Below are 56,405 nucleotides of genomic sequence, written 5' to 3'. Positions count from 1 at the left end.
ATTTTCAAAAAAAAACCGAACGATGATCCTGAGTCAAAACCCTGGGGCTACGTTTGTTTATGGGCCCCAACAATGGAAACTAAATGGCCGTAAGGTGCGTGATGACGAGATCGATCAACCGTTGGTTATCATTGCGCCGTACAAAATAGAAGACACAGTCGTCTTTGAAGAAATTTGTGTTTACGATATTAGTCAAACAGAAGCCTATCAACCAACAGCTGCAGAACTCGAAGAGCTACTAAAAAAAGAAACCGCAAAGCGGAAAAGCGTGGCTCCAAGAAGTGTTTCTCGATTCCAAAATCGTCGCAAAGAAATGGAAATGCGAAAGATGGTTCAATCATTAAGGAGATCTTGCGAAAACAGTCTGCAGCATTATCTAAACGAGCGAGCATATCGTGAACTGCAGTATGAGAGTCAATCAAATATTTGACAAAACAATGAGAAAGAATAGACGGTTTGGCGAAAGTGCCTGACCGTTTTTTTAGGAGGGAAATTATGGTTCAGACAGATACTGGAGATCAAGGATTAGATGTTAGAAAAGAACGAGAAAAGATTGTCGCTTATTTTGAAAAAGATCCAACGTTAACGATTTCGGTGGTTCCTGATGAGAATCAGCAAGAGCTGTATGTTTTAGCGGAACGTCTTCAAGACTATACAAAGGTTTATTCTTATCGAGATGTCGAAACCTTCATAGCTCAAAATCAGGGAATGCGCTCATTTCAGGAATTTGAAACACTTTATCGACCGATTGAGGAAGAGGACGAAATTGAAACTACCAATCTGCTCATACAAGAAGATGATGAAATGATTATCGAGGAAAAGGTGGCAATTAACAAAAGTAAAAAGAAGCGGAAAGAAAAAGCACAAGGATTTGAAATGACTTAGGCCATTTTAGATTCAATTAAAATCCCTTGTATACGAATAGACTTATGTTATAATGTAATTATAAGTCTATTTGTATACAAAAAAAGGGGGCGATTGAAATGAAAAAAGTTGTTTATCAGTTATTAGAACAATACAATGGGACATTGGCTATGAAGGATGCAAAAGAAGCAGGCGTTTCACCAGTTACTATTAAGCGAATGGTTGATCGTGGCGAGTTAGACAGAGAATATCCTGGTTTTTTTACTTTACCTGGTCAATTTGCAGACGAACTCCTTATTGCACAAAAGAAGTATGAACGTGGTATTATCTCTCACATTACTGCTTTGGATCTATATGATCTAACTGATATGATCCCTAGAAAGATTGACATGACTGTTCCATATGGATATCATGTTTCCGAAAAAGGATTGACGGAATTTGCAGTTGATTTGCACTTTACGAAACCTGAATATTATAGTGTCGGAAGAACAAAAGTCAGAAGTCGATATGGAAATACACTCGTTGCATATGATGTTGAGCGAACGTTATGTGATATTTGGAATCCTTGGTATATCGTTGAAGACGAAATTAGGATTAAGGCGATTAAAGCTTATATGAAATCCGATAAAAGAGATCTTAGAAAGCTTAATGAATACAGAAATATTCTTCCAGTAGAAAAGGAAATGCGCTCATATATCATGGCACTAAATTAAATGAGGACAGTTTATGACACCTACTCAATTAAAGAGTAAAGTTAAAAATATTGCTAGGGAAAAAGAAGTAGATCCCCAACTAGTATTACGTCATTACATGATGGAAAAGTTTTTAGAAAAAATTGCAGAATCTCCTTATCGAGATAACTTTGTTCTAAAGGGTGGATTTCTCATTGGTTCAAAATATGGTATTGAAAATAGAACAACCAAAGATATTGATGCAACTTTCCGTGAAATGAAGTTGACTGAAGAAGTTTTAACCTCTGTCTTAGATGATATTTTTTCAGAGCCAACAAAAGAAGGGATTCAATTCGAGATCAAAGCAATCAAAGAAACGAGGGAAGCTGATTTTTATCCAGGGTTCAGTTTGCGAGTACTTGCTCATTTAGAAAATATGAGACCCGACTTTAAAGTGGACATTACGACTGGAGATTCTATTCACCCTGAAACAGTCAATCATGAACACAAGCTTATGTTTGAGGATCGGACCATTCACTTGGAGTCTTATCCTACTGAACAAATTGTAGCTGAAAAATTAAGTGCAACGTTTGATTTCTTGACTGATAATTCCAGAGGAAAAGATTTTTATGATTTGTATATGATTCCTAAAATGGAAAAAATTGATGACAAAACTTTGATGGAAAGTGTACGAAATACATTCAGTAAACGTGGGAAAACTGAACCTTTGAAAAATTATTTCCAAGAAAACATGGATCTTATAAAAAATAGTGGAGATCTAAGAAAAACATGGGATCGTTATAAAGAGGGCAATCCTTATGCTGCAATGATCTCTTATGAGGACACTATGAACTCTATCTCAAATCTTATGGAAAAAGCAATTGCGGTGGAAGAAAAAGGGATAAAAGCAAATAAAAAACGTGCGAAACAAAAACAGAACGAAATTGAATTTTGAAGAATCAGCATAGCTGGTTCTTTTTTTTACAAATAAAAACTATTGTATATCTGCGGATATACGAGTATAATAGCGCATGAGGTGAACAGCAATCATGAAAGCAGTCAAAACTAGAATCATTGGAAACTCGCTCGTCATTTCTCTGCCCAAAGAATTACAAATAAAAGAAAATCAATACTTTTATTGCCACCAAAAAGAAAATGGCATTATTGAGCTTGTTCCAAAGATTGAAAATCCATTAAAGCAGATAAGCGATGAAAAGTAACTGGAGTCAACGCAACATTCTATCAGATAACGAGGGACAAATGTATCTAGTTCTTAGTGCAGATGTCTTTTACGACACATATGAGCGAGTGATCGTCTGCAAAGTGACGGACGCTGCGACTGAAGCACCGTTAGAGGTCAAAATTAGCTTAGAGCCTTCAAAACATTCGATGATCGTTGATTGTTCTGAGTTTTTTACGATCAATCCTTCCGCAGATCTGTACACGTTGTCCGGCACATGCGATGAAGGGGAGTTTCTTCTAGTTGCTCAAACCTTCTTAGCCATTTTTGACTTTCCTTTTTTTGATTGAGTTTATCCATGCGCCACACTAACTTTCAGGAGGCGCACATGGACGAGAAAAAAAATCTACCTTACGAATGCTTTTTAAGCAATCATTTGCTGAAACTGTAGAAACGGTACAATCCTTTCAACAGTACTTGGAACAAATAAAGTTCCTTCAAAAATACGATGTAAATGACCAACTATTTATTCATGGTCAAAATCCCGAAGCTCGCTATTTAGCGGATTTCGCTACATGGAAAAAAATCGGTCGTCAAGTCAAACGTGGCAGTAAAGCAATCATGACACTCGGTTTTTCAAATAACCAAATAAAAGCCTCGTATTACTTTGATTTGAATCAGACCATTGGGAAAGTGCTAGATTTTCCAGATTACAGTTTGGAAGAACACACGTGGCCAGATTTTATCACACAAGAAAGACAGGATATGATCGACTCTTTTACAGCAGACTTGGAAGATCCTGTTCATAGAAGATTGGCTTTAGAGATAGGTTTAGCAATGGTTCAAAGTAAAGCCTTGATTCAGCCAATTCCTGAATTAAAAGAACTGGCACAACTGCAAAATTTTCGGACGTTTGTGGAAGTGATGACCAAAGCAAACGAGATCAACCGATTTTTAAGTAAAGATATTTTGATTTATAAAACTGAGAGGAGCAAGGAAAATGAAATTGATGTATCAAGAGAACCAGAACGGACAGCTGATTCCGCAAGTGGAGTATCCAGAAAACCAACCGCTCGGTCGTTTTGGTTCAATCGCCGTGGAAAAATTGAAGGAAGAACAGCCAGCGGAATATCAGATGAAACTGATGCAAGGGGAATTAATGACTTATGGCCACGCTATCGACAAGAAAGTCTGGGAACGAGCAGTAGCGCTAGCAGAACAGATGGAGCAAAAGAATCCGTTGACTTTAGAGGAACAACAGGATCTGGAGACAGCCACAAAGATCCGCAACACCTATCGGGAACAAGCAATCGAGATAGCGATGAGCGAGATTCTGTAAAACAAAATGATCCGGAAAAAGGTTTGGAAGAAAATACGTCTTCTGAACCTTTTTTAATTTCTTCAAATGAGCAATCAGATAGCCAAGCTTCTCCTAAACCGGAAATATTTACTGAAGCAGTAATCAACGATCTACTGAAAACTGGAACAGGTACAGTTGACGGGCGAATTCGTGTATATCTGCACTTTTCACAAACGAAAAATCTAAAGGAACGTATCCAATTTTTGAAAGGTGAATTTGGCTGGTATGGCCGAACACTTTCAATCGAGGGATCAACCTTTTCGATGATGGATAGCATGCCAAGCAGAGGCATTCGAATTTTAGCAACAGTCGATGGCAAAGAACAGGAAAAAATCTACAAATGGAAAGAAATTGTAGAACGTTTAGAGTTTCTCATTGCCCAAAATGATTATTTGACGACTGAAGAGAAAGAACGAATCGAGGTTTATCAAACCAAGTCACAAATAACGGCAAGCGAGAAAATGGACACTGAAGAAGTGGAACCAGAAGAAATTACCCTCTTTGACATGGATGATTTTGAAGCAGCTGAAGAACCACTTCAAAATACCGGCTATGGATCTGAGGTTGCCTTGATTCCAAAACCAAAAGTAGAAAAAACTTCTGAACCAGTTGAAACACGAGAAAGCCGAATTGTTCAAACGAAAGGCAGTAATTCTTTTTCATTTCCGTTAGAATCGCTAGACACCTTCTATCCCAAAGGAACTAAAGACAAAATTCAAGCGAATATTGAAGCCATTGCGCTAGTAAGAAAACTCGAAACTGAAAAGCGAATGGCTACGGCAGAAGAACAAAAGGTTCTGGCGAAGTACGTTGGATGGGGCGGATTGGCAAGTATCTTCGATACACGTGATGATCAATTAAAAAATGAGCGCCAACAGCTGAAAAAATTGTTGACTGAAGAGGAATACCGTCAAGCACGTGAAAGTGTGTTAACGGCTTACTACACAGATCCACGGCTAATAGAAGTGATCTATGAGAAGTTACAGACTATGGGATTCCAGGGAGGAAATGTTTTAGATCCTTCGATGGGAACTGGAAACTTCTTTTCTGCTATGCCTGAATCATTAAGAACTCAGTCCAATCTATACGGGGTTGAATTAGATCCATTGACTGGAGCGATCGCAAAACACTTACACCAAGATGCAACCATTGAGGTGACTGGTTTTGAAAATACCCCTCTAAATAAAAATGGCTTTGATCTCGTAATCAGTAACATTCCTTTTGACAGCATACAAATCGAAGATCTTAACTACGACCATAGCTATGCCATTCATGATTACTTTATCAAAAAAGCATTGGATAGTGTAAAAGAAGGCGGTATTGTAGCTGTTATCACGTCCACCGCAACATTAGACAAACAAAGTGAAAATGTTCGACGTGAGTATGCAAAAACAGGTGAATTGCTTGGCGCCGTTCGTTTACCAAGCAATGCGTTCAAAAAAATAGCAGGTACCGATGTTGTTACTGACCTTATATTCTTTCAAAAGAATTCGGAAATTGACCGCTCATATACGCCTAACTGGGTGTTTGTCGGCATGCATAGAGATGTACCAGGAAAAGCATTTAACAACTATTTTGTTAATAATACGGACATGATTCTTGGCGAACTTTCACTTAAGAATTTTCGTGGGAAAACCCTCGATGTGAAAGCAAATCCTGAAGCGAATTTGATTGATGAACTAAGGACTGCGATTGAAAAGATACCAGGAACGTTCGAGCTAACGCCTTCAGCTGAAGAGATCTCTATCGTAGGACAAAAAACAGACAATGAAGTTTCAGTTTCCGAGATTCCGAATTTCAATTACGGCCAAAGCCAAGGGAAAATCTACTTCAACAACAATGGCTACCTAGAAGCATTTGAGGGATCTGAAAAAGTAGAAAAACAGCTTTCACAATTAATCAAAATCAAAGAAGAGTTATTACAAGTGATCCATATTCAACGACAAGAAGATTATAGTGAGGAAGAGTTTCAACTTGCACTGGCAAAGCTAAATCAAACGTACGATACCTTTGTCTTTGAATTTGGTCCGATAACACAAAATGCAAAAGTAATTCAACGAGAAGAATATTTGCCACTTTTGAAATCCATTGAAATTATCCATAAGGATGGCTCTGTTGAAAAAGGGGATGTCTTTTTTAAAGCAACTATCCGGAGGAAAGAACCAGTTACCACAGTCAATACGGCAATTGAAGCCTTACAGTTGTCATTGGGACGTCGGCTAAAAGTCGATTTAGATTTCATGGCGGATGTTTATGGAAAAGATAAGGGAACCATAGTGGAAGAACTCGAAGGTCAGATATTCATTGATCCACTGAAGTATAAAGGAGATCAATTTGGTGATGTTTGGGAAGTAAGAGAGGAATACCTAAGTGGTGACGTCAAACTAAAGTTAGTAGAAGCACGTCACTTCAATGAAGTCTATCCAGGACTATTTGAAAAGAATGTGTCTTCTTTAGAGAAAGCACAGCCGGAACCTTTAAAAGCTGGTGAGATCGATTATTCCGTCGGAAGTACCTGGATACCTAAAGAAACATATGAGCAATTTATGTTTGAGACGTTTGATACCCCACCATGGATGGTTCGAGAACACTACGTGCAGCTGGATTATGATCCAATGGCTTCTCGCTATTTTATTTCGGGAAAAAATAACCATAAAGGACCGATCGTCAGCAATCGCTACGGAACAGCTCGTGCCAACGCGTACCTTATTTTTGAAAACAGTTTGAATCTCCAAAAAATCGAAATCCGAGATCGAGTAGAAGATGGCGATGGAAAATCACATTACGTCTTGAACCCTAAAGAAACGCAGTATGCTCGGTCAAAACAAGAAGAGCTGCAAGAGATCTTCAAAAATTGGGTCATGAATCATTCCCAAGTTCTTGAAGAACTGCAAGGAATTTATGAGGAACGCTTCAATCGATTAGTACCAAGAACCTATGATGGCAGTTACCTGGAGTTTGACGATCTAAATGAAAAAATTGAATTACGACCGCACCAGAAGAACATGGTTGCCCGAATCATTCAAAATGGACGAGGATTAATGGCGCATGTGGTGGGTGCGGGTAAGACGTTAACTATGATTGCTTCAGGAATGATGATGAAAGCACATGGATTGATCAAGAAACCGATGTATGTCGTTCCGAACCACCTGACTGGCGATTTCGGAACAGAACTTTTGCGGTTCTATCCGTCCAAAAAAGTGCTTGTTACGACCAAAAAAGACTTTGAGAAAGCCAATCGTCAACAGTTTGTTTCTCGAATCGCTGTAGGCGACTATGATGCCGTGATTATTGGCCATTCTCAGTTTGAAAAAATTGCCTTATCTCCAAAACGCCAACGAAGCATGTTAAAAGCAGAAATCAATCAAGTCTCTGAAGCAATCGCTGCTTATCAGATGGAGAATGATGTGGACTCTTGGTCGATCAAGCAGATGATCAGCTTTGAGAAAAGGCTCAATGAACGATTGGAAAAACTAAATAAACAAGATAAGAAAGATGATTTGATTTACTTTGAGGACTTGGGCGTCGATTTTCTGTTTGTAGATGAAGCTCATTTGTATAAAAACCTCTATTCCTACACCAAGTTATCTAATGTAGCAGGGGTCAATGCGTCTAACAGTCTAAGATCCAGTGATATGGAAATGAAAGTGAAGTATATGCTTGAAGAAAATCAGGGTCGTGGTGTTGTTTTTGCGACAGGAACGCCAATCTCTAACTCGATGTCAGAAATGTATACGATGCAAAAATACTTACAACCAGATGTATTAAAGGACTTTGGTGTCTATCATTTTGATGCTTGGGCGTCTACCTTTGGTGAAATCGTTTCTTCACTGGAAATCACACCTGAAGGTAGTGGTTATCAGATGAAGAATCGTTTTTCTAAATTCCACAATCTTCCGGAACTGATGAGTATGTTTAATTTGATCGCGGACATTCAAACCAAAGATATGCTCACTCTTCCTGTACCAGCAATCAAAGGAGAGAAAGCACAAATCATTGTCACAGATCCAATTTCCTATCAAAAAGATAAGATGGATCAATTAGCAATGCGTGCAGAAAAAATCAGGAATCGTGAAGTATTTCCGGAACAGGATAACATGCTTAAAATCACGAATGAAGCGAAGTTAATGGCACTAGATCCACGTTTGTTAGATGACTATGAAGAATCAAAATATGATCCACAAGAATTAAAACAGACCAAAATTGCACGTGCAGCCGAAAAAGTATTTTCTATTTGGTTAGAAACAAAAGAACAACGATCGACACAACTTATTTTCTCTGATTCGGGAACGCCAAAACCAGGTAAATTCAATGTATATGATGAAATCAAGCGTGAGCTGATCGAAAAAAATATACCTGAAAACGAAATTGCCTTTATTCACGATGCAAAAACTGAAGCGCAGCGAGACGCTTTATTTGAGAAAGTCCGAGAAGGTGAAGTCCGTATCTTGGTCGGAAGTACCGGAAAAGTTGGGACCGGTACGAATATCCAGGATAAATTGATTGCGGCACACCACGTGGACTGCCCTTGGCGTCCTTCAGATATTGAGCAAAGAGATGGTCGTATTGTTCGACAAGGGAATGAGAATAAAGAGATCCAGATCTATCGTTATGTAGCCAAAGGTACGTTTGACAGCTTCTTGTGGCAGATCCAGGAACAAAAACTCACGTATATCTCTCAAGTCATGACTGGTAAGGCAATCACTCGAACCGTAGATGAAATGTCTGAAACGGTTTTAGACGCTTCTGAGATCAAAGCAGTTGCAACAGGTAACCCACTACTTGCGGATAAAATGCGTTTGGATAATGAGATAGCTAAATTGAGGATGTTGCAATCTTCGTATTTGAATGAGCGAGAGCTATTGAAACGCTCGATCGATCAAATCTATCCGTCAATGATAAAAAGCGGGGAGCAGCATATGGCCACGTTACAAGAAGACATTCAATGCTATAAAGACAATGATCCTGACGAGTTTTCGATCGTGATCGATGGCAAAGAATACACGGAAAGATCAAAAGCAGGAGAAGTCTTTGAAAGTGCTACGTTCCTTTATATACGCTCTCCAGATTTTGTGGAAATCGGAGAATATAAAGGATTTAAATTTTCTGTGCGGAAAAGTGAGTTAGCATATGGGAGTTTACAACTTCGACTTGAAGGAAAGGGGCACTACGATCTGCTTGTAGATCCTAGCACTCAAATTGGAAGCATTCGTCGGATAGAGAACAAAATCAGTCAACTGCCCGAAATGTTACAAGAAGCAGCTGGGGAAGTTCAAGAAACAAAAGAAAAGATGGAAAGTGCTAAAGAACAAATCAAGCAACCATTTATTCACGCTCAAGAATTACAAGAGAAAGTATTGCGACAACAAGAGATTCAGTCTGAAATAGAAGCTTATTTGACAAAAGAAAGAGAACATTCTAGTATAATTGAGAAACAGGAGGAGTTTGAAATAGACATATCTTAATTCAGCAGTTTGTAAAAAAATGAAGATATCGATTGACAATTCACGCTTCATTTCAAATATGAAAAGACAATCTGGTAGAACAAACTTGAATAAACATAAGGGACTGTGTCATAAGTCCATAGAAGAAAACCGTAAGAAATGACGAGAAATCGTTCATTTCTTGCGGTTTTTTGGGTAAAATAAAAAGGAGCACCGGTTCCCGCCAATGCCCCATCATTTAATCCTGAAAGGACTAAACAAAATGTATACTAATTATAACATGAATCAACTCACTTTGGATCTATCTACTTCATTTTCTCCAAAAGAAAATCATGTCGCCGTTTTTATCCATGAACTGGTCGAAGCGCTTCAGATTAATGCCCCCTATCTTTTTGGTCGACCAAGAGAATATGATTTAGGTGCCATGATGAAGTTGGTTCTTTTTGCGTATACGCGAGAAACCTTTACAAGTCGCAAGATTGAACGCTTAGCTGAAGAAAACCTATATGCTCGCTGGTTGACGCAAGAACGGGTTCCGACTTATCGAACGATCGCCCGTTTTTGTGTATCTAACGATGTACAGGAGTTGACCAATAAAGGCTTAGATCAGTTGACAGAGTATCTGCGGGCACGGAATCTGATTGATGATGCGTTGTTTATTGACGGTACAAAAATCTTGGCAGATGCGAATAAGTACAGCTTTGTCTGGAAGAAAAACACGATCCGATTCGATCAAATGAATCGCGAAAAACTGCTTACTATGATGACGGAACTAAGAGAAGCGTATGCCCTGAAACAGATTCCCGAAGGGACGTCCTTGACGGTAGACATGATAGATGAACTGTTAACACGGATGGAACTACGTCTGGAAGAACTAGAAAAAGAAGTTGAGGCAACGTAACGTCTTTTGCCAAATCCAGCGAAACAACAACGGCGAACGTTGAAAAGCCAAGTACGCAAATTAAATACAAAACGAGGAAAACTTCTGGAACATCAAACGCAGTTTTCTACTTATGGGACAAGAAACAGTTATTCAAAAACTGATCATGATGCGACATTCATGCGCGTAAAAGAAGACCCTATGAAAAATGGCCAACTTAAGCCTGCGTATAACCTGCAGATCGCTACTTGTAATCAATTTGTACTCGGCTACGATGTCTTTCAAAACCCAACAGACACTAAGACACTGAAACCATTACTGGAAAAGATGAAGATTGCACAAAAGTCCCCTCATTATTTGGTCGCCGATGCAGGCTATGGTTCAGAAAGCAATTACCGCTATATAGAAGATGAACTTCCCCAGCATACTGCACTGATTCCTTATGGAACGATGTTTAAAGAACAAAGCAAGAAATGGCAGACAGATGATCGGAAAGTAATGAATTGGGATTATGAGCCTAAGGAGGACTTTTACATCGACCCCAAAGGGGTACGATTTAATTTTCATGCTTACCGTCAACGAACAGATGCGGATGGTTTTGTCCGAGATTTTAAAGAATACCAAGTAGAAAAAACGGATGCGAACCAAGCGCTCATTCCTGAAGTCTTAACCCCAAAGGGGAATCGCAGAAAGATCACTGTAAATCCGTCTTGGGAATACCATAAAGAAAAACAAAAAGAGCGCTTATCAACGCCTGAAATTCAAAAAATATATGGTCGGAGAAAGATCGACGTGGAAACAGTCTTCGGATTTATGAAGGCTTGTTTGGGTTTCACTCGATACACGGTTCGGGGCTTAGAAAAAGTCAGAAAACAGACGGGTTTACTCATTACGGCAATCAATATGATGAAATTGACAAAAATAGGTACTTGAACTACCCAAAATGAATAAAAAAAACAAGGAGCACTCGAAAATTCACATGATTTTCGAGTGCTCCTTATATTTTGGAGAGCGTAACTAGTTAACTTATGTCACGCCCCCTTATTTCTGTTGTTGGAAATTAGTCAATGTCTTTTTGATTTTCTCGCTCTTTTAGCCATTCTCGAACTAATTCTATATCTTCGTCTGTTGCAAGTTTTGTAATAAAACTTTTTGTTGCATACTTCTTATTTCGGTATTGCTTTTCAGCAGCATTCTTTTGTTCATACTTTTTGATTGCTTTGCGTTGAGCCTCTGTTGTTTTATATGTATCTTCCATAATTACACCTCGATTCAGTATCTAATGTACTACAAAAACATAAGAATATCCATAGAAAATCGTTGGCTATATAGGGAAATCCATATATAATGAGAGTATAAAGTAAGTCAATAAAGGCTATCAATAGAGTAGGAACATTTGATGAATGTTGTTTTAAACAAGAAAAAATGTCGTGTGAGATTTGAAAACTATTCAGCCAACAATAATGTTGTGATTTTATTGGTGAGAAAAAACGAGGAAGTAAGGAAGAAGAGCTAGTTGAGACAGCGACAGTAAATACAGACATGCAAATTAAACAGGAATTTGTAGCAATCAAAGGTTGGTCTGAAAATACTGGCGTTGAACAAGCCTTGATTGATGCAGATGTCACTTGTTCAGAAAGACTTGGAGCGATCCGATGTGGCATGGCTGTCGCTTATGTTTATGAACTGACTACTAAAGCGAAGGAATGGAAAAACAACCGATAATAACTAAGAACAAGAGATTGAAGGGATGATTCTTATGGTTTTTGATCGGAAATGTTACGGTGGCCAATGGAAAGTACCGATTACATTTTATAACAAGCGATTATACTGGCCGCCAAAGTGGATTGAATGTGATTGTGGTGAACTTGCACAACAAGTGTATGAAAGAAAGCATGAATTTAAGTACCCTACTGAGTTTTATGAATGTAAAACTTGTCAACGAAGACATCAACTAATTACAGGCACCAATCGGTTTGTTTTAGTAGATACTGATGAAAAGAAATGGTGAGGTGAATTCTCTTGAGAAAGAGGGGGTTAAAAAGAATTTACTTCTAGTATGACCATGCAATTATTGTTGATAAATCAGTAAAAGAGTATTGTTATTTATCAGACCGATTGGGGATTTTGAAGGTAAATGATACGATTGGCTTTTTTTGCCATGAGAATCTGACAGAAAGGGAAGAGCAGCTGAAGAAACAAAAGTACAAAAACGTAGATTCGCTGATCGATAGGTATTATAAACTATAAAAGATTGACTTTTGCATTACATTGTAATACAATGGTTATATAGTTAAGGGGAGGGATTACAATGAGCGTTACTACTATAAGATTGAATGAACAAGAAGAGGCATTTTTTCAAAGCTATGCTGAGCTAACTGGTCAGCCTTTATCAACTTTAATGAAACAAGCATTAACAGAAAAAATTGAAGATTACCTAGACTTGCAAGCGGGATCTGAAGCGCTAAAAAATTTATCTGGTGAATCGGTCTCTCTTAAAGACATGATGAAGGCTGAGGGTTTATGAATTATCACGTTGAATTTGATAAACGCGCACAAAAAGAATTTTTGAAGTTAAATAAACCTATTCGAAAGCAGATTTTGCTTTGGTTGAATAAGAATATTGACGGTTGTGAAAATCCGAGATGGACTGGAAAAGGTCTTACTGCTGATAAAAGTGGCTTGTGGCGATATCGAATAGGAAAATATAGATTAATATGTGATATTCGTGATGATTATGCTTTGGTTTTAGTTATAAAAACTGGTAAGAGAGAAACAATTTATGACGGCTAGTTACTTAATGATATAGAGGGATCAGCAACTTTTAAGTTTTTGACCACAATAAAATTGTCCTAAAACTTATAAATTTTATATTCAAATAAACAATGATTTTTTAACAAGTTTAAGGACACAAAAAATAAAGTAATACATTCCAATGTGGTCTCAAAAGAATCTCATCAAAGAGTGGATCACCGATTGAATTTTACACTGAACTATCTCATAGTTGACATGCCTGAATAAGTTTGGTCAGAAGAAAATTAGGAAACCCTATCTAAATCAAAAGTTTTGGTTCTACAATATTTAGTGTTGGTGGAAAATCTATGGATTTTCTACTGACATTTTTTTGTAAAAAAGATAGAAAAGAGATAGCCTAACTGGTAGGATTTAGTCGTCTAAAACGAAACTACACCAAGAAAGGATATCTCCATGGATCATTGTACTAGAAAATTGTTAGGTTTATCTGCTGAAAGTTTTCGTTGTAATATATTCTTGGCAATTTTTCCTACGGTTCCTTTATAAGATTTATATCGTTTTATTCGGATTTGACAGGTAAGTCCCATTTGGGACATTAATTTTCTAACGGTTCATGATTAATTGAATATCCCTTCATCTTCAGCACTAAAGTGACTCTACGATAACCATAAGAGCCTCTTGATTCTTTTACAATCGCTCTAATCCCTTGTTTAATCTTGCTGTATTTATCTGGCTTATCTAGTTTTTTTATCCAGTAATAATAAGTTGATTTTGCTAATTAAGCAATTGAAAGTAATAGATTCAGTTTAAATTCTTTTTTGAGCTGAAGGATTGCTTTAACCTTGATTTCTTCTTGCTCAAATTTTGTTCTTAAATCAAGGTTCCTAACTTTTTTAAATATGCGTTCTCTGCTCTTAAACGAAGAACTTCTTCTTCAAGAGACTCATCTTTATGTCTTTTTGGAGTGTTTGGCTTGGCATTCATGCTAGTTTTTCTACCTCTTTTTTGTTCTCAAGTGAAGAAAAACCACCTTCTTCATATCTCTCTATCCATTTTCTTACTATCTTACCAATACTTACTCTTAACTTTCCATAAATCACTTTTCATCGATACTTCGGGGTGAAGACTATGTGAACCTTACAATTCCATCTTGTATGTGCTAAACTTTTATCGCTAAAGCTATTTCGTCCACGCTTAGAAACGCGCGTTTTTTTGTTTCGCATGCATCGCGAACGAAACTGACTAAAGTCAATGACAAAACCAGTTAAGCACTCTGCCTAACTGGTTTTTTGGAGTTCTACAATATTTAGTTATCTTATTTTATTTGTCGTTATATACAACCATTATATTTTTTATGATATTCTGGAATATTGACTAAAATGATAATTAATCTTTAAAATTATTTTGCATACTTTACAAACAATATATTAAAGAGTGGGGCTGGATATGAAGTAAGTTTTAACTATTAATAATAGAAAGAAAAATAGAGGAAGTAAAAATGGAATACATGAATTTTAAATAATTAAGTATATTTTTTCGTCTTTATATAAAAAACAAGCATTTTTGAGTTACTCTGTTGATGAAAACGGTAAAGGAAAATGGGGGATTGGGAATGATATTTCTGGATGATTAGGTTCAGAAAAAGGAGAGAGAGCTGTATTAAACTAGGGTTCTCAATTTTGGGATAGTTATTACGGTGTTAGCTATATTCTCCTTGCTCAGCAGGCTATGAATAACGAAAATGATTATATAAAAGCTATGTACTATAATTTATTAGCTAAAAGTTATCAGGAAACGCATAAGAAAACTGAAGCTTATTAAGCTGGTCTAAAAGTTATGCCTTATCATGTGGATATGCTTGCTGAACTTATCAATCAATATAAAGTATCGAAAAAATCAAGTACTGAATTTTTAGACTTGGCTCGTGAGGTCGCAAACGGATTAGCCTATTTCCCAATTCCTTTCGGAGATATAATGAATCTAATTCAACCATCCATTGCTGAAGAAAATTTAGCTGTGTTTGACTTGATTAAGACTAATACCATTCAAAAAGCTGCCAGTGCGACCGCCAAAGATATATTACAACCAGTAGATGCTCAAAGAATTGCTAAGAGTTTGCTCAGCACAATGAGTACCGAGTTGGCTACTTTCTCGTTTAATGGTAGTAACTCTAATACAATTATTTTCAATTCCAAATATGATTCATCAGCTATCCGCGTAGCATATAGCATTGATGGGGGCATTAATTGGATCGAGACAGATGAGCATGCAATCCGTCTCAGTGACGAACAAGTTGCTACGATTACAGCCCAAAATGATATTAAAAATAAATTAATGGGATCAAATGAAATTTACACAATTGACATTAAAGTTGGGACTGCACCTACAGCTAATGTTCTTCAAGTCAATGATTTTGAAAACGAATATATTGGTAATATTGAAAATTTGGAATACAGTGTAGATGGAGGCGAAACTTGGAAAGCTTATCAGCTACATGAAAAAATTAAAGGTGACGTTGTTACATATGCGCGTTATGCAGCGCATGGAACTTATGTAGTTAGTGATAAAGCTAGATATACTTTAAAAAAAAATTCTGAAGATAAGCAGTACAGTTATATTTCTATTTATGATATAGAAAGGGTCAAATATGCTAACAAGCAAAATGCTGGCAGCTCAGGAAAACATATGGTGGATGGTATGCTAAATACTCAATGGCATACTAAATGGAATATGACTACTCCAGATAAATCCTATACGATTATATTAAAAGATGAAAAGGATATTTCTGCAGTAGATTATGTTCCTGCAGGAGTAAATGGTAGATTTGCTAAATACAAAGTTGACGTTAGTGCTGATGGTCAGTTATGGGAGCTAGCATGGACTACTGAGTCTTTACCAAATAATACTAGTGTTAAAACATTAAAATTCGCTCAGTCTGTACGAGGAAAATACATCAAATGGAAGTATGTCGTCATGGATGGAGACCAAATGGCGCATAAACGGGCAGCTTCGTGCAACGCCTACTGTAATTGGGAAGAGCCCCGTTTAGCCATGTGACTGTTCTCTGTTTGATTTTCCCCAGAGGTACTGATTGAAGGCTCTGATCCTGCGAAAGCTAACAGTTGAGCGGGTGTCTTGAAGTTGTGAACGGAGTGAATTTCCGAATTTCCGCAAGAATCACAGCGCCTAGCTTAACGCCAATACCAGGAATGGTTAACAGTGAAGAATCAATCTCTTTCATAAGCGCTGCGACCTCTTTATCAGCAGCTTCACGAAGATCTGTAAGGTGTTTAATCAAGTTGATCGAAGGAAATGCCGGTGTAAAGCATAATGTTGAATTTTGGATGCGGATTAAAGGAGAGAGCGAAGCCTTAAAAGAGATTATAAACAAAATCGAACTCTCCGATACAAATGCTGTTGATGCAAGCAAACCAATGAAGGGCAAGCGAATATTACTATTGAAAAAACAAGTGGCTTTGTTCAAGTGATAACAGGAAGCGGTAAAGCAAACCAATATCTAGACGGAAATACATTTTCAAATAAGTTGGAGCAATATAAAAGCCGAATGATTGCTGATGGTATTTTGGAAGAGGATATTGACGCACTTCTGTTGGACACGCAAAATACGGAGGTTAAAAATTCATTTTTAACAAAATATAGGGTAGAATTAGCAGGAATAATGATAAATATTGCAGGAAATGCTATAAACCTGCTACAATATCTAGGAAGGTAATGCATCAAAATCTAAAAAAATGGAGGGACAAATATGCGATTCAGAATCAATTTAGAAGTTCAATCACCAAGAGATGAAGTTGAAATTCCCATCAAGTATCAGTCAATCTTTTTGTCTTTATTAAAACGCGGTCTAGAAAATGCGTCTCCAGAAATTTACCAAACACTTTATCAACAAAATAAAGAGAAATTGTTTTCTCAGGCGATTATCTTTAAAGGGGCAACATTTGAAAAAGAAAAAATACGTCTTAACACCTCCACCATCACCTATTTATTTTCCACACCTAAAGCGGATTTGGCCATGGCAGTTTATAACGCCTTTATTTTTTTGAAAGAGATGAAAGCGATACCTTTTGCGGGTGATTCAAAGATAGTAATCAAATCAGTCTCCTCGATCTACCAGGAACCAATTACTGAGAAACAAGTCGTCTTTCAAGCGATATCCCCCATATTAGCGAGGGATCATAATCGAGAGACTAGAAAAGATTGGTTTTTAGCTTTCAGCGATGAAAACTATGAAGCAGTCTTAAAGCAAAACTTGGTCAATCGCTTGGTTCCTGAAATGGGTAACGGAATCAAGTATGACATCGATCACTTGAAAATTAAACCATTAAACATGAAGAAAACGGTCACGAAGGCGTACGAGAAATTTTATCAAGGTGCCATTGGCAGTATTGAGGTGACTGGGGAGCCGTATCTCTTAAACGTGATACGGGATGTCGGTTTAGGCGCAAAAACCGGGCTATATTTCGGTTATTTGAATCAGATAAAACAAGGTGGTGAAAGGAATGGACAGTCTCATGAAGGATGATCGAATAGAGTTTCGCTTGAATTCATGGATGGAGAATGCGGCGATCTGCGGTTTAGTGAATATTCTTGGGGAAGAGCACGTTAAGATCAATCCTCAAAGTGTTGAAGTGACAACCGAAGCGCTAAGAAATTTTGAAGAGAGCTATTTTGGCTATTTTGCGAAACAATACCAAAAGCTGTCATCTTTAACGAAAGTACTGGCGTATGAAGATGAGATGCTGCGTCAGCAACAAGAACAGTTTGCTCATTTTGACGAAAAAGCATACCAACGATTGCAGAAGTACCTGACAGACTTAAAGCGTTATGGGGAAAGCAACAGTTATCTTGCTGTTTATCCGTTGATTGATTCGCCTACAGATATTGTTTCGCTAATAAAACAGGCGAAAATTGACAAACTAAAAAAAGGCGAGATGGCACAAGACAAAGCGCAAGTGATTGAGCGAGTAAAAAAGTGTTACGACCTACTAACTGAAATCTTTGCCTACTATCATCAAGAAGAGGTGCAACGTTATCTGGCAGCTAAGATCCAAATCTACGCTGTCATCAACAATGGCTATAACGATGTTTCTTTTTTAAATCGGCAAGAAAGCAAAGGGGATTTTTTCGAAAAGTATCATGCTTATTTTATTGAATCCATGTTCTCTTATTTAGAAGAGAATCACGAGAAGGATAAGTTGTCCTGCACGAATTGTGGGCAGCCAATCAAAAAAGGCGAGATCTCCTACAGCTTTATTAACCAGGCTGGTTATGATGCCAATCGAAAACAAAGCAATGCCTGGGGATTCACGAATGATTTATTTATGTGTCCTGTATGCCGCTTGTTGTACACCTGTATCCCAGCTGGCTTTACCTATGTCTACAACCAAGGGATCTTCGTCAACGATAATCACTCGGTAAGAACGTTGTTGGATGTCAATACAAATATCCGTTTAAATGTATTAAGTGTAAATAAAGCGGAAGTGAAGGCTGATGATACGTATGCGGCATTGATTCGAACGTTACAAGATTCGATGAATCAGCAACACTGCCGAGAATTGCAAGACATTCAAGTTGTGCGCTATGAAAATGAGCGCTATTATTTCAATCTTTTACCAAAGCATATTTTAAAGACGATAGAACAATCAAAAGACAAGCTGGCAAAACTATTCAATTTGGGCTTTGTTCTAAACGGTGAATACCAGAGTGTTTATAAAGAGACGATCACTCATTTAATGAATAACACGAATTTGTTTTCGTTGATTTATCAAATAATACGAACACAGGCAACCGGTGGGCAGGTCTATATGAAAACAGATCACATCATAAAACTGATTGCGATCAACCAAAACTTTTTAAAGGAGCTGATTCAAATGAAAGAATTAAAAGATGAAGAGTTACAAAGAATTCGTCGCGATGGATTCTTCTTAAAAAAAGAGTACGCGAATAAGAACAAAGCTGATTCAATTGGTCTCCGATTATTGAACGCCTTAAAAATCGGTGACAAAAACGGATTCTTGGATCTTTTGTTAAATAGCTATATGTATTTGAACAAGCAAGTTCCTAAATATTTCACATCAGCAACGTTCAACGATGAGGAAGGATTTAAAACCATTGGCTATAGTTTCGTTGCAGGGATGATTGGGGACTACGCGAAAATTGAAGGAGGAAATGACAATGAGTAAAGGCTTAACAATCACAATGATCTTTTTAGCAGAAAGTGCGAACTATGGGGAATCGTTAGGGAACGTGGCAACATTGAAAAAAATTACTCGCGGCAAAGGCGAGCAGTATACGTATATTTCTCGACAAGCGCTTCGTTATAACATCGTTGAACAATTAGGGGAACCTCTTGCCTCCCTCAGTGCAGAAGGTAGTGGAACCAAGCAGGTCATCCAGTTTGATCAAAAAGCAACGATTGATCGTTACCCCGAAGTGGACTTATTCGGGTATATGAAGACTGTAAAAGGCGACAACGCCTTGACACGTTCTGCGAAAGTGCGCTTGTCTAATGCGATCTCGCTTGAAACGTACAAAGGCGATACGGATTTTCTAACGAATATGGGGTTAGCAAAGCGTTTGCGAGAAAATGGGGATGAGAAAGCCATGAATTCAATTGCGCAATCAGAAATTCATCGCTCTTTCTATCGTTATACAGTCACTGTTGATTTAGACGAAATCGGTATCGATCGCAATTCAGATATTGCCTTACCGAAGGAAGAAAGAAGTCGTCGTGTTCAAAAGTTATTGGAAACGATTCAGTATTTATACCGTGATATTCGCGGTCGTCGTGAAAATTTACAGCCGCTATTTGTTGTCGGTGGCGTCTATGACCGTAAAAATCCTCTTTTTGAAAATGTGGTAGATGTTAAACAAAATCGCGTGGATGTTGAAAAGATTGAAGGTGTTTTAACGGATGAGCTTCGGCAGCAAACCCTTGTTGGGGTTGTGAAGGATGCATTTGAAAACACAGCAGAAATCCAAGCGGTTTTACATGGTCAAAAAATCCCGCAAGTTTTTGAACGCTTGCAGCAGAAAGTAGCAGAGTACTATGAAGGGGATTAAGCTTACCATCCATCAAGACATGGTCAACTATCGTCGCCCGACCAGTTTTCAGTTGCGTGAAACCTACCCATTACCGCCATTATCAACGGTCATCGGCATGGTGCATAATTTGTGCGGGTATCAACACTATGAACCGATGGATATAAGTATTCAGGGGAATTATTTTTCCAAAACCAACGACCTATTTACGAGATATGAATTTAAAAATGGCATGAAGTTTGATAAAGCGCGTCATCAACTAAAAGTCAATGAGTTTGGTGTTAGTCGAGGGATTGGCTACACTGAATTGTTGGTAGATGTACACTTAGTCCTACATATCGTGCCGAATGATCAAGAAAAAGTGGAGGAGATCTATCAGTTTTTAAAATATCCTGCTGAGTTTCCTTCTTTGGGTCGTCGAGAAGATTTAGCAAATTTTGAAAAGGTTTCGATCGTAGAGATCACCGAGCAGAAATTGGCGAAAGATAAAGTGATTCGAGACCAATGGCATGCGTATCTTCCAATAGAAATGATCGAGGATGAAACGGTCGTAATCGATGCAGAAGGAACAGGATTATCAGGTACACGTTTTACTTTACCGAAGGTGTATGAGCTCTACAATTTTGGCACAAAAAGCAAACCGAAATTCAAGCGGAATTGGATTGAACGCAAAGAGGTCCTTTATACAAGTATATTTGTGCTTCCAAGACGTACAAAAATATGGATGGATGAAGAAGAAGACGCGGTCTTTTTAATGTAGGTGAATAAATGACGGATCAATTTTTGGCAAAATCAACAGGAGAAACGATTGTAGCACACACCAAAGAGTTACTAAAACGATACCAGCAACTAAAAATGTATTACCCCGAGATCCCAGTAAATTGGGATCTTCTTCATATAGCATGCCAGTACCATGATTTAGGGAAAATGAATCATCTCTTTCAAGAAAAAATCAGACAAGGCGTACGAAAGAAAGAAGGAGAAATTCCTCACGGGCTATTGAGTGCGGCATTATTACCGTTTGATGAACTAGAAGAGCAATACGAAGTCAAAGAGATCAAAGCATTAACGTATGCAGTCGCTTTGCATCATGAACGAAATCTCGCTGATATTGACACCGAGCAGTTTGAAAACGAGATCCAAGCGTTAAAACTACCTGCAGAAACGTTCCCTTTTAAGGCGCTAAGTGCAGTCAAACCATTGGAATTCGAATGTCCTACGGCGCGTTATTACTCTCTACGGCATAAACTGGGCAGTCAGGAAAATGCTTTTGAAGAATATGTGATGCTAAAAGGTCTGCTGAATCGGATCGACTACGCTGCGAGTGGGAATTATGCAATTGAATATCCCGCAAACTTTTTAACGAAAAACATGCCTAAAGTAAGAGACGCATGGCGGAAAAAAGCGGAAAATCCGACACTTGATTGGAATGAGATGCAACACTATGTTCAAAGGCATCAAGACGAGAGCCTCGTTTTAATTGGACAAACAGGGTTAGGGAAAACGGAAGCGGGATTGCTGTGGATTGGTGACAATAAAGGATTCTTCACTTTGCCGTTACGCACAGCGATCAATGCGATATACGAACGTATTCGAAGTGGTATTGCGGATGAGAAAGAAGAGGATTACCAAAAGCAAGTCGGGATTTTGCATTCTGACAGTCTTGCCGTTTTACTTGCAGAAAAGGAAAAAAACGAAGACATCGAATTAGACAAATTAGATAACTATCTCACTGAAATCCGAGGCTGGTCATTGCCGTTAACCATCACAACATTGGATCAAACGTTTGACTTTGTTTACCATTATGCCGGCTTTGAACAAAAATTAGCAACATTTGCTTATTCCAAAGTGGTCATCGATGAAATACAAATGTATTCCCCAGATCTGTTGGCCTATCTAATTAAAGGATTGAAAGAAATCCAAGATTTCGGCGGGAAATTTCTTGTAATGACAGCGACCCTGCCGCCCTATTTGTTAGATTTGTTTGAAAAAAGAGGGTTAAATATACCGAAAAATCCGCCTTGCTTTCTAGATGAACAGTTATTGGAACGCCATAATGTACAAATTGTAGAAGAAGGCCTTTCGGCAGAGGCAATAGCAGAACTTTATTGTACAGGAAAACTATTAGTGATCTGTAATACAGTTCGTAAAGCCAAGCAGATATACCAACAATTGTCTCAAATTATGGAAAGTGAAAAGATTCGTTTGATTCACAGTCAATTTGTTCGCAAAGACCGTCAAGTCAAAGAGCAAGAAATTCAAGAGTTTGCCGAATCAGAAGCAGAAGGAATTTGGGTAGCGACCCAAGTAGTGGAAGCCTCTTTGGATCTTGATTTTGATCTGCTGATCACTGAACTGTCTGAGTTAAATGGTTTGTTTCAAAGAATGGGACGTTGTTACCGTAAACGCCCCTTACGCAATTATGAGCAACCGAATGTTTATGTGTTTGATGGTGGTGCTCATGCAACTAGCGGCATTGGTGCTAGTTCGCAAGCTGTTGTCCATCGTCAGATATTTGCGCTATCAAAAGCAGCCTTGCGTCAAGCTGGTTCTGGTATTTATAGTGAAACAAAGAAGATGCGTTTGATCGAAGAAACCTATACGACAGAACAGATGAAAGATACGGATTATTACCAGCAGATAGTGAATATGCTACGATGGCTGTCTGCAACTGAAAATGATGACAAGTCTGCAAAAAAAGTCCGCGAGCTTTTCCGAAATATTCAAAGCAGGATGGTTATTCCTGAGGATGTCTACCAGGAAAATTCACAAATAATTGATGAGTATTTGAAGACGTTGGCGATGAAAAATGACGAGTTACCAATAAGTGAAAAGAAAAATCCTAAAATGTACCGACAGAAAATTAAAGCGAAACTGGAAAATTTCACGATGTCCCTCCCTGAATGGTTGTTTAGAAAGTGTCTGAAACAAAATCAAGTCCGCTTGCAACAAGTCGGCCGCTTTGAGCATGTTTTTTTCGTTGCAGGAAAGTACGATGCCAACATTGGATTTGAAGTGTTGGAAGGTACTGAAGAAGATAATTTTGTGTAGGTGTTCATTATGAAAATTACTGGGAATATAATCAATTACTATTTTGTATGTCAAAGAAAACTGTGGCTATTCGCACAAGGGCTACAATATGAAGAAGAAAACGAGAATGTTCAATTGGGGAAATTATTGGATACGGGTACATACAAGGACAAGCGAAAACAAATTATGGTAGATGATACGATCATGATTGATTTTCTCGAGGATTGGAAAGTGTTGCATGAAGTGAAAAAATCTCGAGCGATTGAACCTGCGGCAGTCTGGCAATTGAGGTATTACCTGTATTATTTGCAAAAGAAGGGTGTTTTAGTAGAGAAAGGATATATCGATTATCCAAAACTTAGAGAGCGAGTAGAAGTCACCTTGAACGAAAAAGAAATAAAGACACTTGAAGGGATGATAGACTCTATTAAAACGATTGTTACTCAACCGGATTCACCCAAAATTGAAAAAAAGAAAATTTGCTCGAAATGTGCATATTATGAGTATTGTTTTATTTAGGTGGTGAGAAAAATAGAGAGTTACTATTTGTATTCTAGTGGAACACTAAGTCGTAAAGATAATGTTATTCGTATGGAAACCTCAGATGGTCGAAAAAAAGACTTGAAAATTGAAATGACACGTGATATCTATTTGTTTGGCGAAGTGACGACGAATACGAAATGTTTAAATTATCTTTCGGAGATGAAAATTCCCGTTCATTTTTTTAACTATTACGGGTATTACACCGGCACATTTTATCCTCGTGAGAAGAATGTTTCGGGCAAACTTCTTGTTCAGCAAGTTTGCCACTCGACAGAAGTAGACAAGCGAATCATTCTCGCAAGGAAGTTTGTTGATGGGGCAACTACTAATTGTTTGCGTAATTTGCAGTATTATCGACGACGTGGAAAAGAGGTAGAAGAGCAGATCACTTCAATCCTACGATCAGCTATCTTCATAGCAACTCAGAGCGAAGGTTTTCTCTATCTTTGGATATTGCCGAGATTTTTAAGCCACTAATTGTAGACCGAATGATTTTTTCGTTGATTAATAAAAAAATCATTACGGACAAAGATTTTGAGAGCGGATCGAATGGCAATTACCTAAAACAAACCGGTCAACAAAAAGTCCTGCGCCAATTTGACGAACGTTTAAACAAAACGATTCGACATCGTGAATTGAAAAGAAATGTATCCTATCGAAAGTTAATGCGATTGGAATGTTACAAATTAATCAAACATTTGATGAATGATAAAGAGTACGAACCTTTCAAAATCTGGTGGTGAAACGTATGTATGTTATTCTTGTTTACGATATTTCCTTAGAAGAAAAAGGAGCAAGAGTGTTGAATCGAGTATTTAAAATCTGTAAAAAATATTTGAACCATGTACAAAAATCTGTTTTTGAAGGTGAGATTACACCTGCAAAACTAAAAAAGCTTGAACAAGAATTAAGAGAACACGTTCGAGAAGAACTGGATTCAATCTTGATTTTTAAAAATACTAATAAAAAATGGCTGCAAAAAGACTATATTGGTATCGATGGTACAGAGTTGGTTTCAAATTTCTTTTAACCATTTTCTCTGTCGATGGTGAATAACCGTAATTTCCCATAGTTACGACAGATGACGTAAAGCATTGAAAATACAAAGTTATTCTAATTTAACCTGTTATTTAAACAGGCAATCCAACTGAAATTTTGGTGATCGACAGAAATAGGCTTAAAAAGCCTATTGTTTCAATGCGCGTGAGTAGCGGGATCAGAATCTAAAAGAGTGGAATGTAAATTTCAATCTTTTTCCGACAACGTTACGTTTTTCTTTTATCAGAATCTAAAAGAGTGGAATGTAAATCGGTTTTTATTCCTTGAGAACGTCAAAGGACTCCTCATCAGAATCTAAAAGAGTGGAATGTAAATGTGTCTGACATGGTCAAAGCATTGCAACGAGCGCTTATCAGAATCTAAAAGAGTGGAATGTAAATATAATCACGCTTACGGCAAAGATTACCGTAAACGCATCAGAATCTAAAAGAGTGGAATGTAAATAAAGATAAACACGGTTTTCGTGGAAAGAAAGAACATTATCAGAATCTAAAAGAGTGGAATGTAAATTAGGCTAAATGCAGTTGATCCCGATCAGTCAAAGGATCAGAATCTAAAAGAGTGGAATGTAAATATTTTTGGATAAATACATATTTCAAAGTACAATAACATCAGAATCTAAAAGAGTGGAATGTAAATCCAATAGATTGCCAACTCTGAATCAAAAATGTCCTGATCAGAATCTAAAAGAGTGGAATGTAAATTTTACTGAATATTAGTAGGACTTGAGCAAAGTTTTCAATCAGAATCTAAAAGAGTGGAATGTAAATATACTATTTTTTATCCAAATAAGTGGAATGAACAGATCAGAATCTAAAAGAGTGGAATGTAAATGGAGTTACAATGTAACGATCCTTCATGATTCGGAATATCAGAATCTAAAAGAGTGGAATGTAAATATTAAAAAGTATACAAAAAAAGACGGTTCAACCGCAATCAGAATCTAAAAGAGTGGAATGTAAATATCTGTTATTATAATAATGTCCCTGAAACTGACTTAATCAGAATCTAAAAGAGTGGAATGTAAATGGAAAGCTAGATCCTTTTTCAATTCATCTACTTGTTCATCAGAATCTAAAAGAGTGGAATGTAAATTAGTCTGGTCTAGAATTGGAATCTTTAACAAATCCTATCAGAATCTAAAAGAGTGGAATGTAAATAGCCCTTGCGTATCCCTGCCGTTCAGGGTGTGCTGCATCAGAATCTAAAAGAGTGGAATGTAAATCGCTTATACCTCCTGTTTGCTATTTCGTAGGATTGCATCAGAATCTAAAAGAGTGGAATGTAAATGATGTAGGAACAGAAATTGGTGGGGGAGACGCTGAAATCAGAATCTAAAAGAGTGGAATGTAAATTTGCCCCTCTCGCTTTTTATGGACTGCCATCCATATCAGAATCTAAAAGAGTTGATCTTCTTTTTTTCTAATAGAAGTGTTCAGAAAATGACTAGTTGAAGAAAGTAGTTGGGACTAAGAATGAATTATCAATTATTCGTACAGCTCTATCAAAGAGCTATAGAAAGCAATAATGTTAACGATTTTGTTAAACAAGCCAGTCTAGATTAGATAGATGTTGACAACGTCGAATCGTTATTAACACATATTTACAATCTTGCTAAAAATGATTTTACAGAGAATCGGAAGCAACTGACAAGCACTCGTGCTGAGTTTGCTCAATTGTACGATATACCGAAACGCACAGTGCAAGATTGGGAATTAGGCGATCGAGAGATATCAACATATTTAATGTCAACAACTGCGGTACATCTAGTTAAATTTGTTATTTTAAAATCTGCATTATGTAGCTTTACACATAGGAGGGGATCTTTTATGTACCTTGTAGGACTCGAACCTACGACCGGACGGTTATGAGCCGTCTGCTCTGACCAACTGAGCTAAAGGTACAAAAACACCTATCCTTGAGAAGGATAGGATAAGGTTGTTTGAAAGAATATTAAAATGGATGGTTTAATTATAATGTTGGAAATTATATTATTCAATGGTGTTTAAGCCTAATTGATGAAATTTACAATAATACTCAGTTTTGCTGATAATTGGTATTAGTCAAAACGAAGATTTTGAGTGAATTTGAAGCAGTAAATATCCACCCGTGAAACGGGTGGATATTTACTTTACTTGGAAGATCAAGCTTTGAATGAGATAAATTCGGCATTTAACGCTTTTGAAAGTGTGTTGCATTTATAGTAAGTGTTCTCGACAAAGTGTTGTTTCGCCCGAACCAACTGTTTGATTAGCTGGTAACGAGAGTGCGGGCTAAATGTTGGAGTGCAAGATATTTTTCTTCTTTAACGATAGGGTTCACTTGTCTTTGTATACGAAAATAGTTCGCATTATAAAAAGCATCAATTCGATCGTTTTTGTGTCCTTCAAAAATATTACAATATTTTTGAAGCTTAGTTGGTTGTTCGACTGAAACCGTAAGGTTTAACTGGTTTAACTGGTTTAACTGGTTTAACTGGTTTAACTGGTTTAACTCAAAATCTTCTTTGAAGAACATCGATAGATGAAAGCTGTATAAAGATGTGGCTTCCATACTAATCACTAATTTTTCTATTTCAAAATCTCGAGAAAATTCTAGAATCAATACTTTGATTTGACTTGCGTCAACCTGACTGTTTTCAAAGGTCGCTTCTTTTAGGACAAGCAACTTTGAGTCGTCTGCCATAAAGCAGGCATCTAATTTTTCGGAACTAGCGTCTAAACCGACAACTAGGTTCATGTGGAAGGACCTCCTTTCATTATTTATTCGGAAATTGCTGGGGTACTGTGGGATATCCCAAAATCACGTTGTCTAACGACAGCCTCGCATAATAGAGTTTTAATTCATTAAACTTCTACCAATCTCTACTAAGATTGGTAGAAGTTAATGGACTTAGCTAGTGTGTTGGAGGTTATACCAACGGTTCGGGTCACAGTCTTTCGTCGCGGTCTAGCTGAAAGGATCGATAGCGTCTTCCCGTAAGTCCTTTCTAAGGCTTATTATTCAGGAATATCCCTCAGTATCCAAGTAATAATCGTTATTTTATAAAAAAAATTTAGGAATAGTCTATAAGGGTAATTGAAGGAATGAAAGTTTTTTCAAAATATATATTACGAGGATCAATCATATTGATGATTGGAACTATTCAGATCATAGGCATTCTTCAGGAGTAATTTTCAGAATCGCTTCAATCGTCTATACTTTGTCGGTTCCGTTTTTTGAAAGCTGTTCATTGTTTTCATTCGCAACGGGTTTAACGCACGAGTGATTTATTGGACAATGTGAAAGCAATCGGTCACGATTTTTACGTTTGGGAAGACCGCCTTTACAAGTTGAAAATAAGGGGCATTCATATCCATTACGATGTATTTCACGTTCGCTCGTGCTTTTCGAGTGAATTTAAGAAACTATGGTTTTAAGAAAGCAATGCGACGATTCTCCAATACACCGAGTAATTGCTGGGGCTGCTCCTTCATAAAAGCAAAACTCATTTTTCCACTGCAGGGTTTCATTGATTTGAACGCATCAAAACAAAGGACCGAAGGGAACGTATCAAAACGAGGATGATAAGTTTTAAACAGGTGTGCAGGACACGCAGGACGGTTACGTCAGAGACAAAATAGCAATCGGCAATTTCTTTTCTTGTTGTATTCTTTGCCAATTCCAAGGTGATTTAAAACTTCAATAATATATCAAAAAATATGTCAACTTTATTAGGATACATACAACTTGTCGTTTTTCTTTAGAAAACTATGTGTGATTTTAGGATGAATAGTAATCTCTGGAAATGTGATAAGCGTCTTTACTGTTAACAATATAACCAAGATTATATTGTTATTTTATGCTAATATTTTGTTAATACATCAGACTCCAAGATAGCACTTTTAGTGGTGTTTTACACGTTTTGAAAGTACTTCCTGATTTTGAATGCTATTTCTAATTTGAGTAATCTGATTTTTTTTTATGTAAATCGTGATACATTAGGCATACAAATAATGAAAGGGGTTACTAAAATGAATAAGTTGTTTTTTAGTTTTGCTATTTCAATTGTTTTACTTGGAGTCGGAATGACAGCCGATGCTGCAGAAGCTATTCCTGAAAAAGAGGGGTATCGTTTAGATTTTTATGACGAATTCAATGGTCCTGAACTAGACCAAAGTAAATGGATAGATCGTTACTTAGAACATTGGGCAGATAATCCAGCAGATGCGAAGGCAAATTATCGTTTCGAGAATGGTGCCCTGATTGAATTTATTGAGGAAGATCAAAAACCGTGGGCACCCACTCTTGATAAAGATAATTATGGGTACGGAACCAATGGTGTAAAATCAAGTGCTATTCAATCTTTCAACAAGAATTGGATTCATAATTTTGCGAACACTGACAAGCTGATGTCCCCTATTCCAAAAGAAGAAGAAATGCTCGGAGATGTTGAAACTGGCGGATACGCGACTACTTACGGCTATTTTGAAATTCGAGCGAAATTAAGTAAATCGCTTGGAGGCGGTCACCAAGCTTGGTGGCTAGTGGGGATGCAAAATGACACGAATGATTGGGCAAACTCAAAAGAAACTGGAGAAATAGACATCATTGAAACATTCTTCGACTATAGTGAGAATGTGCAAAGACCAGTAGGCACCAAGGGAGTAACAGAAGAAAATAGACTAAAAGGGTTATGGCAGGCTTGTACCTTTGGCTGGAACGATCCATTCTTTTCTACTTCATGGACAGATAGTACCACATCTACTTTAGGAGGATCAGAAGCTGTTGTTCCTGGTGAAGTTGGTTTAGATAGTCTTACTAATGACTATCATACTTATGCGTTGGATTGGCAACCTGGTTCTTTAAAATTCTATTTTGATGGAAAATTATTCAGAACCATTAATCAAGCACCCGATTATCCCATGGGGATGATACTAAATATCTATACTGACTCAGGATCAGGAAAACACAATGACGGTTTTCCCAAAGAATGGGCGATTGATTATGTTCGAGTGTACAAAAAAAATGAAGGTTATGAGCTTCCTAATCAATCTTTAAAAAACCATGAAACAGGGAAATTTATTAACTTAGATACCAATTCTGAAAAAGTCAGTTTATCTAATTCCGCTGAAAAGAACACTCAATGGCAACTTGTTCCCAAAGGAGAGTACTTCTTAATCAAAAATGTTGAAACCGGAGAGATTCTAAATGTAGAAAACCAAAAAGGATTTGTCGAGCATAGTCATTTGCAAGAAACTGCTTATAGTGCTCAATGGAAGAAAGAAACCATAAATGGTTACTCTCGCTTTATCAATCGTTGGAAACCCGATCAAGTGATCCATATCGAAAATAATCTTGGTTACCTAGAATACGGATCAATACATCAAGGTGCTTGGAGCAGTCAATGGTCGTTAGAATAGCTCCTATAAAAAAGTAAGCTATACAAAGAGAGCTTACTTTTTTTGTGTACATCGATCAAGCAAGTATTCAATTAAATTAAGGGAATTTCCGTAAAAATAATTCAAATTCTGATTTTCCTGATCGACTCTAGTTGCGCCTCGTTCGACAATGAAAGAAAGGTCGCTCTCTCTCACATAACTACTGCCTTCTGTTGCTGTCAATGCAATCACTGTCCCCCCATACTCTTTGCATTCTTTCATTTTAATTAGACCACGTTTATTTTCACCCGATTGGGAGAAGGTAATCAACGTATGCGGGGTTTCGTCAGATACTAATTTTATCTCTACACCTTCTAAATCTATCGCATAGATTTTTTTCAAAAGTAACTTTCTATACGTATACTCTACTAGAAATTGACAAAATCCTTCACCAAATAAATAGATTTTCTTTGTAGAAAAAGCATTTGTAAAACATTTATCTATTCTATCCCATTCCTGATTTGCGGAAACAAAAGGAAGCGTATCTAATTGATTTGATGAACCTACAGAAAATGTATTGGTTAAAAAGAAAATTAATTCTTTAAAATTATTAAATCCTGCTCGCTTGGCTAAGCGACTGATGGAAGACTGCGAAGTATAATTTTTTTCGGCAACTGCTTTGATACTTACAGTGAGTCCATTTTCAATTTCTTCAATGATACTTTCTATTATTTTTTCGTCATCTTGTCGAAGATGGTTATTTGGAAAAAGACGATTAATGTAATAAATCTTCACCATTCCCTGGCCTCCGTGAAAGTAATTTCATTTATAGAAAGCGAAACCAACCTTGTTTCCAAACGTTGTATGCGCTCTCTATTTATACTATACTACGAGCATAAAGAAAGTAAATACAATTGTATGAAAGTAATTTCTTTAATAAGCGAGGGTTAAATATGAAAAAAGTTATTATCAATGCCGATGACTTTGGGTATTCAACAGCTGTGAACCTAGGGATCATCAACTCTTTCAAAAAAGGAGTTTTAACATCAGCAACATTGATGGCAAATATGCCCGGCTGTGATGAAGCAATTGAGTTGGCCAAAGAAAATCCTTCATTCGGTGTTGGTGGACATTTAGTTTTGACATGCGGCGCGCCTTTGTACGAACGTTCTACTTTAGTGAAGGAAGATGGAAATTTCTTCGGATTGAAGGAATATAAAACAAATCGATCAAACATGGATGAACAAGAGATTTTTGAAGAATGGTCCAGTCAAATTGATTACCTATTAGAACAGGGACTGGAACTAACACACCTTGATAGTCATCATCATGTTCATACATTTTCCGAAAATCAAGAAATTACCAAAAAAATTGCTGAAAAGTATCAACTGTGTTTTAGAAATGCTTATGGGTTAGAAGATCAAGTCGCTTTGCCTTATCAAAAGTGTATTACTGGCTTTTTAGATCTTATGAACCATAAACATATTCGTGATTTCACAACTCCATTAGAATCCAACCGTAAACAATGTTTTGAAGAGATTCAATCGGTCTTGAACCAAGTGGCGGACGAACAAATAACCGAATTGATGGTCCATCCAGCTTTCGTTGATGAGCACTTGTATTTCCACTCCTCTTTTAATATTCAACGAACAAGAGAAGTAGCACTATTATGTGATCCTCAAATGAAAGAACTTTTTATTCAGAACAAAATAGAAACTTGTCATTACGGTGACATACGAATTCCTGTCAGTTAAAAAAATGAAAAAGAAAAAATAGAGGTGAACAACAAATGAAAGAAAAGTTTATGAAATCGGCAAGTACCTTTTCTAAAGCCATTATTCAACCAGTTATGTTCATGGCAGTAACGGGGATCATCCTCTCTGTGTGTGCAATCTTAAAACTGGAAGTTATGCCTTCCTTTTCAAAAGAGGTCGGAAATTTTGTCTTCAATATTCTTTCTGGAGGGATGATTGGTCAATTAAGCGCCATTTTTTGTGTTGGAATTGCTGCAGCATTGGCAAAACAAAAATACAAAACAGATGCTGCCATACTTGGCATTGTGACCTATCTCATCTTTTTGTATGCAAACAATGCTTGGTTGACTCTGACTGATCGACTAGCGAAGGCTGGAGAACAAGGACTTTACGGTACTGGTCAAGGAATGGTTTTCGGTATTCAAGTAACCGATATGGGTGTGTTTTTAGGTATTCTTTTAGGTGTGTTTGTTGGTTTTATGGTGAATAAATTTGGAGAAATTAAACTGCATAAATATTTTTCTCCTTATTCAGGGACGAAATCCGTTTACATCTTGATCGTATTTGCTACTATTTTATTCGCTGTGGGGATCACCTATGTATGGCCGATCATCAATGCTGGGGTAGAATCTATAGTTAAAACAACTACAACCGCTGGGGCGGCTGGGTTCTTCTTCTATGGATTCTTGAATCGGTTGTTATTGCCATTAGGTTTGCATCATTTCTTATGGATGCCAATTTTTTATACTCCACTGGGGGGGTCTGCAGAGATTGCTGGCCAAATGTACAATGGAGCATTTAATATCTGGTTAGCTGAATTAGGTAATGCGAGTCAAATTACTACTATGCATCCTTCTATTGGTTACTTATCTAATCTAGGGTCCATTTCATTACCAATTGGTATTGCGTTTGCCATCTGGAAAACGTCTCGACCAGAGAATCGTAAAAAAGTCGCAGCAGTTTTGATTCCTACTGTTACTACTGCATTTTTAGCGGGAGTTACTGAACCGTTAGAATTTCTATTCTTATTCCTATCTCCTGTACTTTGGTTAGCTCATTCTGTTGTGTACGGTTTGACGTTATTTATCACAAATATTGTCGGAATTAATATTCAATTTGATACTGGAATCAATATGATTATAAATAGTTTTGCATTTCCTAGCTCGTTAGGACATCAATATCTGTTGCCTATTGTAATCGGAGCTACAGCATTACTTGAATATTTCGTCTTCAAAACGTTGATTGTTCGTTTAAACATCCCAACTTTAGGAAGAGAAAAGAAATTGGTAGAGGATCAAACAATGGATGTCGCTTCTATCGATTCTACTGTAAATGTCGTTGATGAAAATTCGGAATTTGAGCCACAAATACAAAATATCGTAGTAGGTTTAGGTGGTGCTGACAATATTGAAAACATCATTAATTGCTACACCCGACTTCGTGTTGACGTTAAAGATGAGACAAAAGTGAATATGTCCATTTTGAAAGAAAAGGTCAAATCCTCTGGAATCATTGATAAAGGTAAACATATCCAAATCATTATCGGTGTAGGGGTAGAAGAAGAACGAGAAAAAGTTGAAGCTTACATGTCTCAACTTAAAGTAACAAAAGCATAATAATCAATTAGTAGAATTATTGGAGGAATGAATCAATGGGTAACAAGTTTGTAATGATCGGCGGAGGATCTACTCAATCGCCTGGAATTTTAGAAGTGTTGAGAAAGCGTGCTGAAGAACTTCATCTTAAGGAATTAGTTTTGTATGATAACGATGCTGATCGTGTTTCCTTATTAGGACAATATACGAAAATGTATTATGCAGAAACAGGATCTAAAGTAACTGTTTCATATACCACAGATCTTGATGAAGCATTAAAGGGGGCAGATTTCTTATTCATGCAGATTCGTCCGGGTTTGAACAAACAGCGAGCAATTGATGAAAAAATTTGTTTAAACAATGGTGTAGTCGGTCAAGAAACTTGCGGGCTTGGAGGATTTTCTTTTGCCATGAGAGTCATTCCAGCAGTACTGGAAATTATTCGTAAGGTAAAGCAAATCTGTCCAAATGCTTGGATACTTAATTATACCAATCCGGAAGCGATCTTATCAGAAGCGATCTACCGAGAATTCCCCGACGCAAACGTTTTGTGTATTTGTGATATGCCTATCTCAATTGAAGGTGCGATCGCTAAATATTTCAATAAAGATTTGCGAGATCTTACTTTTAAGTATTTCGGTTTAAATCATTTCGGTTGGTGGACCAATATCGTTGATGAAACAGGAAAGGATCTATTGCCTCAGCTTCGAGCAGATGTTCTTAGTGGAAAAATTGATACCTTGTTAATGTCGAATGAAGAAACTGAGGGAGATCAATATTGGATTGATACGTATAAACAAATGGTTAGTCTATTCAAACGTTTTCCAGAATATTTTCCTAATTGCTACCTACAGTACTATTTGACACCTGATGAAATTGTGGCTCATGATGACCCATCCTTCACTCGTGGAGATTTTGTTATGCAAGGAAGAGAAAAACGCATCTATGATGAGTGCCGACGAGTAATCGCAGCAGGTTCAGCAAAAAATTCTTCCTTGCATGCAGGCGTTCATGGAAACTATATCGTGGATATTGCTTATGCAATCATCCATAATACAAGAGAACGATTCATCGTAAATAAAAAGAATCATGGTGCAATCTCTAACTTTGATCCAGAAGCTGTTGTAGAAATACCCGCTTATGTAGGATCAATGGGTGCAGAAACAATTAATGTCGGTGAGATTCCTACTATGCAAAAAGGGCTGATGGAGATGCAAAAAGCTTATGAAAAACTGACGGTAGATGCTGCTTTGTCTGGTTCATATCAAACAGCATTGAATGCAGTACTATTAAATAAAACCATCCCTAATTATACTGTAGGAAAAAAAGTTTTAAACGAATTGTATGAAGCTAATAAATATCTATGGCCAGAGCTTAGATAAAAAAAGGTGTTTATAGGTATCAGTTAATTTTAGACTGCCGTGAAGTAAATATCCACCCGTTTCACGGGTGGATATTTAACAGCCCTAGAAGGGCTCACCACTTGCTAGCCCCTTATAAAGGGGCTTTTTAAATGATCACCAACCGCTCACAGCCCTATCTCTCTTTAACTATTTAAATGAATCTACATACTCTTGTTTACTTATACTATCTCTTATTCGATCATCTGCTTCTTGTTCTCGAATATATTTTTCTATTGTTTTTTGATTTAACCCAACCGTACTCACGTAGTATCCTTTAGACCCAAAGCTTATATTCCCATACTTATATTTCAAATTCGCATGTTTTTTATGGATTAAGGTTGCACTTCGTTCTTTTAAGTAGCCCATAAAACTAGAAATACGAGTCTTTGGTGGTATTCTTACTAACAGTTGAATATGGTCAGGCATGGCATGAGCTTCAATGATTTCAACAGCTTTCATCTCACACAATTTTCTGGCTATCTGACCAATACTTACTCTTAACTTTCCATAAATCACTTTTCGTTGATACTTCGGGGTGAAGACTATGTGAACCCTACAATTCCATCTGGTATGTGCTAAACTTTTATCGCTAAAGCTATTTCGTTCACGCGTAGAAACGCGCGGTTTTTTTGTTTCGTACGCTACGCGAACGAAACTGACTAAAGTCAATAATAAAGATAGGGCTGAAGAATCAATTCTAATTCTTCAGCCCCATAAATTATAGAGCCTATTTTTATTGAAAAACAAAGATAACGCTTTTTACTTTCATTATGTCTACTGGATATCAATTTGTTTGGTCATATCTAAAAAAATCAGTATAACAACGGATAAAAGCTATCAGTTAGAAAAAAATTATGATGAATAAAAAAGCAGGTAAAGTATTCTATAGATTTATCTTTTATGTGTGGATATAGATGTCTTCACTGATTAGATAACAACCGATTCATAAAAAAAGAGGGGGGGCTAATTCTGAATTTTCAAAATATAATAAAGATAGAAAAGACTCATCTTCAGAATCTACGTTCTAGTTATAGTAAACATAAAACAGTAAATTGAGATAAATCAAGTAAACAGATTATTAAGTCCAAAATTTGAATATTTACTTAGAAAATATTATTAAAATTTATGTATCTTGTTGCAGAGAGAGTCGATTGATTTTGTGAAATATCAGAGTAAGAAGAATATGTGTTTTTTTACAATGAATTAACATAATTCAATCGGTGAATTGTGTTATTTTACATAAGTTTTGGGATATAATTAAAGTATCATATTGGAGTTACTAAGCATCTAGTTGAGTCACTAATTATTATCTGGCGATCTGGCGCAAAGTGAATTTTTGCTAAATCTATGAGGAAAAAAATCTGTCAAAATAAAAAGGGGAATCATTCTCATGTATTAATATTAGTATGTTTCGTTTTAGAAGTTAGAAAAGGAAGATAAGTGATTGGCAATTGAAAATTGAACTGAATGTGAAATCACAAAATCGATATATTCAGTCCATATTTGCTGTCCAAATTATTTTATTTCAAAATAATTTGGACTATCATTTTGTCTACGTAACACCTAGTAGGTTGTTCATGATTTGTTAGATAAGTTAAATATTATTTCGACGTGCAAAGGTTTGGATAAAGAAGTGTCTGATTGACTTTGTATCCTTTTTAGCAAAATTTTAAATTAGGTCATATCTACGGATTTTACTAAAGATGTTTTATCAATACATCAAAAATATTGTTCATAGAGCAGTATAAAATGAGCAACTTGATTAATTATTTAAGAAATGAGGGAATTAAAGATATAGAATGAAAATAGAATAAGTAGGAAAGAAGGCTGAATTGTGAAAAGAATGTTTGTGATGCTTATTTTGTGTTTAACTATTATAGGGGGAGGGCTAGCACTAAAGAATCCATTATTAGAAAAAAAACGCAACATGAAACGATCAGCACTGTAAAAGAACCTTCGCCGGACTTAAGTTTGGATGTAGAGGTTTTAGATATGGAACAAGAGTTAGTACGAGAAAATATAATTAACGAATTATATGAAGGTGAGTTAACGTTTGAGCATGCAGATCCTACAAAAAAGTATTTGATAGTGATAAAATTTTTGGATGGAAGCAAACGTGAATTTGTAGGACCAGATAATAAGCCATTAGAATTGGAAAAAGAAGTGATGTTAGGGAAAGAAGAGGGAAAAGTTCATTTAGTACTGAAAGGAACAAAAACAATGTTTAAACATATTCAGAAACTAAAAGATGTGCGTGTAACTGCCGAAATAATAGATAAAAATTGACAGAAAAATATTTTATATTTAAACAAGTAAAAAAAATATATAAACTAGCATGACTCAGATCGCTATTATTATATTTAATTAGTGCATAATTGCAGATATAACTTTATTATTAAGCTCAGAAATGAGCTTGTAAGCGACTGAGAAAGTTAATGCTGATTGTTTAATATCAGAAAGTATTGTTAATTATGTATCGAATGTAGCTTCGCATAGACATTATATACCAAAATGTTTTGACTGGTGGAAGAATTACGTAATAATGGATGTATTAATTTTAACCATTAGAAATGGTGTGCAATTTATGAAAGATTTAAAAGTTAACTTTTGAAAGAAACAGCTTTGGCAAGCATAGCCAAAAGAAAGTTTGAGGTCATATAGTTCTTAGACTATTGGAAAATCGGTGGGTCCAGAAGGCGGGGAGGGGGGAATGTAGTATGAGTTTAGGAAAATATGCTAAATATAAGTACATAAATAATAGTTATAGAATCGAATCAGAAACAGTATAAGTAAACAAGAGTTTTTTTATCAATATAAATAATTAAAGGGAGAGCCGTGAGTAGTCATTTAAAAATCCACTTTTAAGAGCCCTAGCCGGTTGTTAATTATTCAAGACTTTAATCTTGCTTCCTAGGAAGTATATTAGGATTTGATGGGACCCTGTTTTAACAAATAGTGAAGTTTTAAGCCTCCCTTAATATCTGAATGCATTCTTGAAATTCTTGTAGTATCTAAGTTAATGTAACCTGCATTCAAGAATATTTTAACGTTTTTTATTATTTTATTAATAGTACCTGTAATAGTAATAGCAAATTGATTATAGAAAATAGAGGTACTAATGGTTAACAGAAAAATAAAAAAATTGAGATTGTTAGTGTTGATTTATATAATATTTGTTTCAATGAATCTGTTATCTGTATATTATTTAAAAAAAACTATTATAATGTCATTAAATACGATCTGCTCATTATTATATAAGGTAATAGTGAGATATACGACAAAAAAATTTCTGGAAAATTAAGAAGGAGGATTTTTTTAGTGACGCAGCAACAGTGTGTAGATATTGATGGAAATAAATATTCTAGAGGATGGTTAGTGACAGTTCTTTTAATCGGTTCTTTCTGCACTGTTTTGAATCAGACATTATTGGCTACTGCTGCTCCAAGACTTATGGATGCCTTTAAGATTAATGCCAATGATGTCCAATGGTTGACCACAGGTTTTTTATTGATAAACGGTATGATGATTCCAATTACTGGATGGTTAGTTAATCGCTTCCCATCAAAGAATCTTTATTTATCAGCTATGAGTATTTTTATGGGAGGAACACTATGCTGTTTTGTGGCTCCAAATTTTTCAATACTGCTTCTTGGAAGATTAATTCAAGCAGTAGGAGTAGGAATTTCGATGCCTCTTCAACAAAACATAATGTTTTCTATATTTCCTCAAGAAAAACGAGGATCAGCTATGGGGATGTCAGGTATTGTTATAGGTCTAGCTCCAGCAATTGGACCGACTCTATCAGGTTGGATAGTAGATCATTACAGTTGGAGGGTTTTATTTGGGATGATGCTGCCTATTAGTATCATAGTAATTATTTTTTCGTTTTTTTATATGAAAAATGTTTTAAGTGTGTCGAAAATTAAACTAGACTTCTTGTCAGTGATTCTGTCATGTGCTTCATTAAGCATGATATTATATGGTTTTTCCTCAGTTGGATTTTTAGGATGGAAGAATAAATTAGTTATTACATACATTTCTATAGGCGTAGTATTTCTTTTTCTTTTTATATTGCGTCAATCAAAGATGGAAAACCCATTTCTTGATATTAAAGTTTTTAAATCTAAAATATTTACGTTAACAACAATCTTGTTGATGTTAGTTATGATGGCAATGATAGGTACTGAAATGATATTACCTATGTATATTCAAAATATACATAAATCATCTGCTTTTAATTCGGGACTAACACTATTACCTGGTGCAGTAGTAATGGGAATAATGATGCCTATCACGGGGAAAATATTCGATAGATACGGAGCAAAGTGGTTATCAATTTTGGGTCTAGGTATTTTATCAGGAGCAACTATACCATTTATATGGATCTCGATGGATACCTCGTTATCATATATAGCAGTTATATATGGTATTCGAATGTTCGCAATTTCAATGGTTCTAATGCCGTTAACAGCAGAGGGATTGAATTCTTTGGCACCTTATCAAATAAGCCATGGAACAGCTATCAATAGTACATGTAGACAAGTGGCAAGTTCATTGGGGACAGCTATCTTAGTAAGTGTCTTGACTAATATTACTTCTGATAAAATGATACAAGCTAATTTGAGTGATTTATCGTATTCTGAATATGTTACTCAAACTGTTAATGCTACGTTAGCCGGTTACCGAGCGACATTTTATGTAGCTACAGTTTTTGGATTTGTAGGGTGTTTTTTTGCTATTATTAAAGCGAAAATATCAGTACATCAAGAAGTAAAGTAATGAATGCAAATTGGATGTTTTCTATTTAAAAATAAGATTTCTTATCCAGCAAAAAAACTAGTTTATGACCTGATTATCAGAATCTCTCATGAAAAGAGCTTGTTGTGAAAAATTTATTCAGATTAGATTTTGAATTTCAAGGATAGTAATGAAATTAGGTTATATTTTAGTATGTAATATTTTTTTGATAAAACGAGTATTTACCTAAGTTCTAGATAATTGTGCTATTGAACTGAGCAGGGGGAAATATAAGTATATCTCTTTTTTCGTAGAGGATAAAATAAATAGTTTAGTTATAAAAGTAAATAAGTTATAATCCAAACATTATTTTATCTTTAAAACTTAGTTTTGTAGATAGTTTTGATAAGGTTCATAATTTGAATAGTCGGAAGTTTGATCAAATTTGAAACAACTCTTAATAATCAATAACATAATTTTATATTTAAGAAATAGATAAGACATATAAGAAAGAGTTATATATTTGAGATAAATATCGTTCATTAAATTTTTATTGATTAGTATAAATAAAAATTTAATGATTAATGCCGAATTTTAGAGTGTTTTTCATTAGAAAGGATAGAAAAGATATTTTAAATCAACAATCTAATTTACTAACATCAAGATATTCATGTTATTGGGGGGGAATGAGTAAACTGAATAGGCCAACTAACAGATAATTGGTTAATGCTAATACAAAATTATATTTGTGTTAAAAATATGTAATAAGAGGTTAGAAAGGGGGGGGAATCAATGATTTAATCGGTTGTTAGTAAAATATGCATAGAATAAAAAAAAATATATTTTTATTGCAAATGTGATTGTGAAAATAACCTTAAAGTGCTATCGAATAATCTTTTTTTAGAAACAAGTTTATCCGATAGTATGAGGCGTTAAATAATTTTAATAAAAAACGAAATATTGATTAGTAGTCTTTATTTTGGATTAATACAATTATTTGTTTTCTTAATGAATAAAATAGTTGAATAGGAGTTTTATTATGAAAAAAAGACAGAAAGTCCGAAAATATAAGCCAGTACCTAGAAATTCCTTCGAGAAAGAGTTGTTTAAGTGGTTTGAAAAACATGCAGATATGAAATATGAGAAACAAGAAAATTTGTTTCATTTGCAGGATAGAAAAGAGAAAGGTTGAGGAGTAAATAGTTTTCATTTTTTAATTTTATTGGGATTTACTCAATATATTTATCATTGTTTATTAAAAATAAGAAACAGTCGAGGTTACTCAACAAATATATATATAATTGAGAATGCTATATAAAGAACGCTCAAAAACCATTTTTTTGTTTCTTTGTTTATTATGACTGATGAGTTGAGCAGAATCAAATCTTGTTCAGAATGAGATTCATTCTGAACAAGATTTTTTGTTATTGACTTTAGTCAGTTTTGTTCGCGTAGCGTACGAAACAAAAAAACGCGCGTTTCTACGCGTGGATGAAATAGCTTTAGTGATAAAAACGGTTCTACAATATTTAGTGTTGGTGGAAAATCTACAAATTTTCTACTGACACTTTTTTTGTAAAAAAAGATAGTAAAAGAGATAGCCTAACTGGTAGAATTTAGTCGTCTAAAACAAAACCAAACCAAGAAAGGATATCTCCATGGATCCTTGTACTAGAAAATTGTTAGGTTTAACAGATGAAAATTTATTCTTCGAAGAAGAGGGAGTTCGCACCAATCTGATCCATGCCAAACTTGGCTATATACTAAGCCATTGCCGTAAATGTGGCATCAAAAATGAAGGACAAATCATTAAGAATGGCTCACATAAAACAAAAGTCCAACTTTTGCCTTATCGAGCAACAAAAACAGAATTACGCTTGGTACGTACGCACTTTTACTGTATAGAATGTCAGTCGACATTCAACGCTCAGACAAATTTGGTGGATGAAAACTGCTATCTTTCGAAGGAATTAAAGATTCAAATTGCCTTGGAGCTTGCGAAGAATACAACAAGAAAAGAAATTGCGGATCGCTATTTTGTCTCTGATGTAACCGTTCTGCGTGTCCTGAACACCTGTTTAAAAATGTACCATCCTCGTTTTGATACGTTACCTTCGGTCCTTTGTTTTGATGCGTTCAAATCGCTGAAGTCCTGTAGTGAAAAAATGAGTTTTGTTTTTATGAATGGGCAGCCCCAGCAATTACTCGGTGTATTGGAGAATCGATGCCTGGCTTTCTTAAAATTCTATTTCCTTAAATTCATTCGAAAAGCATGAGCGAACGTGAAATACGTCGTGATGGATATGAATGCCCCTTATTTTGAACTTGTAAAGGCGGTCTTCCCAAACGCCAGTGACTGATCGCTTTCACATTGTCCAACAAATCACTCGTGCGTTAAATCTGTTGCGAATGAAAAAAATGAACAACTTAAAAAAACGGAACCGACAAAGAATCGACAATTGAAGCGATTCTGGAAATTACTCTTGAAGCATGCCTATGATCTGGATAGTTCCAATTATCAATAGGATCGATCCTTTCGTAGACCAATGACGCAAAAAGCGATCGTCGATGAACTTTTGAGTTATGACGAGCAATTAACAAGGGCTTACGAGACTTGTCAGCTTCTCCTTTATCACTTTAAAAACAAGGACAGCCAAAGCTTTTTCGATACGATCAACAGCTTAGATCAACGCCTCCCACAATGGTTTTGTAAGAAGCTGACGTTTTTAAATAAATACAAATTAGGGATTCAATATGCTTTAAAAACCAGGTATAGTAATGGTGCATTAGAAGGAACAAACAACAAGATAAAAGTGATAAAACGAGTAGCCTACGGCTATCGAAATTTCCACAACTTTCGAGCAAGAATTTATCTCATTCAAGGCTTAATCTTCCAAGTAAAACAAAAACCAGTTAAGCACTTTGCCTAACTGGTTATGACTAAATTTTGGCTCTATAATTTATGGGGCTGATGAGCCAGAATGTGGTTCATTTTGACCCAGATTTGATTTTGCACAACTCATCAGTCCATATTGACAAAGAGCCTTTATTTTATTCAAAAGTTACTTTACTTGTAGTAATTACGTTTATTCTATAGATTAGTAGGTGCGTGCAATACTCTACGAGGAGTATTAGGCGGTAATGCTTGGGGAAGTGTGCATAATACTTTTCAATGTTTATATTTTATCATTATTTCAATTTAATAGATATTATTGATTAGAAAACCGTCATAAACTGGTTGAGTTTATTTAATAAACAAATAGCCTGCAAGAAGCAGGCTTGTACATATTTATGACAGTTACGTATTTATATTTTTGGGAAAATATTATTGAAAAAAATTATTCCACATTTTATAATCTACTTATCCAATTTAATTTTTTTCATTAAATCCCTTGAAAGGGCCCACTCCGAGGAGTGGGTATTTTGTTTTTTAATCCGCGCTAAAAAATTGTCTTTTTTGGTAAAAAGGATATTGAAATTTATAGATTGACGTTTTAAAATATAGACATCTAAGAATTTTTTTAACCTTCTTTCAACAACCCGCTTTCCTTTGAGGGCGGGTGTTTTCGTACCTTTAGCTCAGTTGGTCAGAGCAGATGGCTCATAACCGTCCGGTCGTAGGTTCGAATCCTACAAGGTACATAGAACAACCCTCCTACTCAATTAAGAGTAAGAGGATTGTTTATTTAGCTATAGTGTGTTCTCATAATAATTAACTGATAAAAACTGTATTGTGTAATTACTGAAGTACAGCGGAGGCCAATGCTTGTTGAATGGCAATAATATTTTTGTCTTTACGGAATTGAAGTATTTCGGCTGGGAGTTCTGCACTAGAAATCCATATTTTTAGCTCAGCATCTAAATCAAAATGTCCGCTAGTTTCAACAGAAAATCTAGAAATTGATTTGTAGGGAATTGATTTATATTCTACTTTTTTACCGGATACTCCTTGTTTATCAATTATGATTAAACGTTTGTTGGTAAAGACTATCAAATCGCGAACTAATTTAAATGATAAATCAATTCTTTCACCTGAAATCAGTACATCTTGCAATTCTTTTGACACAGATTCACTTGAAAGTTGTGTTGCATTTCCCATTAATCCATCAATAAACCCACTATAATCCTTCATTTCATTTTTTTAATAAATAATATCAAAAAATAAAGGGGCAGAAAAGGGACAACGTTGAATAACTAGTCCGATCTAGTATGTTTTTTTCAAGTCAATACGTTGTTATGTTTGCTTGATTTGACGCTAAATTAGATAAGCTTACACTAGTACGTATAACATTTAAATAAAAGATAATATAATGGAAGCAATGACTTTAGCTAGTAAAATACTAGTTTATGAGTATATTGAAGGAGATTGGTAATAATGAGTTTTAAAGCTGCTTTTAGAAAAAAATTGAATCTATTGAATGTTGGCACTGAGTCTTGGCAAAAATATATAAATGCTCAAGCTCCACAAGGAACTCATTATCAATTTAATGGTAAATCGTACTATTTTTTGACATCTAATGAGACGCTTCACTTAAATTAAAAGTAAAGGTTTGTATTCCTGAGGATTTAAAAGAAATCAAAATTCGTAATTCAAAAGAACTTACAGAATTGCTATGCAGAACACAGAGAGCAGTTGAAGTCCCTGAAATTTTATATGATGGTAGTCCAGTTAAAATTGAACAAATAAGAAAAAGTTTTGATTCAAAAATTAAAAGTGAAGAAGGGAAATTCTTTATCAGTCCTGAACCATTTGAAATACCAATAAAAATTAATAATGAGATATACAATTTTGAAATTAAACAAGTACCTTTTCCTAGCTTGGAATAAGTGCGGTTTGAATCTAGTGAAGATGGAATGATCTTTATTAAGATTGCTTATAATGAAAAGACCTATCGAATGGACTTTTCTTTGACATACAACTAAAAAAGCAAAAAATATATCAGAAATCTATTATAAAAAAAGCTTCCTGAATATATTTCTAAAGGAAATATAAAATTTTTTTATAAGGATAGTAAGATATTAAATGAAAGGATAGTGTTTTTATTGCTTAACATAGTAATTTTATTGAATTTTTTAAGTTTTATTTATATTGCTGTAGGGGCAGATATTAGTTATCCTACTTCTTTGACTAAAAAATTGTATATAACTTTTTTTATTAGTTTTATTTTATCAATTTTTATTAATGTAATATCATACAGTAGGCCGATTACAGATTATACTTCAAACGTTTTAGAAGTTATATGTATTTCCTGCATTGCTTTCTTATTTTATAATTTGAAGAAAGATAATATTTTAAACAATCGATCCAACCTAATGTTCCTTCTTTTTTTTCAACACAAGTTATTATAATTATTAATCAATTATATGGTTGGATTGTTGTATGGAAAAAATAATTTTCCAAAAGATGAAAAGGATTGTGACGTTGCGTGTATGGCCATGATTTTAAAACATTATAAAACTGAAATTCCTATTCATAAGCTTAGAGAATTGTCTGAAACTGATTTGGAAGGTACCTCTGCTTTTGGATTAAAACATGTATTTGAACAAATTGGCTTTGAATCTCCCGCACTCAAAGCTGAAAAAGATGTATGGAAAGAAAAAGAATTGCCACTGCCATTGATTGCGCATATTATGGTTGAAAAAAATATATGCATTATGTGGTTGTGTACAAGGTACAAGATGAGGAATTGTTGATTATGGATCCAGATCTAATGAAAGGAAAAATCAAAAAAACAATTGAAGAGTTTTCGGAAGAGTGGACAGGTATTTTGCTTTTTCCTACACCTAAAGAATCTTATACACCTTGCAAGGAAAGAGTAGCGGGATTAAGCTCTTTTTTTTCTATTATTTGGCGACAAAAAGGACGGGTACTTCATATTGTTTTATCTTCTCTTTTTATTACATTTTTAGGAATCGGAAGTTCTTACTATTTTCAAGGGATTTTAGAATATTTTATTCTAAATCAAGCGAAATCTACGTTGAATACTATTTCTGTTGGACTGATTGTGACCCATGTTTTTAGCGTGTTGTTCGAATATAGTCGCAGTTATCTTTTGGTCATTCTAGGTCAGCGTATGAGTATGATGGTTATGCTTCAATATTTTAAACATGTATTAACATTGCCTATGAACTTTTTTTCAACTCGAAAATCCGGTGAAATCATTTCCCGTTTTTTGGATATCAATATCTATTTTTTTAGACATCGGTATGGTTCTTCTTGTTGGAATTATGTTGGCTGTGCAAAACGGTACTTTATTCTTGATTACTTTATCTTCTTTGCCTTTTTATATTATCGTAATTACAGCTTTTGTTAATAGTTATGACAAAGCTAATCAAGAAGAGATGGTTGCTGGAGCTACGTTAGATTCAAGTATAATTGAAAGTCTGAAAGGTATCGAAACGATTAAGGCGTATAGTGGTGAAGAAAAAGTATATGATCGTGTTGATCGTGAATTCATTAAACTAATGAAAAAATCTTTTCGCACTGTAACCCTTGATAACATCCAACAAGCAATAAAATAAGCCATTCAACTAATTAGCAGTGCTCTTATTCTGTGGAAAGGTAGAATTAGTTTGGGACAACTTATTACTTATAATGCTTTACTAGTGTTTTTCACGGATCCGTTGCAAAATATAATAATTTTACAAGTGAAAATGCAAGCTGCACAAGTAGCTAACAGACACTTAAATGAAATTTTTGCAATTACATCTGAACAATTAGGAACCACTGTAGAACGAGATATTTCAAATCAAGTTTTTAATAACGATATTAGTATTGACAACATTACCTTCTCTTATAATATGAAAGCTCCAACTCTAAAAAATATAACAGGTACTATTCGAAGTAAAAGTAAGGCAGCCCTAGTTGGTGTTAGTGGGTCAGGAAAGTCTACCTTAGCTAAATTACTGGTCAATTTTTATACGCCTTCGGAAGGGGCTATTAGATATGGAAAAATTAGTCATGTCGACATTCCATTTCAGCAGTTACGTGATCATGTAACCTATGTTCCTCAAGAATTCTTTTTTTAGTGGGACAATTATTGAAAATTTAGCAATTGGTTTACAGACAACACCTAGTTTTGAAAGAATTAAAGAAGAATCTGTTGATGTGTTATATATGGAATATAAATCTATTTGAAGGGGAGTTTTATCATGAAAGAATTTAAAAAACTAAACGAACAAGAAATGAAACAATTAATTGGAGGATACAGCTCAAAAGATTGTCTAAAAGACATCGGTAAAGGAATAGGGACAATAGCTGGGAATGGATTAGTTGCTATCCCAGGAGTATTTGTTGGAACATATTTTGGAGTAATTGGTGGTTGTGCTGCATGTATTGGTGAACTATTAGGGAATTAAGAGGGACTATTAATGAAAAAAGAAATACTATACTAAGGAGAAATGTTAAAATTAATTGGCGGAAAAATTGGCTAGTGAAGCGTCGGTGATTCCTGTGTTGGCGGTTTTATAATTGGTGGGGCTCTTGGTGGAGGTTGTCTGATGGTAGCCATAGGAAGTAGTTGGGATCAATGGTAAAAGCATTGATTTTCTCTGCTTTAATCTCTTTAATTGTCTTAGGTAACTATCTAAAAAAGAAAGATTTGCCTTCGAAAAAGAAATTGATTGTAACAATTGTCACAGCAATCTTTCTGATTATCTATGATTTTTTCTGGGACATTTTCACTTGATAGATAATGTCATTTATGTTTTGAGGACAGAATAAATAAATTCATTTGCATTATGGTTTTATCTTGAGACATTCTGTGATGCAGATTTTTATTATATTTAGTTAATAATTCAAATTAATGGGAAAAATTTAGAGATAATATGAAGTAACCTCTCCTAGATTGTCAAGTCAAGTAGTTAAACACATAATAATTTCTGGAAACAAAATTATTAATAGGTTATTACCCCATAACAATAAGAAAGTCAACGTGGAAAATATAATCTATATCGGAATGGACAGCATAAGGAAATGTTTAAAAATATAGGAAAGTAACTTCCGAAAATCTTTGAGAATGGAGCGAGAAAAATAATAAAAAAGATACTACTGTTAGCAATGAAGTATTGAAAAATTCTTTGTCGTTTATTAAAATTGAGATAATATATCATAATCAAACCAATTAAAATAGTGAAGTACTTTTCTTGGGATATTTGTCTGAGGTGACGAACATATATAGTAAGGGTGGGAGAAAGAAACTCGAAAAATAAATAATTGAAAAAAAGATTAAAAATTTTTTAAATGCAAGATTTTTTTAATATAAAATTTATACTATCTCTTGTAAGTCTATTTTTAAAGTAAATCCTACATAGCAATTATAATATCTTAAGCTAAAATATTGGAGGAAATGTAGTGAAAAAAACAAGTAAATTATTATCTGCTCTTCTTTTATTAGGTCAAGTTGTTGGCTATACTCCTGCTGTCTTCGCAGATGAAAACCAACCAACTGTAACAACAAAACAATCAACGACCTTAAATACAGAAAATTCTACAATTGTGGAAGAAACAACAGCTGATTCTTCAGTTGTTGTACAATTTGATCAACAACGGGGTGAATCAACAGATCAACCAACTGATTCTACAACAGACAGTTTACAACCAATGGATCCGAAACTAGAGACAAGCACTCCTGATACGACAGATTCTAGTCAACCAGAAAATAATACACAAGAACCAACCAAGCCTTCTGAAACGGAAACTGCGGAACACCCAACAACGAAACCTAGTGAAACGGGCAATCAAGGGGTGTTACACTCAACGAAGCCGACGGAAGTAATTCCATCACAACAAGTTAAGGCGCAACATTTGACAACAGAACAACAGAATCAACCAGAAGTACAAACACAGAAAACCATGGAGGAAGAGTCAAAAGCGCATCATCAAGCACCGACAGCACCGATTCAAGAATTAGTGCCTTTTAGCAAACAAGATAGCGAAGTAAACATTCACTTTGAAAAAGATGAATCAGTAGAAAGCTTTATTCGTAAGATTGGGGAATCTGCTCGTAAAATTGGACAAGAAAAGGATTTGTATGCTTCTGTTATGATTGCACAAGCGATTTTAGAATCGGCAAGTGGTCAGAGTCAGTTAGCTAAAGCACCGAATTATAATTTGTTTGGCATTAAAGGCACACACAAAGGAAAAGGCGTCTCTTTTTCGACACAAGAAGATTTAGGAGATGGTACGCTTTACACTACTCAAGCAACTTTTCGGCGGTATGAGAACTATGAAGATAGCTTAAATGACTATGCGCAACTGTTGAAAGAGGGCTTAACAGGAAATAGTCATTTCTACGAAGGTGTTTGGAAAACGAATGCGAAAACCTATCAAGAAGCAACAAAATTTTTGACTGGACGCTATGCGACCGATACTAGCTACTATAAAAAATTGAATAGTTTAATCGAAACCTATGATCTAACTACGTATGACAAAGAAGTAACAGGGCCACAATTAAGTAAAGAAGGGTATATTGCACCAGTCAAAAACTATACGATTTCTAGTGTGTTTGGTATTCGTGGTGACGAATTTCACCGTGGAATTGATTTAGCAGCTGCACAAGGCGAACCGATTGTTGCAAGTAAAGCAGGGACTGTCATTAAAGCAGAGTTTCATCCGTCTTGGGGGAATTATGTAGCCATTGAGCATGAAGATGGTATAACAGCGTTATATGCCCACCAACAAGAATATCAAGTCAACGTTGGTGACAAAGTAGAACAAGGTCAAATCATTGGCTATGTTGGCTCAACAGGAAATAGTACGGGTCCACATTTGCATTTTGAACTTTGTTTAGACAATACACTCTCTCAATCACAATTGTTTGATCCAGAAACAGTCTTATTCTAAGGAATAAGGTTCTTTGTCAATAAGGACTGATGAGTTGTGCAAAATCAAATCTGGGTCAGAATGAACCACATTCTGGCTCAGATTTTTTTGTTATTGACTTTAGTCAATTTTGTTCGCGTAGCGTACGAAACAAAAAAACCGCGCGTTTCTACGCGTGGACGAAATAGCTTTAGCGATAAAAAACTCCTTTTGATATATTAATAGTGGCTACCAACCGCATATCAGATCGAAAGGAGTTTTTTTTATGTCTAACGACGATAAAAGTTTAGCACATACCAGATGGAATTGTAAGGTTCACATAGTCTTCCCCCCAAAGTATCGACGAAAAGTGATTTATGGAAAGTTAAGAGTAAGTATTGGTCAGATAGTAAGAAAATTGTGTGAGATGAAAGCTGTTGAAATTATTGAAGCCCATGCCATGCCTGACCATATTCAACTGTTAGTAAGAATACCGCCAAAGATTCGTATTTCATGTTTTATGGGCTACTTAAAAGAACGAAATGCAACCTTAATCCATGAAAAACATGCGAATTTGAAATATAAAAATGTAAAGATTAAAAAGAATGATCGCAAAGATTTGCCTAAATTGAAGAGTGTCAATCTAACTAGTAAATTTGATGAACTGATCAACATTATAAAGGAAAATCCTTTTCAGACACTGCCACCATGTGAACAATTAACTGAATTACCTTACTATTCAAGACGTCTAAATATCAAACACAGACTGGTTTACATTGTGGAGGAAGAGAGTAAAATGATCACGATTCTCTCTCTGTTTGGTCATACTATGAACGTAGACTATAATATGATAAACTATTTCTAAATCTGCTTAGCTTAGACTTGCGTTGTGCGTTATTGAAGTTTCACGCAACACTATTTTTTTGATGGGGAACTGAGTATGGATGAAAAAAATGTATTTAAGAAACGCTGGCAACTAGCTCCAAGTGAGTAAAGAGCGAGATACAATAATCTGTTGTCCTCCCATTCTATGATCGATTGGACTTATAAGGAAAAGAAGTACTTACTTTGGTTGTGTCAGCTTGATATAGATACCTTTGAAGTAATTTTGAATAAAATTACAAATAGTAATGACAAAAGAGTGAATTGAATCGGTCATCAAAAGTTAGACCAAAAACTCTAACTTTTGATGGTCGCTATTTGTATGGCAAAATATCATTTTGAATTAAAACTAAAAATCGTTAAAGAATATTTTAGTGGTGTGGGTGGATATCAGCATCTTGCCAACAGCAAACAAATCTCAAGTAAGTAGTTGGGTGAATGCCTATCGAGAAGTTGCCAGCGCTTTAGAAATGAACAACCCTGCGCTTATAATTGGATGCGTAATTTCAGAGAAACAGGTATTGAGGGGCTCTCAAAAGAGAAAGGGCGACCACTTATTTTGACTAGAGAAAAGAAAATAGAACAGCTGAAGAACAAAATCGTATCAAGGCATTAGAAAAGCAAGTCCAATACCTTAAAAGTGAGAATGCCTTTTTAAAAGAGTTGAGGAAGCTGCGAAAACAGGACGCCCAGAAAAGACGCAATAGACATCCTTCGAGGATCATTCAAACTAGTTGAGCTTCTTGAAACATTGAAATTTCCTAAAGCAACCTATATGTATTGGCAGAAACGGTTTGACAGATCAAATCCAGACCAAGAAATTGAAGAAAAAATGCTTGAAATTCGCAAAGAGCATAAAGACTATGGCTGTCTTCGACTAAAAAAAGAATTAGAGAATCAAGGGATTCATGTCAATAAAAAGAAGATTCAACGTCTGATAAAAAACTAGGTATCGAAGTAAAGACTTACACTCGAAAATCTCGACGGTACAATTCTTATCGTGGAAAGGTTGGTACTGTCATCCAAAAATTACAACTGATACCACAGAGTTTAAGTATTATGAAGTAGGTACCACAGGTATCATTCGTCAGAAAAAACTGTATTTAGATCTTTCTATAGATCTCTACAATAGTGAAATTCTATCTTATCGGATTTCTGAAAAACCAAACGCATAGCCATAATGGAAGGATTAGAAGAAGCAATCCAGATAACAAATGATTGCCCTTTTCGTAGAACCTTCCATTCAGATCAAGGATGGGCCTATCAAATGAATGCGTATAAAAATAAATCGAAGCAGCATAAAATCTTCCAGAGTATGTCTCGTAAAGGGAATTGTTTAGATAACTCACCTATGGAAAACTTCTTTGGTTTATTAAAGCAAGAGATTTTTCATGGGGAAGTTTATCGGAGTTTAGATGAATTGTAAATAAAAATTGACCAATATATCTAGTATTACAACCATAAACGCATCAAAAAGAAATTAAATTGGCGAAGTCCGGTTCAGTTTCGAGAAGCTGTAAAAACAGCTGTCTAACAGTTAATTTTATCGTACAAAAAAGGAGTGAATTTCTCCACTCCATACAAGTTTAACTTTTTTTGGTCATTACGGTAAACTGTTGTTTTATTTCCCATAAAATTTTCTCATATTTTCTGTATAAGAAATAGTTAACCATGTATTTTGAACCAATACTCATCTTGTTTACATAGATAACCAGTTAGTATCAGAAAGCGAATAGATTTTAAGAATAAAATTCCCCACAAGACTGATTATTTTCTATCAATTCATTTTTTATATTTAAGTTGTTGATTTGAGTTTCTTCTGTAAAAACTACAATAACAGAAGGATCTTTTTTTGCCCTCACTATTTGCTCAAAATCAACTTCAGCAATTAAATCTCCATTTTTTACTGTATCGTTCTCTTTAACAAAAATTGAAAAAGGTTCTCCGTTTAGTTTAACTGTATCAATTCCAATATGAATCAAATAATTTATCCCAGATTCCGTTTTCAAACTAATTGCATGTTTCGTTGGAAATATTGAAACTACTTGACCAGTAAATGGAGCAGTAATTTTTTTATTATTAGGTATAATGGCAAATCCATCTCCTAATAACTTTTGTGAAAATACAGGATCTTTTACTTCTGTAATGGGAATAACTTGCCCTGAACATGGAGCATAAATTACCTCTTTTTTCTTTTTTAAAAATTGAAACATCCAAAATACCTCCTAATTATCTTGTTCTAATATTTGATTAATTTCTTGGCTAAATAAATCTGCTTTTCCACCAAAAACTGCTTGAATACCTCCATTAACCTCAAAAACAGCTGTTGCACCAAGATTTTTTATTTTTTGTTTTTGTATAATTTGGCGATCCAAAACAGCTACTCGCAGACGAGTTGCACAAGCTTCAACAGATTCGATATTATTTTTTCCCCCCAGTGCTTCAATAATTACCATGGCTTCTTCGTGCAGTGAAGTGTTTTTATTTTTTATTTTTTCAGAAGAAACCTCTGTATCCTCTAACATGCCAGGAATAGCTACTTTATATTTTTTAATAAAAAATGTAAAAACAAAGAAATATATAAGTGCCCACACAATACCGAAAGGTATTAATTTCATCCAATTAGTTTTATCATTTCCTTGAAGAACCCCAAATAATAGGAAATCAATTAACCCGCCAGAGAAAGAATTTCCTACACGAATATTTAATATGTCAGCAAAATAAAAAGATAATCCATCCAGAAATGCATGAATTACATATAACCAAGGAGCAACAAATAAAAACATATACTCAATAGGTTCAGTGATTCCAGTTAAAAATGATGTAAGGGCACCGCTAAAATAAAGACCACCATTCTTTTTACGATTTTTCTTAGGAATTACACGGTACATTGCATAACAAGCTGCAGGTAAACCAAACATCATTGTGGCAAATCTTCCTGCAAAAAATCTAGTACCATAAGTAAATAAACCAGTATGATTTGAATCAGCTAGTTGAGCAAAAAAGATATTTTGTGCACCAGAGATTGTTTCTCCAGCCACCATTTCTGTGCCACCCAATGATGTATACCAAAATAAAGGATAGATTGTGTGATGTAAGCCCACAGCACCAGTTAATCGAAGTAAAAATCCATATAGAAAGGTTCCTAAGCTACCCATTTGCGCAATTTGTTCACCAGCAACTACTAAACCGTTTTGGATTGGTGGCCAAATCAAATAAAAGAAAGCACCAATAATAATTGCAACTAAACTGGATACGATTGGAATAAATCTTGATCCTCCGAAAAATCCTAAGAATTGTGGCAATTCTATTTTTCTATATCGATTGTGTAAAAATGCCACTATTCCTCCAATAACAATTGAACCAACTACTCCTGTATCAAGGGTTGCATCTTTTGCTGAAAAAAGTTCTAGAAATCCACTTATAGTTGCAGTATATACTAGATAAGCTACTCCTCCAGCTAAACCTGCTGTTCCCTTATCTCCATTTGAAAGTCCTACAGCAATCCCAATTGCGAAAATTAGTGCTAAATTTGCAAAAACTGCATTTCCAGCGTAACTCATAATGCTCAAAATCGTATGCAACCAAGCTTGATTTAAGATTGGATAAGTATTTATAGCACTCTCATTTGTCAATGCTCCTCCGAGACCAAGTAGCAATCCAGCCACGGGTAGTATAGCAATTGGCAACATAAACGCACGACCTAATTGTGAAAACTTTTTAAACATTTTTTCTTCTCCTAACTAATTTAGTGTTTTAATAAATCTTGAAGCAATTTCTTGTGGACGAGTAATTGCCCCACCCACAACAATGCCTGAAACCCCTAATTTCTTTATTTCTTTTGCTTGTTCTGGAGTATGGATTCTCCCCTCGGCGATTACACAAATATTCTCGTTGACTAACTTTTTAATCAAATCTATATCTGGACCTTCTTGTTGCTTGCTTTCTTCAGTATAGCCGCTTAAAGTCGTTCCTATAAAATCAATTCCTGCTGCATAAGCATTTTTTCCTTCTTCAAAAGTAGAAATATCTGCCATAAATAATTGTTGAGGATATTTTTCTTTTATTTTGGTAATAAAAGTATTGATAGTCAAACCATCATGTCGTTTTCGGAGAGTGCAATCAAGAGCTATTACTTCAACACCAGTTTTTACTAACTCATCAACTTCCCTCATGGTTGGAGTAATAAATGGAGATTCTGGCGGGTAATCTCTTTTAATAATTCCAATCATTGGTAACGAGATACATTTTTTTATTTCTAGAATATCTCGAACAGAATTTGCACGTATTCCAACCGCCCCAGCTCTTTGAGCTGCTAAAGCAAAATAAGGCATTAAACTCCCTTCTTTTTTATAAAATGGTTCGCCAGGTAATGCCTGACATGAAACAATCAAACCATTTGAAATACTATCTAAAAACTCTTTTTTATTCATTATCCTAAACACTCCGAATTTATATTTTTTTTGGAGAATAACTCTAAAGATAATATAGCGTTCGATTTTAAAAATGTAAAGATAAAAATGGAGTTTTTGGGAGTTTTTTTTAGAATAAATGGTGTATAATGGAGAAAAGTTCAATTGTAGAGGGGTTTATATGAAGTACACTTATTTAATTAGAGAAAATTATCCGTTTTTAACGAGATCTGAAAAAAAAGTTGCTGATTATGTTTTAAATTCTGGAAATACCATTATTTATAGTACAATGAGTGATATTAAAAAAAATATAAAAGTTGGTGATGCAACTATTATTCGTTTTTGTCAAAAAATTGGTTTTTCTGGCTTTTCTGATTTAAAAATTGAAATTGCGAAGGAAGACTTTAGCCAAAAAAAAGAACAACCAACTAGTAAAAAATATTATGACGAAATTGCTAATAATTTAACTGAAGCTCTTTATTCGACTATTCGATTATTGGACGAGGAAAAATTGGATATAGCCGTTAAAATGATTACTCAATTAAAAAATATATATTTATTTGGTGTTGGGGCTAGTGGAAATACGATTCTTGATTTAGAAAGTATGTTTCTACGAGTAGGGGTTCAAGCAAAAGCTGTATTAGACCCTCATTTTCAAGCTCAAGTTGCTTCTTTATTGACTGTTGATGATTTAGTAATCGTTTTTTCTTTGTCTGGAAAAACAAAAGATACTTTTGATTCCCTAAAAATAGCTAAGAAAAATGGCGCAAAAATTATTGCAGTCACTAATTATATTCATTCACCTATAGGAAAATCTGCTGATTTAGTTTTACAAACCGCCATAGAAGAATTTTTGAATGGTGGATCTTTGGCAGGAAAAATCTCTCAACTTTATATTTGTGATTTGCTGGTACATGGCTATGAACAAAATAACAATATTGATTCTGTTGGATTAAGAGAAAAAGTTTTGCGTTCTATTATTGACAAAAGTATTGATTGAATAGCGATAGACTGAAGCAATTGGTGATCTACTTGTTGATAAATTATTAAGAATTTAATCATTCAAAATTTAACTATGATTGCTGATCAAGCACGTACCGAATCAAAACGACACCAAGAGATTATAAAATCTAACTTAAAGAACGTTCTAAGTTATATAGTGCTAATGAAAAAAGTTCTCATCATTATTTTGTTGATAAAAACATTGTTGAGAATTAAAAAAATGGAGTTGTTATTTCTCAGATTGTAAAGATTACAATGTTACGAGACAAACCATATAGAGAGTAAAAAGCCATCCGTTTTCACGGATGGCTTTTTACTTGCTTTTCCTGCTGTTTCTCTAAATTGTATCGGTAAATTTGGGTTCCTTTTCATGCGCTCGTGGTGGTAGTAATGAATGTAGCATCAGTTCAATAAATTATAGAGCCTTTTTTGTAAATTAATGTCATATTATTTTGATTTTTATTATTGATACACTCTCCTATTTATATACTCCGTTTTCAATGAATGCTTCTTTGTTTAAGGGAATATTAGCGATAAAAAAGTCCTGTCAAAGTTTTTATTGGTGCTATATGTAATTTTTTACATTATTTTTTATTAAGAGAACGAAGTGC

The 56,405-nt window shown here is 35.2% G+C and carries 40 protein-coding genes, 2 tRNA genes, 12 pseudogenes and 1 CRISPR repeat array; of the genes and pseudogenes, 41 read left to right on the top strand and 13 right to left on the bottom strand.

What is annotated here, in order from left to right; translation table 11 throughout:
* From IGI96_RS19425 to IGI96_RS19390, 8 genes and pseudogenes are all read left to right on the top strand, one after another.
* Positions 1-430: pseudogene (locus IGI96_RS19425) on the top strand (MobP2 family relaxase); the annotation flags it as partial.
* Between the two features lie 65 nt (positions 431-495).
* Positions 496-885, top strand: coding sequence for a hypothetical protein (locus IGI96_RS19420; RefSeq protein WP_438785677.1), 390 nt, complete (start codon positions 496-498; stop codon positions 883-885).
* A gap of 98 nt (positions 886-983) precedes the next feature.
* Positions 984-1,577, top strand: a complete 594-nt coding sequence (locus tag IGI96_RS19415) for a type IV toxin-antitoxin system AbiEi family antitoxin domain-containing protein (RefSeq protein ID WP_438785676.1) — start codon at positions 984-986, stop codon at positions 1,575-1,577.
* A 13-nt stretch (positions 1,578-1,590) separates the two neighbouring features.
* A complete protein-coding gene (locus IGI96_RS19410; RefSeq protein ID WP_438785675.1) occupies positions 1,591-2,490 on the top strand; it encodes a nucleotidyl transferase AbiEii/AbiGii toxin family protein in 900 nt (299 codons plus the stop codon).
* 94 nt (positions 2,491-2,584) lie between these two features.
* Entirely contained in the window at positions 2,585-2,755 is a 171-nt protein-coding gene (mazE, locus tag IGI96_RS19405; RefSeq protein ID WP_138314768.1) for a type II toxin-antitoxin system PemI/MazE family antitoxin, read from the top strand.
* Positions 2,745-3,065 (top strand): type II toxin-antitoxin system PemK/MazF family toxin, encoded by a 321-nt coding sequence (locus IGI96_RS19400; protein ID WP_438785674.1) that lies wholly within the window; start codon positions 2,745-2,747, stop codon positions 3,063-3,065. Before mazE ends, IGI96_RS19400 begins: the two co-directional genes overlap by 11 nt.
* Positions 3,066-3,132: 67 nt before the next feature.
* Positions 3,133-9,540, top strand: a complete 6,408-nt coding sequence (locus tag IGI96_RS19395) for an SNF2-related protein (protein WP_438785673.1) — start codon at positions 3,133-3,135, stop codon at positions 9,538-9,540.
* Positions 9,541-9,781: 241 nt separating this feature from the next.
* A pseudogene (locus IGI96_RS19390) lies at positions 9,782-11,332 on the top strand (IS1182 family transposase).
* A 127-nt stretch (positions 11,333-11,459) separates the two neighbouring features.
* On the opposite strand, the gene IGI96_RS19385 reads toward IGI96_RS19390, so the two are convergent.
* Entirely contained in the window at positions 11,460-11,657 is a 198-nt protein-coding gene (locus IGI96_RS19385; protein WP_438785672.1) for a hypothetical protein, read from the bottom strand.
* 284 nt (positions 11,658-11,941) lie between these two features.
* Here IGI96_RS19385 and IGI96_RS19380 point away from each other — a divergent pair, with 284 nt between their 5' ends.
* The 3 genes from IGI96_RS19380 (at position 11,942) to IGI96_RS19370 (ending at position 13,192) form a co-directional block, all read left to right on the top strand.
* A complete protein-coding gene (locus IGI96_RS19380) occupies positions 11,942-12,124 on the top strand; it encodes a hypothetical protein (protein ID WP_438785671.1) in 183 nt (60 codons plus the stop codon).
* Positions 12,125-12,710: 586 nt separating this feature from the next.
* Entirely contained in the window at positions 12,711-12,926 is a 216-nt protein-coding gene (relB, locus tag IGI96_RS19375; RefSeq protein WP_023520736.1) for a type II toxin-antitoxin system RelB family antitoxin, read from the top strand.
* Positions 12,923-13,192, top strand: a complete 270-nt coding sequence (locus IGI96_RS19370) for a type II toxin-antitoxin system RelE family toxin (RefSeq protein WP_438785670.1) — start codon at positions 12,923-12,925, stop codon at positions 13,190-13,192. Before relB ends, IGI96_RS19370 begins: the two co-directional genes overlap by 4 nt.
* 437 nt (positions 13,193-13,629) lie before the next feature.
* Here the strand turns inward: IGI96_RS19370 and IGI96_RS19365 are convergent.
* Positions 13,630-14,211 (bottom strand): annotated as a pseudogene (locus IGI96_RS19365) (IS3 family transposase); the annotation flags it as partial.
* A gap of 778 nt (positions 14,212-14,989) precedes the next feature.
* On the opposite strand from IGI96_RS19365, the gene IGI96_RS19360 reads away from it, so the two are divergent.
* A complete protein-coding gene (locus IGI96_RS19360; RefSeq protein ID WP_438785669.1) occupies positions 14,990-16,210 on the top strand; it encodes a discoidin domain-containing protein in 1,221 nt (406 codons plus the stop codon).
* Here IGI96_RS19360 and IGI96_RS19355 read toward each other — a convergent pair.
* On the bottom strand, positions 16,174-16,275 hold the full coding sequence (locus tag IGI96_RS19355) for a hypothetical protein (protein ID WP_438785679.1): 102 nt from the start codon (positions 16,273-16,275) through the stop codon (positions 16,174-16,176). The genes IGI96_RS19360 and IGI96_RS19355 overlap by 37 nt on opposite strands.
* A 177-nt stretch (positions 16,276-16,452) precedes the next feature.
* Here IGI96_RS19355 and IGI96_RS19350 point away from each other — a divergent pair, with 177 nt between their 5' ends.
* The 11 genes from IGI96_RS19350 to cas2 are packed head-to-tail and all read left to right on the top strand — an operon-like array spanning position 16,453 to position 24,818.
* Positions 16,453-16,641 (top strand): hypothetical protein, encoded by a 189-nt coding sequence (locus IGI96_RS19350; RefSeq protein ID WP_438785668.1) that lies wholly within the window; start codon positions 16,453-16,455, stop codon positions 16,639-16,641.
* Entirely contained in the window at positions 16,638-16,886 is a 249-nt protein-coding gene (locus IGI96_RS19345) for a hypothetical protein (RefSeq protein WP_438785667.1), read from the top strand. The genes IGI96_RS19350 and IGI96_RS19345 overlap by 4 nt, the downstream gene beginning before the upstream one ends.
* A 33-nt stretch (positions 16,887-16,919) precedes the next feature.
* Complete coding sequence (gene cas6, locus IGI96_RS19340; RefSeq protein WP_438785666.1) at positions 16,920-17,696, top strand: CRISPR-associated endoribonuclease Cas6; 777 nt, start codon at positions 16,920-16,922, stop codon at positions 17,694-17,696.
* Positions 17,674-19,356 carry a Cas8a1 family CRISPR/Cas system-associated protein gene (locus IGI96_RS19335; RefSeq protein WP_438785665.1) on the top strand — a complete coding sequence of 561 codons (1,683 nt, stop codon included), beginning with the start codon at positions 17,674-17,676 and terminating at the stop codon, positions 19,354-19,356. Before cas6 ends, IGI96_RS19335 begins: the two co-directional genes overlap by 23 nt.
* Positions 19,349-20,236: a type I-B CRISPR-associated protein Cas7/Cst2/DevR gene (gene cas7i, locus IGI96_RS19330; protein WP_438785664.1), complete on the top strand. Its 888-nt coding sequence runs from the start codon at positions 19,349-19,351 to the stop codon at positions 20,234-20,236. Before IGI96_RS19335 ends, cas7i begins: the two co-directional genes overlap by 8 nt.
* Positions 20,223-20,975, top strand: a complete 753-nt coding sequence (gene cas5 / locus IGI96_RS19325) for a CRISPR-associated protein Cas5 (RefSeq protein WP_438785663.1) — start codon at positions 20,223-20,225, stop codon at positions 20,973-20,975. Before cas7i ends, cas5 begins: the two co-directional genes overlap by 14 nt.
* An 8-nt stretch (positions 20,976-20,983) precedes the next feature.
* Positions 20,984-23,266 (top strand): CRISPR-associated helicase Cas3', encoded by a 2,283-nt coding sequence (gene cas3, locus IGI96_RS19320; protein ID WP_438785662.1) that lies wholly within the window; start codon positions 20,984-20,986, stop codon positions 23,264-23,266.
* 9 nt (positions 23,267-23,275) lie between these two features.
* Positions 23,276-23,764 (top strand): CRISPR-associated protein Cas4, encoded by a 489-nt coding sequence (gene cas4, locus IGI96_RS19315; protein WP_438785661.1) that lies wholly within the window; start codon positions 23,276-23,278, stop codon positions 23,762-23,764.
* 27 nt (positions 23,765-23,791) lie between these two features.
* Complete coding sequence (cas1, locus tag IGI96_RS19310; protein ID WP_438785660.1) at positions 23,792-24,265, top strand: CRISPR-associated endonuclease Cas1; 474 nt, start codon at positions 23,792-23,794, stop codon at positions 24,263-24,265.
* Positions 24,235-24,531, top strand: coding sequence for a CRISPR-associated endonuclease Cas1 (gene cas1 / locus IGI96_RS19305; RefSeq protein ID WP_438785659.1), 297 nt, complete (start codon positions 24,235-24,237; stop codon positions 24,529-24,531). Before cas1 (IGI96_RS19310) ends, cas1 (IGI96_RS19305) begins: the two co-directional genes overlap by 31 nt.
* Before the next feature lie 5 nt (positions 24,532-24,536).
* Entirely contained in the window at positions 24,537-24,818 is a 282-nt protein-coding gene (gene cas2, locus IGI96_RS19300; RefSeq protein WP_438785658.1) for a CRISPR-associated endonuclease Cas2, read from the top strand.
* Between the two features lie 185 nt (positions 24,819-25,003).
* Positions 25,004-26,202: a CRISPR direct-repeat array (repeat unit 29 nt; unit sequence ATCAGAATCTAAAAGAGTGGAATGTAAAT).
* Positions 26,203-26,677: 475 nt separating this feature from the next.
* Here cas2 and IGI96_RS19295 read toward each other — a convergent pair.
* The 3 genes and pseudogenes from IGI96_RS19295 to IGI96_RS19285 all read right to left on the bottom strand — a co-directional run.
* Positions 26,678-26,751 (bottom strand) — tRNA-Ile (locus IGI96_RS19295).
* A gap of 260 nt (positions 26,752-27,011) precedes the next feature.
* Positions 27,012-27,586: pseudogene (locus IGI96_RS19290) on the bottom strand (IS110 family transposase); the annotation flags it as partial.
* Positions 27,587-28,026: 440 nt separating this feature from the next.
* Positions 28,027-28,520, bottom strand: a pseudogene (locus IGI96_RS19285) (transposase); the annotation flags it as partial.
* Positions 28,521-28,860: 340 nt separating this feature from the next.
* On the opposite strand from IGI96_RS19285, the gene IGI96_RS19280 reads away from it, so the two are divergent.
* Positions 28,861-30,249 carry a family 16 glycosylhydrolase gene (locus tag IGI96_RS19280; RefSeq protein ID WP_438785657.1) on the top strand — a complete coding sequence of 463 codons (1,389 nt, stop codon included), beginning with the start codon at positions 28,861-28,863 and terminating at the stop codon, positions 30,247-30,249.
* A gap of 33 nt (positions 30,250-30,282) precedes the next feature.
* Here the strand turns inward: IGI96_RS19280 and IGI96_RS19275 are convergent, their stop codons facing one another.
* Complete coding sequence (locus IGI96_RS19275; protein WP_438785656.1) at positions 30,283-31,005, bottom strand: MurR/RpiR family transcriptional regulator; 723 nt, start codon at positions 31,003-31,005, stop codon at positions 30,283-30,285.
* A gap of 155 nt (positions 31,006-31,160) precedes the next feature.
* Here IGI96_RS19275 and IGI96_RS19270 point away from each other — a divergent pair, with 155 nt between their 5' ends.
* From IGI96_RS19270 to IGI96_RS19260, 3 genes are read left to right on the top strand one after another with little or no spacing between them, the layout of a single operon-like run.
* Complete coding sequence (locus tag IGI96_RS19270; RefSeq protein ID WP_438785655.1) at positions 31,161-31,961, top strand: carbohydrate deacetylase; 801 nt, start codon at positions 31,161-31,163, stop codon at positions 31,959-31,961.
* Positions 31,962-31,996: 35 nt separating this feature from the next.
* Entirely contained in the window at positions 31,997-33,577 is a 1,581-nt protein-coding gene (locus tag IGI96_RS19265) for a PTS transporter subunit EIIC (protein ID WP_438785654.1), read from the top strand.
* A 35-nt stretch (positions 33,578-33,612) separates the two neighbouring features.
* On the top strand, positions 33,613-34,938 hold the full coding sequence (locus IGI96_RS19260; RefSeq protein ID WP_438785653.1) for a 6-phospho-alpha-glucosidase: 1,326 nt from the start codon (positions 33,613-33,615) through the stop codon (positions 34,936-34,938).
* A gap of 168 nt (positions 34,939-35,106) precedes the next feature.
* Here the strand turns inward: IGI96_RS19260 and tnpA (IGI96_RS19255) are convergent.
* Positions 35,107-35,547: pseudogene (tnpA, locus tag IGI96_RS19255) on the bottom strand (IS200/IS605 family transposase); the annotation flags it as partial.
* 1,404 nt (positions 35,548-36,951) lie between these two features.
* On the opposite strand from tnpA (IGI96_RS19255), the gene IGI96_RS19250 reads away from it, so the two are divergent.
* From IGI96_RS19250 to IGI96_RS19230, 5 genes and pseudogenes are all read left to right on the top strand, one after another.
* Entirely contained in the window at positions 36,952-37,245 is a 294-nt protein-coding gene (locus IGI96_RS19250) for a hypothetical protein (protein ID WP_438785652.1), read from the top strand.
* 1,032 nt (positions 37,246-38,277) lie between these two features.
* A complete protein-coding gene (locus tag IGI96_RS19245) occupies positions 38,278-39,738 on the top strand; it encodes an MDR family MFS transporter (protein WP_438785651.1) in 1,461 nt (486 codons plus the stop codon).
* A 997-nt stretch (positions 39,739-40,735) separates the two neighbouring features.
* Positions 40,736-40,888, top strand: coding sequence for a hypothetical protein (locus IGI96_RS19240; protein ID WP_438785650.1), 153 nt, complete (start codon positions 40,736-40,738; stop codon positions 40,886-40,888).
* A gap of 466 nt (positions 40,889-41,354) precedes the next feature.
* Positions 41,355-42,626, top strand: a pseudogene (locus IGI96_RS19235) (ISL3 family transposase).
* 638 nt (positions 42,627-43,264) lie between these two features.
* Positions 43,265-43,338 (top strand) — tRNA-Ile (locus IGI96_RS19230).
* A gap of 97 nt (positions 43,339-43,435) precedes the next feature.
* Here the strand turns inward: IGI96_RS19230 and IGI96_RS19225 are convergent.
* A complete protein-coding gene (locus IGI96_RS19225) occupies positions 43,436-43,828 on the bottom strand; it encodes a PH domain-containing protein (protein ID WP_438785649.1) in 393 nt (130 codons plus the stop codon).
* Positions 43,829-44,238: 410 nt separating this feature from the next.
* Between IGI96_RS19225 and IGI96_RS19220 the strand changes: the two are divergent.
* The 3 genes and pseudogenes from IGI96_RS19220 to IGI96_RS19210 form a co-directional block, all read left to right on the top strand.
* Positions 44,239-44,523, top strand: a pseudogene (locus tag IGI96_RS19220) (abortive infection system toxin AbiGii family protein); the annotation flags it as partial.
* Positions 44,524-45,060: 537 nt separating this feature from the next.
* A pseudogene (locus IGI96_RS19215) lies at positions 45,061-46,792 on the top strand (peptide cleavage/export ABC transporter); the annotation flags it as partial.
* Between the two features lie 56 nt (positions 46,793-46,848).
* A complete protein-coding gene (locus tag IGI96_RS19210; protein WP_438785648.1) occupies positions 46,849-47,055 on the top strand; it encodes a Blp family class II bacteriocin in 207 nt (68 codons plus the stop codon).
* 51 nt (positions 47,056-47,106) lie between these two features.
* Here the strand turns inward: IGI96_RS19210 and IGI96_RS19205 are convergent, their stop codons facing one another.
* Positions 47,107-47,238 (bottom strand): hypothetical protein, encoded by a 132-nt coding sequence (locus IGI96_RS19205; protein ID WP_438785647.1) that lies wholly within the window; start codon positions 47,236-47,238, stop codon positions 47,107-47,109.
* Between the two features lie 811 nt (positions 47,239-48,049).
* On the opposite strand from IGI96_RS19205, the gene IGI96_RS19200 reads away from it, so the two are divergent.
* From IGI96_RS19200 to IGI96_RS19180, 5 genes and pseudogenes are all read left to right on the top strand, one after another.
* Positions 48,050-49,540, top strand: a complete 1,491-nt coding sequence (locus IGI96_RS19200) for a peptidoglycan DD-metalloendopeptidase family protein (RefSeq protein ID WP_438785646.1) — start codon at positions 48,050-48,052, stop codon at positions 49,538-49,540.
* A 244-nt stretch (positions 49,541-49,784) separates the two neighbouring features.
* Positions 49,785-50,084: pseudogene (tnpA, locus tag IGI96_RS19195) on the top strand (IS200/IS605 family transposase); the annotation flags it as partial.
* A complete protein-coding gene (locus IGI96_RS19190) occupies positions 50,073-50,363 on the top strand; it encodes a Txe/YoeB family addiction module toxin (protein ID WP_438785678.1) in 291 nt (96 codons plus the stop codon). The pseudogene tnpA (IGI96_RS19195) and the gene IGI96_RS19190, both read left to right, overlap by 12 nt.
* 75 nt (positions 50,364-50,438) lie before the next feature.
* Positions 50,439-50,648, top strand: a pseudogene (locus IGI96_RS19185) (hypothetical protein).
* 54 nt (positions 50,649-50,702) lie between these two features.
* Positions 50,703-51,914 (top strand): annotated as a pseudogene (locus IGI96_RS19180) (IS3 family transposase).
* Between the two features lie 205 nt (positions 51,915-52,119).
* On the opposite strand, the gene IGI96_RS19175 reads toward IGI96_RS19180, so the two are convergent.
* Genes IGI96_RS19175 through IGI96_RS19165 form a run of 3 tightly spaced genes read right to left on the bottom strand, consistent with a single transcriptional unit; the run spans position 52,120 to position 54,813 of the window.
* On the bottom strand, positions 52,120-52,593 hold the full coding sequence (locus IGI96_RS19175; RefSeq protein ID WP_438785494.1) for a PTS sugar transporter subunit IIA: 474 nt from the start codon (positions 52,591-52,593) through the stop codon (positions 52,120-52,122).
* A gap of 12 nt (positions 52,594-52,605) precedes the next feature.
* Positions 52,606-54,108 (bottom strand): PTS transporter subunit EIIC, encoded by a 1,503-nt coding sequence (locus tag IGI96_RS19170; RefSeq protein WP_438785645.1) that lies wholly within the window; start codon positions 54,106-54,108, stop codon positions 52,606-52,608.
* Between the two features lie 15 nt (positions 54,109-54,123).
* Positions 54,124-54,813 carry an N-acetylmannosamine-6-phosphate 2-epimerase gene (locus IGI96_RS19165; protein ID WP_438785644.1) on the bottom strand — a complete coding sequence of 230 codons (690 nt, stop codon included), beginning with the start codon at positions 54,811-54,813 and terminating at the stop codon, positions 54,124-54,126.
* Between the two features lie 160 nt (positions 54,814-54,973).
* On the opposite strand from IGI96_RS19165, the gene IGI96_RS19160 reads away from it, so the two are divergent.
* Positions 54,974-55,792, top strand: coding sequence for a MurR/RpiR family transcriptional regulator (locus IGI96_RS19160; protein WP_438785643.1), 819 nt, complete (start codon positions 54,974-54,976; stop codon positions 55,790-55,792).
* Positions 55,793-56,405: the final 613 nt, after the last annotated feature.

Source organism: Enterococcus sp. DIV0421, from assembly GCF_051713745.1.
Taxonomy (GTDB): domain Bacteria; phylum Bacillota; class Bacilli; order Lactobacillales; family Enterococcaceae; genus Enterococcus_D; species Enterococcus_D casseliflavus.
The sequence above is the reverse complement of the archived record's forward strand: the minus strand, read 5'-3'. Positions and strand labels throughout refer to the sequence as shown.

What these genes read in the sequence shown, in the direction of transcription:
- IGI96_RS19420 (WP_438785677.1), top strand. Translation starts at nt 496, where the DNA reads ATGGTTCAGACAGATACTGGAGATCAAGGATTAGATGTTAGAAAAGAA.
- IGI96_RS19415 (WP_438785676.1), top strand. Translation starts at nt 984, where the DNA reads ATGAAAAAAGTTGTTTATCAGTTATTAGAACAATACAATGGGACATTG.
- IGI96_RS19410 (WP_438785675.1), top strand. Translation starts at nt 1,591, where the DNA reads ATGACACCTACTCAATTAAAGAGTAAAGTTAAAAATATTGCTAGGGAA.
- mazE (WP_138314768.1), top strand. Translation starts at nt 2,585, where the DNA reads ATGAAAGCAGTCAAAACTAGAATCATTGGAAACTCGCTCGTCATTTCT.
- IGI96_RS19400 (WP_438785674.1), top strand. Translation starts at nt 2,745, where the DNA reads ATGAAAAGTAACTGGAGTCAACGCAACATTCTATCAGATAACGAGGGA.
- IGI96_RS19395 (WP_438785673.1), top strand. Translation starts at nt 3,133, where the DNA reads ATGCTTTTTAAGCAATCATTTGCTGAAACTGTAGAAACGGTACAATCC.
- IGI96_RS19385 (WP_438785672.1), bottom strand. Translation starts at nt 11,657, where the DNA reads ATGGAAGATACATATAAAACAACAGAGGCTCAACGCAAAGCAATCAAA.
- IGI96_RS19380 (WP_438785671.1), top strand. Translation starts at nt 11,942, where the DNA reads ATGCAAATTAAACAGGAATTTGTAGCAATCAAAGGTTGGTCTGAAAAT.
- relB (WP_023520736.1), top strand. Translation starts at nt 12,711, where the DNA reads ATGAGCGTTACTACTATAAGATTGAATGAACAAGAAGAGGCATTTTTT.
- IGI96_RS19370 (WP_438785670.1), top strand. Translation starts at nt 12,923, where the DNA reads ATGAATTATCACGTTGAATTTGATAAACGCGCACAAAAAGAATTTTTG.
- IGI96_RS19360 (WP_438785669.1), top strand. Translation starts at nt 14,990, where the DNA reads ATGCCTTATCATGTGGATATGCTTGCTGAACTTATCAATCAATATAAA.
- cas6 (WP_438785666.1), top strand. Translation starts at nt 16,920, where the DNA reads ATGCGATTCAGAATCAATTTAGAAGTTCAATCACCAAGAGATGAAGTT.
- IGI96_RS19335 (WP_438785665.1), top strand. Translation starts at nt 17,674, where the DNA reads ATGGACAGTCTCATGAAGGATGATCGAATAGAGTTTCGCTTGAATTCA.
- cas7i (WP_438785664.1), top strand. Translation starts at nt 19,349, where the DNA reads ATGAGTAAAGGCTTAACAATCACAATGATCTTTTTAGCAGAAAGTGCG.
- cas5 (WP_438785663.1), top strand. Translation starts at nt 20,223, where the DNA reads ATGAAGGGGATTAAGCTTACCATCCATCAAGACATGGTCAACTATCGT.
- cas3 (WP_438785662.1), top strand. Translation starts at nt 20,984, where the DNA reads ATGACGGATCAATTTTTGGCAAAATCAACAGGAGAAACGATTGTAGCA.
- cas4 (WP_438785661.1), top strand. Translation starts at nt 23,276, where the DNA reads ATGAAAATTACTGGGAATATAATCAATTACTATTTTGTATGTCAAAGA.
- cas2 (WP_438785658.1), top strand. Translation starts at nt 24,537, where the DNA reads ATGTATGTTATTCTTGTTTACGATATTTCCTTAGAAGAAAAAGGAGCA.
- IGI96_RS19280 (WP_438785657.1), top strand. Translation starts at nt 28,861, where the DNA reads ATGAATAAGTTGTTTTTTAGTTTTGCTATTTCAATTGTTTTACTTGGA.
- IGI96_RS19275 (WP_438785656.1), bottom strand. Translation starts at nt 31,005, where the DNA reads ATGGTGAAGATTTATTACATTAATCGTCTTTTTCCAAATAACCATCTT.
- IGI96_RS19270 (WP_438785655.1), top strand. Translation starts at nt 31,161, where the DNA reads ATGAAAAAAGTTATTATCAATGCCGATGACTTTGGGTATTCAACAGCT.
- IGI96_RS19265 (WP_438785654.1), top strand. Translation starts at nt 31,997, where the DNA reads ATGAAAGAAAAGTTTATGAAATCGGCAAGTACCTTTTCTAAAGCCATT.
- IGI96_RS19260 (WP_438785653.1), top strand. Translation starts at nt 33,613, where the DNA reads ATGGGTAACAAGTTTGTAATGATCGGCGGAGGATCTACTCAATCGCCT.
- IGI96_RS19250 (WP_438785652.1), top strand. Translation starts at nt 36,952, where the DNA reads ATGGAACAAGAGTTAGTACGAGAAAATATAATTAACGAATTATATGAA.
- IGI96_RS19240 (WP_438785650.1), top strand. Translation starts at nt 40,736, where the DNA reads ATGAAAAAAAGACAGAAAGTCCGAAAATATAAGCCAGTACCTAGAAAT.
- IGI96_RS19225 (WP_438785649.1), bottom strand. Translation starts at nt 43,828, where the DNA reads ATGAAGGATTATAGTGGGTTTATTGATGGATTAATGGGAAATGCAACA.
- IGI96_RS19210 (WP_438785648.1), top strand. Translation starts at nt 46,849, where the DNA reads ATGAAAGAATTTAAAAAACTAAACGAACAAGAAATGAAACAATTAATT.
- IGI96_RS19205 (WP_438785647.1), bottom strand. Translation starts at nt 47,238, where the DNA reads ATGCTTTTACCATTGATCCCAACTACTTCCTATGGCTACCATCAGACA.
- IGI96_RS19175 (WP_438785494.1), bottom strand. Translation starts at nt 52,593, where the DNA reads ATGTTTCAATTTTTAAAAAAGAAAAAAGAGGTAATTTATGCTCCATGT.
- IGI96_RS19170 (WP_438785645.1), bottom strand. Translation starts at nt 54,108, where the DNA reads ATGTTTAAAAAGTTTTCACAATTAGGTCGTGCGTTTATGTTGCCAATT.
- IGI96_RS19165 (WP_438785644.1), bottom strand. Translation starts at nt 54,813, where the DNA reads ATGAATAAAAAAGAGTTTTTAGATAGTATTTCAAATGGTTTGATTGTT.
- IGI96_RS19160 (WP_438785643.1), top strand. Translation starts at nt 54,974, where the DNA reads ATGAAGTACACTTATTTAATTAGAGAAAATTATCCGTTTTTAACGAGA.